22 protein-coding genes (1 of these 22 running past the window's edge) are annotated in these 40,759 nt (G+C 43.9%); 16 read left to right on the top strand and 6 right to left on the bottom strand.

All coding sequences use genetic code 11. From position 1 onward, the window contains the following. From pdxY to VEZ01S_RS08815, 6 genes are all read left to right on the top strand, one after another. A protein-coding gene (pdxY, locus tag VEZ01S_RS08785) for a pyridoxal kinase PdxY (RefSeq protein ID WP_021713679.1) crosses the window boundary here: on the top strand, nucleotides 1–654 show its 3' portion. Its footprint begins 204 nt before the window's first position; only the last 654 of its 858 coding nucleotides appear in the window; its start codon lies off the left edge, out of view; it ends in the stop codon at nucleotides 652–654. Nucleotides 655–928: 274 nt separating this feature from the next. Continuing rightward, entirely contained in the window at nucleotides 929–1,165 is a 237-nt protein-coding gene (locus VEZ01S_RS08790) for a maltose acetyltransferase domain-containing protein (RefSeq protein ID WP_021713680.1), read from the top strand. A 636-nt stretch (nucleotides 1,166–1,801) separates the two neighbouring features. Continuing rightward, complete coding sequence (locus VEZ01S_RS08800) at nucleotides 1,802–2,773, top strand: SDR family NAD(P)-dependent oxidoreductase (protein ID WP_021713682.1); 972 nt, start codon at nucleotides 1,802–1,804, stop codon at nucleotides 2,771–2,773. Nucleotides 2,774–2,784: 11 nt separating this feature from the next. After that, a complete protein-coding gene (locus VEZ01S_RS08805) occupies nucleotides 2,785–3,636 on the top strand; it encodes an SDR family oxidoreductase (protein WP_021713683.1) in 852 nt (283 codons plus the stop codon). A gap of 26 nt (nucleotides 3,637–3,662) precedes the next feature. Next, a complete protein-coding gene (locus VEZ01S_RS08810; RefSeq protein WP_021713684.1) occupies nucleotides 3,663–4,580 on the top strand; it encodes a helix-turn-helix domain-containing protein in 918 nt (305 codons plus the stop codon). A 608-nt stretch (nucleotides 4,581–5,188) separates the two neighbouring features. Next, nucleotides 5,189–5,539 carry a hypothetical protein gene (locus VEZ01S_RS08815; protein ID WP_021713685.1) on the top strand — a complete coding sequence of 117 codons (351 nt, stop codon included), beginning with the start codon at nucleotides 5,189–5,191 and terminating at the stop codon, nucleotides 5,537–5,539. A 157-nt stretch (nucleotides 5,540–5,696) separates the two neighbouring features. On the opposite strand, the gene VEZ01S_RS08820 is transcribed toward VEZ01S_RS08815, so the two are convergent. After that, entirely contained in the window at nucleotides 5,697–6,605 is a 909-nt protein-coding gene (locus VEZ01S_RS08820) for a dienelactone hydrolase family protein (protein ID WP_021713686.1), read from the bottom strand. Between the two features lie 392 nt (nucleotides 6,606–6,997). On the opposite strand from VEZ01S_RS08820, the gene VEZ01S_RS08825 reads away from it, so the two are divergent. From VEZ01S_RS08825 to VEZ01S_RS16905, 4 genes are all read left to right on the top strand, one after another. Beyond that, the gene (locus VEZ01S_RS08825) at nucleotides 6,998–7,489 is read left to right on the top strand and encodes a hypothetical protein (protein ID WP_021713687.1); all 492 of its coding nucleotides are present in this window, start codon (nucleotides 6,998–7,000) and stop codon (nucleotides 7,487–7,489) included. Between the two features lie 224 nt (nucleotides 7,490–7,713). Then, nucleotides 7,714–8,487: a sulfite exporter TauE/SafE family protein gene (locus tag VEZ01S_RS08830; RefSeq protein ID WP_021713688.1), complete on the top strand. Its 774-nt coding sequence runs from the start codon at nucleotides 7,714–7,716 to the stop codon at nucleotides 8,485–8,487. Between the two features lie 116 nt (nucleotides 8,488–8,603). Further along, complete coding sequence (locus VEZ01S_RS16900; RefSeq protein ID WP_021713689.1) at nucleotides 8,604–9,386, top strand: cytochrome-c peroxidase; 783 nt, start codon at nucleotides 8,604–8,606, stop codon at nucleotides 9,384–9,386. Nucleotides 9,387–9,485: 99 nt separating this feature from the next. After that, on the top strand, nucleotides 9,486–9,881 hold the full coding sequence (locus tag VEZ01S_RS16905) for a cytochrome-c peroxidase (RefSeq protein ID WP_021713690.1): 396 nt from the start codon (nucleotides 9,486–9,488) through the stop codon (nucleotides 9,879–9,881). 107 nt (nucleotides 9,882–9,988) lie between these two features. Here the strand turns inward: VEZ01S_RS16905 and VEZ01S_RS08840 are convergent, their stop codons facing one another. Continuing rightward, a complete protein-coding gene (locus tag VEZ01S_RS08840; RefSeq protein WP_021713691.1) occupies nucleotides 9,989–10,288 on the bottom strand; it encodes an isoamylase early set domain-containing protein in 300 nt (99 codons plus the stop codon). Between the two features lie 218 nt (nucleotides 10,289–10,506). Then, on the bottom strand, nucleotides 10,507–10,734 hold the full coding sequence (locus VEZ01S_RS08845; RefSeq protein ID WP_021713692.1) for a hypothetical protein: 228 nt from the start codon (nucleotides 10,732–10,734) through the stop codon (nucleotides 10,507–10,509). A 532-nt stretch (nucleotides 10,735–11,266) separates the two neighbouring features. Here VEZ01S_RS08845 and VEZ01S_RS08850 point away from each other — a divergent pair. The 4 genes from VEZ01S_RS08850 to VEZ01S_RS08865 all read left to right on the top strand — a co-directional run bounded on the left by VEZ01S_RS08850 (nucleotide 11,267) and on the right by VEZ01S_RS08865 (nucleotide 35,134). Continuing rightward, entirely contained in the window at nucleotides 11,267–31,015 is a 19,749-nt protein-coding gene (locus VEZ01S_RS08850; RefSeq protein ID WP_021713693.1) for a retention module-containing protein, read from the top strand. Nucleotides 31,016–31,233: 218 nt separating this feature from the next. After that, nucleotides 31,234–33,594, top strand: a complete 2,361-nt coding sequence (locus tag VEZ01S_RS08855; RefSeq protein WP_021713694.1) for a Lon protease family protein — start codon at nucleotides 31,234–31,236, stop codon at nucleotides 33,592–33,594. 3 nt (nucleotides 33,595–33,597) lie between these two features. Further along, entirely contained in the window at nucleotides 33,598–34,290 is a 693-nt protein-coding gene (locus tag VEZ01S_RS08860) for a class I SAM-dependent methyltransferase (protein ID WP_021713695.1), read from the top strand. 157 nt (nucleotides 34,291–34,447) lie between these two features. Further along, complete coding sequence (locus VEZ01S_RS08865; protein WP_021713696.1) at nucleotides 34,448–35,134, top strand: MaoC family dehydratase; 687 nt, start codon at nucleotides 34,448–34,450, stop codon at nucleotides 35,132–35,134. An 81-nt stretch (nucleotides 35,135–35,215) separates the two neighbouring features. On the opposite strand, the gene VEZ01S_RS08870 is transcribed toward VEZ01S_RS08865, so the two are convergent. Then, nucleotides 35,216–36,043, bottom strand: coding sequence for a phosphate ABC transporter substrate-binding protein (locus VEZ01S_RS08870; RefSeq protein WP_021713697.1), 828 nt, complete (start codon nucleotides 36,041–36,043; stop codon nucleotides 35,216–35,218). 151 nt (nucleotides 36,044–36,194) lie between these two features. Between VEZ01S_RS08870 and VEZ01S_RS08875 the strand changes: the two genes are divergently transcribed. After that, nucleotides 36,195–36,548, top strand: coding sequence for a DUF3024 domain-containing protein (locus tag VEZ01S_RS08875; protein WP_021713698.1), 354 nt, complete (start codon nucleotides 36,195–36,197; stop codon nucleotides 36,546–36,548). Between the two features lie 3 nt (nucleotides 36,549–36,551). Here the strand turns inward: VEZ01S_RS08875 and glgC are convergent, their stop codons facing one another. Then, the gene (glgC, locus tag VEZ01S_RS08880) at nucleotides 36,552–37,769 is read right to left on the bottom strand and encodes a glucose-1-phosphate adenylyltransferase (protein WP_021713699.1); all 1,218 of its coding nucleotides are present in this window, start codon (nucleotides 37,767–37,769) and stop codon (nucleotides 36,552–36,554) included. 296 nt (nucleotides 37,770–38,065) lie between these two features. Between glgC and glpK the strand changes: the two genes are divergently transcribed. Continuing rightward, nucleotides 38,066–39,580 carry a glycerol kinase GlpK gene (glpK, locus tag VEZ01S_RS08885; protein WP_021713700.1) on the top strand — a complete coding sequence of 505 codons (1,515 nt, stop codon included), beginning with the start codon at nucleotides 38,066–38,068 and terminating at the stop codon, nucleotides 39,578–39,580. A 95-nt stretch (nucleotides 39,581–39,675) separates the two neighbouring features. Here the strand turns inward: glpK and pyrC are convergent, their stop codons facing one another. Continuing rightward, a complete protein-coding gene (gene pyrC / locus VEZ01S_RS08890) occupies nucleotides 39,676–40,707 on the bottom strand; it encodes a dihydroorotase (protein WP_021713701.1) in 1,032 nt (343 codons plus the stop codon). Between the last annotated feature and the right edge of the window lie 52 nt (nucleotides 40,708–40,759).

Below are 40,759 nucleotides of genomic sequence, written 5' to 3' on the forward strand. Positions count from 1 at the left end.
AATATTGGAGCGTTAGAAAAATGCCAAGCGGTTGTTACTGGCTATCAGGGCAGTGCTGAGCAGTGCAATGCGGTAGCCGATGCTGTTAGCCAAACCAAGTTAGCAAATCCTGATGCCCTTTATATCTGCGATCCTGTGATGGGTTCACCAGAAAAAGGCTGTATTGTTGCATCAGGTGTGGCAGAACACTTGTTAACTCGTTTGATGCCAATGGCCGACGTAATCGTACCTAATCAGTTTGAATTGGGACAATTTGTGGGTATGGAGATCAACAGCCTGTCAGATGCGGTCAAAGCGTGTCAAAAAGCACTGACCATGGGACCAAAAATTGTATTGGTTAAACACATTTATTGTGTATCTGACGACAAGTTTTCTATGATGTTGGCGTATGAAGGTCAATGCTATTTAGCACAGCGCCCTCAACTTGATTTTGAACGAGCATTGGTTGGAGCAGGTGATTTGATTTCATCTGTTTTCACTGCCGGATTAGTCAAAGGCTGGCACCCAACAACTGCGTTCAAACATTGTAATGAAGCAGTTTATGGTGTGGTAAAACAGACCAAACAAGCCGACGAGTGGGAATTACAAATCATTGCCGCTCAAGATGAGTTTATTACCCCAACAGAATCGTTTGATTTGATTGAGTGTGATTAATCTATATTTCGGCAATGCTTCTACAAGAGTGGGGTTTAACTCACTAATAACAGGCATAGTCGAATAGATCTTCAATAGTGTCAGTTTAAGAAGTTATCAATGTCAGTCGTTGATAGCTTCTTTTTGTATCTAGACTCAACTATCCGCTATAGCGAGTCTGTGCCCCCCCCCCCAATCCTACTGCATTTGCTGTTCTGGCATTGCACTCCCCATTTACTTAGAAAATACCTACCCTCATCAACTTTTGCGATGCAAAGGGCATTCGAGAAATAAGATGACAGAATTTGCCAAGATGCTTGCAGGTGAAGAGTTTGATGGCGGCGCCGAGGGTATTATTAAAATTCGTGAAAATGCATCGAGTTTATTGCAGGCCATTAATCAAAATACGGATGAAACTCAGCGTCACGAGCTGTTTCAACAGCTGCTGGGCAGTATTGCAGATAGACGGTATTTTTTGTGTTTGCATTCAGCTTATATTGCATCATTCACTAGGAGTCTCAACAGGTGTTAAACGGTAGTGTGAATCGAATTAGAAATTCGAGAGAAATTAAAGAAAGTAATTTAGTGAAGCCACCTATCTTGCCTGTGCAAATCATAAAGCGATCGACGACATACTCAAACAGCCCTAATTCAGAGTCTATATTCGGCTAAGAGACGAGACGTTCACATGAAAGAACAGAGCTCCCACAATGACAGCCAAAGCTCCACCAACCCAACTGTCACTTACCATAAATCCAACTTATACATTTCCCCAAAATAGGTGCCTAAACCGAGGGATCTATTTTGGGAAATGTGTAAGTTTCTTATTTCAGATCTCAGTATGATCTCGACATCGATTTCAGTAGAAGTGTCCAAAATTGAAATGTTGTATCCGATAGGCGCTGATGATGTTTTCATTTGACACAATGATGAAAACACTAAAATTCATTAATAAAGGTAAGGCAATGAACTCTAAATATATTTTTGCCCTGTCATCGGTGCTTATGGCGCTAATTAGCATCTCTATTTTGACATGGGGAAGTAATACAAAGCTTACCAATGTGGTGCTAGCTAATACCAACTCAATAAATTCTATTTCCGGAATGTTCAAATCTCAATCGATAAATTTGTATGACTGCTTTGCTTTTAATTAACTGAGATACCATATATGCCACTACTTAATGACAAAACCCGAATACTACTTAAGTTATTCGTTCCACAAAGAAGGACGCCTAACCCTCAGCATGCTATTCCCGAAGGAGATAAAAACCTTCAAGGAAAGACCATAGTATTTACCGGTGGGACCGATGGCATCGGACGTGTTGCCGTTGAAATCTTGTGTTCAATGGGCGCAAACATTGTTCTGCTCGCTAGAAATAAGGCTAAGGCAGAGGCGGTGATTGAGTCGATTAAAGCTGGTCATACGCAAGGTTCGATAAACCTACAAATTTGTGATCTGGCCTCGATGGACAGCGTGAAAGCGTGTACTGAGCGTATTCTTTCTGAATATCCAAAGATAGATATTCTGGTGAATAATGCGGGCATCAACATGACCAAGCCTGTTATCACTAACGACAATTTTGAAACAAACTGGGCAATTAACTACTTTGGCCCAAGATTACTTACTGAACTGCTTCTGGATCGCATTAAAGCGTCAGCGCCAGCACGCATCGTAAACCTCACCACAAATACAGAGTTTATACCTGAAATCGATTTTGATTACATTCAGGCAAGCGCTAATTTCGATACCGACGAAAGCTACGTGGAATCAAAGCTTACTATGAATATGTTTACTGTTGACTTAGCAAAGCAATTGCAAGGTTCAGGGGTAACCGCTAACTCGCTTTGCCCGGGCCATATCCGCTCTAACTTGCTCAGCCACCTTGAAGGCGCTGAAAAAGTCATGAGCTATGTCATGCACTTCATGGCTTCTCCAACCCTAGTCGGTGCAGACCGAATTGTAAGATTGGCAATCTCATCTGAATTTGATGACGTCACTGGCGTTTACGTTTGCGAGGACAATCTGAAACCTCACCATCAAGAGACACAACAACCTGAAAAACGAACGCAAGCACAACAGATGACGGCAAAAGCTCTTTCTAGTTGGCTACCCGAAAACGAAGCAAAGACTGGACAATAAGGATTAACATCATGAACAACAAAACTGTACTGATTACTGGATGTAGCACTGGCTTTGGCAAGTTTACCGCGCGACTTTTTCAAAGCAAAGGGTGGAATGTCATCGCGACAATGCGTTCACCAGAAAAAGAAACCGAGCTCGACAAGCTTGCTAACGTACTCGTGACAAGGCTTGATGTCACTGACCCACAAAGCATCACTGATGCTATCAATGCAGGCATGAAACAATTCGGCACCATTGATGCGTTAGTCAACAATGCGGGCATTTCTGGGATGGGCGTTTTTGAACAGTGGGATGTTCAAGAGATCAACGCCATATTTAATACTAATGTTTATGGTCCGATGCGTGTTGCACAACAAGTATTACCAATAATGCGTAAACAAAAGACAGGGGTGATCATCAATATCTCTTCTCTTGCTGGAATTTTAGGTTCACCTTACTCTTCTATTTATAGCGCGGCTAAATTTGCTATTGAGGGTTTAACTGAAGCCCTAGCTCTAGAATATGCCCCGTTCAATATTAAGACAAAAGTCATTGCTCCTGGAGCTTATGAGACCAACTTGTTTACCACGATCCCTCATCGCATTCTTGCTAATGGTGACCAACAAATTAGGGATTACAGTGATAAGATGCGTCAGAAGATGAATGCAACGATGGAGCAAATGCGTCAACAAGGTACGAGAGAATCCGATCCTCATGAAGTCGCTGATAAAATCTATCAGTGTGTGACCGAAGATACCCCCGTGCATAACGTATCAGGAAGCGATGCTGAGGCAATCTTACAAATGAAGAAATCCATGCCTGAAGATCAATTGATGAAAGCCGTTTCTGACATGTTTGTACCAGAAGTACACACAGCCTAAATGTAAACGCAGTTGAGGAATAGCCAATGAATAGAGTGAACACTGTCAAATCCATCACCCAATTACATCGCTACTTAGAGCTGCCTAGTCCATTGCACCCGTTGATCACGGTGATTCCTCAATCTGCGTTTCAAGGTAAAGTGGAATCAGGTAACACCTACGCTTTTGAGTTGTATCAGATATCATTGAAACAGGGTATCGAGTGCACTTTGAACTATGGAAGAAGCACCTATGACTTTAATGATGGTTCAATGGTGTTTATTGCCCCCGGACAATCAGCGGTCGCTTCTGACATTGAGATAGATCCGAATGCAGCAGGTTGGACAATCGCGTTTCACCCTGATCTGATCTCTCGTTCAGGCCTTGGGAAGAAAATGGATCAGTACACCTTCTTCAATTATGAAAGTAACGAATCTCTGCATCTTTCCGCCAAAGAGATTGAACTTGCAACAGATATCGCCAAAAAAATAGAATCTGAGTATTCCCAAACCATCGACCGCCATACTCAATCATTACTGCAATCTAACCTCGAACTCCTACTCAATTACTGTGTGCGATTCTACGACAGGCAGTTCTACGTTCGGACTGATATAAACCGTGATTACTTGGGGCGGTTAGAGAAATTATTAAATAACTATTACCTTAGTAATAAACCCTTAGAGAAAGGTATGCCAACCGTTCAATATTGCGGCCAGGAGTTAGGACTATCGCCTTATTATTTAAGCGACTTGCTAAAACGTGAAACAGGAAAGACAGCGCTGGAGTACATCCACCTTTTCCTTATTGAGAGAGCTAAATCGTTAATAGTTGAGGACAACCTGAGCATTACCCAAATTGCGTGTGACCTTGGTTTTGAATATCCACAATATTTTTCTAAGCTATTTAAATCCAAGACTGGAATGTCTCCGCGAACCTTCAAGTCATCCTTAAAGACAAAGCACTAGCGCTTGAAGTAATAAAACAATGAAAGTCATCATCACGGGTGCAACAGTTATGTTTGGAAGAGGGGAACGGGGTCAGGTTTTGAATTTTGCACAGAGAAAATGTGTCCTGCGTACCTATCATTATAAATGATAGGTTATTGATGAGTGTGTGATAGCAAGCGTTGGGGCAAAACCTTGTTAACCGATTTGCTGAATTAACTCACTTTTGGACAAAAATGAGTTAACTGAGACTGTGGCCTGACCCGAACCAGTAGCTTTATTATATTGGCAACCGATAGACTGACTCGGGCACGCAAAACTTCTAGAGGTAATATCTAAACCTGCTTATGCTCGAATGAAAATAGAAATATTTCTATTTGTTTTTTTGATAATCACTGTACTTTTTTGCAATCCATTGATGTAAATGCAGTCCGCTTTTACGCTTTAGTTGTACATCGATTATCGCCAAAATTAATAACCCAATTATTGTTCCCATAATCATCTCCACGTTTACTGGTAGTTCAAAATCTATGAAATAAATGCTATTCTTTTCCGACTCAACTGTTTTTAAATATGAGTTAATTTATTATCTAACAGGATAACTTTTATCTTTAATTCTAAGGAAAATAATGAAAATCAAACTTGGTACCATAGCTTTAGCCTTCGCTGCAAGTTCTGCTCAATCCTCGATTGTTGAGTGCCAAAATGAAACGATGTATTTAAAAATTGATACCATAAAACAAACAGCGCTGAAATATTTTACAGAAGATAATAGGACTGAACATCCAAAGGTATTACTTGTAACTGAGGACGTTGTTACCGTTGAAAGTCAAGTATTCGAAGGAGAAATGATAAATTATGCTATGTATGATGTGCATAGTAACTCTCTAACTTCCATCGTAATTGATGTAAAAACAGGTGCACCATTTCATGTTGGTTCTGTAGACATTCAATGTAAGATCAGGCCATCTTTAAAGTAGCCTGTCTGATCAACTAGTATCATATTTGAATTTCTAGTGAGTGCCTCTCATTGGACTTCCTAGGCTCTTCGCTAAAACACGTTTTGGGGCAAAGACGTGTTACGCAAACTAGTAATAACACGCCTTTGAACCCAGTTAACTTCGTCTCAGTTGCCCCTTACGAAAGCTGCTTAGTAAAGAACTCAAGTGTGCGAGACCAGGCTAACTCTGCTTCTTCTTTAGCATATCGGCCGGTTGAATCGTTGTGGAAGCCGTGGTTTACGCCTTCATATATGTAAGCGGTGTATTCAGCGTTAATCTTTTTGAGCTCGGCTTCATAGTCGGGCCATGTTGCATTTACGCGTTTGTCGATGCCGGCAAATTGGATGAGCAGGGGGCCTTTTACATTCTTTCTTAAATCAGGTGCGGCGGGTGTGCCGTAAAAAGGGACGCCTGCATGTAGCTCGTCTGGCATTACGGCAGCTAACATATTAACGATATAGCCGCCAAAGCAGAATCCGACTGCGCCTAGCTTTCCGTTGCTTTTCTCATGAGTTTTCAAAAAGTTGGCTGCGGCGATAAAGTCTTCTTCGATTCGCTCTTTGGATAGCGATTTTTGCATCACTCGGCCTTCATCGTCATTACCTGGATACCCGCCAAGGGAATAAAGCGCATCGGGTGCAAATGCAATAAAACCTTTGGCGGCGAGTCGCCTTGCAACGTCTTTAATGTATGGGTTTAGGCCTCTATTTTCATGGACAACTAATACGACAGGCAACTTGCCATCGATCTCTTTTGGCACAACTAAATAACCTTGTCCTTCACCATGACCTTTAGGTGAGGGGAACTTTTCGTAGGTGGCTTTGATAGAAGGGTCGTTAAACGAGACTTGCTCAGCTTTGGCGTAATTAGGAATTAGCGCAGAAGTTAATGTTGTCATGGTTAAGCCAAGTACGGCCAGTCCAGATAAGCGAGTCATAAACTCTCGGCGATCGATTAGGCCGTGTGCATATTCGTCATACCAATCAAATGCTTCTTGTGGAATCGTTCTAGTTGCTGTTGACTGAGATTCGGGATTTTGATTCATAACCTTTCCTTGTCGTGGGTTGTTAGACCAAATAACTATAGTAGAAAATTGAACGATCGCTCAATAACATTTTTAATGTTTGTGACGACCAAGCCGCACATCACGATGACATTAAAGTAAAAGGCAGGCACTGCGCTTGTTAGGCCTTATGTGTCTGCTGAGTGTATTGGATAGAAGTGCTCACAACATCCGCTGTATTGTTACAAATCATATGCTTGTGATCTGCTTGCTTCTCGCCGATAGCGACTTCTGTAAAATGAATAAATGTCACAACACTCGCTCGTAAACCACCACTGTTGTTAACCAAATGGAGCTTGATTAACTATGAAAATGATCTTTGTGGATGCTGAAAATGTCGGATTGAAAGCATTGGAAAAATTAACGGCTTCGTAGTGGATAAGGTATTTGTTTTTTCCAAATCTAACTCAGTTAAATTGGCATGTGAAAAGTCGCTATATTTGTTTTTAAATGATTATCCTAATGGGCAAAATCAAGCGGATTTTTATATTATTGCTTATTTGTCTAGGGTGTTGTCAGCTTTAGATAAGCGACAATTAGGTTCGACGCATTTTGAGTTATACAGCAATGACGAAAGCTTAATCTCCGCGTTCGAATTTCAGTGTGAGCAGTTAGGTTCAATATGTCAGAGTATTAGAACCAAAGAACAAACGGTGGTTCCGCTTGTTAAGCCAAACGTGCCTAAAGTTCAATTAGCAGAAGATAAGATGCTCAAAGCGTTAACTTCTCCCCGCAGTTTAGACCCTAATTTTCAAAAGCACTTAGGGCTATCGAAATCTGATTTTGGTAAAGCAATCACAGCGCTTACAGCAGCACAAAAAATTAAACGCTGTAAAAATGCGAAGAAGAAATGGGTACGATGCTAGCGTTCATTATCTTCTGTTCAGAATCAAGGATCATTGAATACTTTTTATTACAAATAACCTCGCGCAGTCACTGAGCTTATGAGTACACTTTACTTTGTGGACAGACTGCGTATTAACGGCCTTTCTATACTTCATTTTTATCGTTGTATACGTTGTTATATGACGCACTCAGCATTGATAGCACTATAGTGTTATCGGACATCATTTTTTAAAAAGGCATTTAAGTGGGAATTTTGGAATTTATTTTGCTGTTTGTAGCAGGAGTTGTGGGCGGCGTAATGAACTCCATTGCTGGTGGTGGCAGTTTTGTTACTTTTCCTGCGTTAATGCTCAGTGGCGTGCCGCCGATCATGGCAAACGCCAGTAACACTTTGGCGTCGACAGCGGGTTATTTGAGCGGTGCTTATGCCTTTAAAGAGGACATAAAAAAAGATCGGGCCAATTTACCGAAGATCGTACTGCTAAGTATTATTGGCGGAGGGTTAGGGGCGTGGTCGCTGATGCGTGTGGAAGAGCACACCTTTTTAAAAGTGATCCCTTGGTTATTATTGTTCGCCACTGTGCTGTTTATTGTTGGCCCTCAATTTAATCGATTTTTGCAGACGTTAGCCGCTAGATATAAACACGCCTCTAAAATAGGGCAAGTTTCTATTTGGTGTGGGTTATTGATTATTGCCACCTATGGCGGATTTTTTAACGCGGGCTTAGGGATTATTTCTCTGAGTTTTTTGGTGATTGCGGGCTATCGAGATATTAACACCATGAATGGAGTTAAGTTGTTGATCTCCTGTGGTGTTTCTTTGACTGCGATTGTCATTTTTATGCTACAAGGCGCGATTGATTGGCCGGCTACTATGGTGGTGTTAGTGGGCACCTTAGTGGGTGGATATTATGCAGCGCATATATCAAGGCGTTTACCGCAGATATGGGTTAAAAATAGTGTGGTGGTGATCAGCGTATCTATTACCTGCTACTTTTTCTACAGTACCTATGTGTAGGTAAAGACATCGTCAATACGTAAGCAGGCTGAGTTTAACGGGCTGTATCATTATCTAAGGTTACTCCCTAGATATGCTAAATTATTAGATAGATTAATGGATTAAAGTGAATTCTGATGATGCCAACAATGTTAGTTAAAAATACGCTCGCTACCTTACTAGCTGCATTATGTTTAACTGCGTGCAACAGTGACAGTAGCGGTAATAGTGGCGAAGAAGTCGTTGATCCTGAAACCCCCATCAGCCCTGAGGATGACCCATCATCAGCACTTAATTTACCTGATACTCATTTTAATTACTCCAATATCGAACTTCCTGAACACTATTTGGTGAACGATTTTCCGGCTGGTTCTCAGTTTCAGCGCGCGGCAATCGATATGGATAATCAGCCCGATCACAACTTAACTACGGATGCGGGAGCAACGTTAGGTAGAGTGTTGTTTTACGACATAAAGCTGTCGGCGAATGGCAGTGTTTCGTGCGCCTCATGCCACATTCAAGAAAATGGTTTTTCCGATCCTAAAGTTTTAAGTGTGGGTTTTGACGGCGGTGAAACCAGAAGACACTCTATGGGGTTAACCAATGCCACATTTTACTATTCAGGTAAATTCTTCTGGGATGAAAGGGCAGATTCATTAGAAGAACAAACATTGATGCCTTTTCAAGACCCGGTAGAAATGGGGCTAGTGTTAGCGGAGTTAGAAGAGATAGTCAGAAATCAGGATTATTACCCTGCGTTATTTGAAGATGCCTTTGGCGATCCGACCGTTTCAAGTGACAGAATCTCGCGAGCATTAGCCCAGTTTATTAGGAGCATGGTCAGTACCACGGCAAAGTATGATATTGCTAGGCAAGATGTAAGCTCGCCAATTAGAGATTTCCCGCAATTTACTGAGTAAGAAAATTTAGGTAAATCGTTATTTTTCTTACCGCAAGAAACTCGAAATGGCGATAGGGTCAATTGCGCAGGATGCCATATATCCGAAGCCTTTGTCGGTGTGGTTCCGCTTGAAAACGAGGAATTAGCGACAACCATTGCCACAAATAACGGGCTTGATCTTGCGTCAACGGATGATCTAGGTGTTGCTGAAACGACTCAACTAAGAAAAGATGAAGGTAAATTTAAAGTCCCTTCTTTGCGTAATATTTCGGTGAGAGCGCCGTATATGCACGATGGTCGATTTTCGAATTTGGATGAAGTTATTGAACATTACAGTACTGGCATTCAAAAACATGAGAACTTATTGAGTCCGCTTTTAGGCAGTGATGGTGAGCCTATTCGATTTGATTTTACTGATGAAGAGAAGTTGGCTTTAATCGCATTTTTAGACACGCTGACCGATAAAAGTATGTTAAGTGATGAAAAATACAGTAATCCTTTCGTAGAACAATAAAAGTGCTAAATAATCAGGCTCCTATTTTTCACGGTGAATAGGAATAGTGCAAAACAAAAGGCTTAGTCGAAGACTAAGCCTTTATAGTATCTAGTTAGTCACAACCGTTATGCTTCAGCAGTACATAGCATGCTGTTATCTGTACCACAGTCGTTGGGTACGTAAGCATCCGCTTTAGGGTCGTTTTCCCAAATTTCACCGTCAATCAGGTAGCGAAATTGGAACTGTTCGTTTTTTGGAAAACGAGTTTTAAAGTTAAATGCCTTCTTTGCTTTGCTGTATTTCATGGCAACAGGTTGCCAATCGGTAAAATCACCAGCGATAGCAATGGATTGCTCTGCAGATTTTGGCCACTCGAATGTGACTTCAACTTCATCCTTGGTTTTGAAAAATCGTTTTTTCAGCACGGTAGATATTCCTTATATATGTAAGTCAATGCTTATCCAATTTTCAGTGATTAAAATATGAACTTCAAGTTATTTTGTATTTTTATAAGTTAATTTTAACAATCTGTAACTTTGGTTCGGTGATTGTTACCGATGCAGTGGCTTTGAGGTGCCTTAAAAGATAAAACGCCAGTGCTGTTGTCACTGGCGCTTTGCTTTGAGTCGTACAACATTAAAGGTTATTCATATTCGCAATTGCATTGATAAGTGGCTCGCCAAACTAAATTTCGAGAATGTTGCATCGTGTTTAAAAGCTCTTTTCCCGTAATCTGTGGGATAGCAAGCAACACTCTTAAATCGAGCCCTGAATCATCTGTCTGATAGGCGCGAACATGAGTAAATGTCGTACGCTCATTTTGTTTTAGCATTGCGCTGTTTATGCATATGCCGAATGCGTCTTTATTCATGTCGAAACCTCCTTTTCTGCAGACTATTTCATACTACATCGTACTACTTTTTGGGTATAGTAAATATCGGTTAATTTTTGAGCTCGATCAAATCTTAAATTCGATATTTTTCACTCAAACAGGAGGGTACATTGATAGCAAATAAAGTAACTGTGCTTTTAAATAGCATTTAGCAGAGCTTTATGTCGCCACGGGCTTCTTTTTATTTAGAATGTTATGAGTACGTAAAATCTCAAGCATAAAATATTTGATTACATTTATGATCTTTTGTGAATGCTGATTTCGTAGAAAAGAACAGCTATTTTTATTCTCATTATGACTAAAACTCAATCTAATGTGAGATTAAATTCATGAGGTTGAATTATAGATAAATGGAATATAAAAATATGTTAAGTGAATGTTTGGTAAAGGGTTTCATCTTGCTTTTTAGTTGTTAATATATCTTGTATAAGAAGTGCTATAACAACTCAGTTGTATTGTGGAGTACTGCCTTGATGATGGATTATTCAGGCAGAAGACAAGGATGTAGGTTATGAAAGAACAAGTACTGATCACGGACGTATCCGTTGTAGAAGCAGTGGGTAATTCAGTTGTCATTAATGCATCTAGCCCTGCAAAGCCAATTAAGAAAGGCGATACCCTGCAAAAAGGGGATGTTTTGCTGATTGGTGAGGATGCGAAAGTCATGGTGCAATATGGCGCTAAGGCGGAGATCTTTACTCAAAACTGCGCAGTGTGTGTCGCGAGCGTAGGCCCGGAACAATCATCACTTCTCGCATCATCAAATTTAAGCGCTTCTTTAGAGTTGCAAGACCATCCCTCTCAATACAGCGAACAAGAGATTGCAGCAGTGCAACAGGCTATCTCGCGTGGTGCCGATCCCTCTGAGGTTTTAGATTTTTTAGCTGCGGGAAATAACAATGACGATGCGCAAAACTCAGCCAATGGTGGCTTTGTCAGTGTCGAGATGAATCGTGCTGAAACCCGACCAGAAACTGGATTTGAAACCGATGGAGTAGACATTGCTGGGGAAAATCTGGCAGATGACAGTTTAACCATCAATTTTGCGGAAGGGGGCGGAGAGATCAACACCGCTGTTGTTGAAGGTTCTCTGACTACCAATACCTATCCTCAGACCACTGTAGGCAGTGTGGTAGTTGAGCAAGCCACTTTTGCTTTAGACCCTGACACGTTTACTGTCGTTCCTTTAGATGTGGATGCGGTGCTTGCAGAGCTAAATGCTCATATTAGCTCCGGCGGTGAAGCGGTGAGCTTTGTCTATGATGAAGGGTTAAACGCGCTAGTGGGGACGCTTAATGGACTAGAAGTGATTTCTTTTACCATTGCTGAAACTGTGCTGGATAGTGGTATTGAATTAAGCGTGACGACCTTAGTTTCACAACCTATCGATCATGTGGATGTGAATGGTCAGTACGTTTCTATTGCCAACGATCAGCTCAGCGTGAACTTTGCCATTACTGGTGAAGATATTAGTGGCTTTGAACTTATCGACCCTGTGCAGTTTAGTGTGGTGGTATCCGATGGAGACAATGCCATTATTGATGCGGTTGTTTCAGACGAAATCGAATCAAACGGGGCAAGCGTCAATGCTATTTCTGGTGAATTATATCAACTGGGAAGTGACGGCTTAGACACAGTTGTGTTTGATGCAGAAAGTTTGGCCTTGTTTGATGGATTGCTGTCGAATAATTCACAAACTCAAGTACAGCTCAGTGACGATGGTACTACCTTGACGGTGGTATTGCGTGACGACCCATTGAGCAAAGTGTTTGAAATTACGTTAGATCGCAACGGTGGCTATTCGTTACAAGCCTTTCAAGCCATAGAACAAAACAGCCTAGAAACCCTAAGTGTTGCTCTGCCTGTCACAGTGACCGACAACGATGGTGACATTACGAAAGGCTTTTTAACTTTAGGTTTAACCGACGGTAATGACTTAACCATCAATAGCGTGATTGCGCCAACCGCGAATGAGGACGAAATCGGAATCACTTCGCCATCTTCTTCTGGTGACATTGGCCTTATTCAAGGCAGTGATAACGTTGAGTCCATTACTATTGCCCCTTCAGTACTGCTTGATAGTGTATGGAATCAATTAACATCCAATGGCGAAGCAACTGGCTTGCGCCTTGAAGAATCCACGGTTCAACAAAACGGCGTTGGGGATTTAGTTAAAGATAAGCTGGTGGTGTATCTAAAAAGCGATCCGAGCAGCGTGGTTTTAGAAGTTATCGTCAACGTAGACGGCACCTATCAAGTCTATCTAAAACAAGCTCTAGACCAAGATAGCCAAAATCTGACCTCTCTTGATGTCCCTGTGATAGCCGTTGATACCGATGGTGATAGCAAACAAGAAACCATCTCTTTGGAGATTGCCGATGGCAGCGATCCAACCGGTCAAGATAGCTTGCTTGATTATATTGAAATCGAAGATGAATTTAGCACCTCTCGCGAGATAGTTTTCAGCCAAGGCAGTGACAAAATTGCCGATATTTCTTTTGAAGCGAGTGTGGTGGATGACGCCACGTGGCAAGGTATCGTCAGCAACGGTGAGCAAACCTCAGTAACGTTTGTGGATAATAAAACCATTCAAGTCAATACCGTCAATGGCGATCCAGTCCTGCTGGTCACTATTGATAATACCGGTAAATATACGCTGACTCAGTATCGCGCCATTGAGCAAGATACGGATGTGTTAAATCTGATTATTCCGACCACCGCCACTGATACCGATGGCGACTCAGTGACTCAAAACATCACTATTACCGTGCGTGATAACATTAGCCCAACAGGTGATCCAAGCGAGGTGAGTTACGCCGAAACGGGCAGTGTTGGGCAAGCTAATCAAGGTCAAATTGATTTTTCGGTCTTTAGTGATGCCATCGAAACGGTGCAATTTTTACCCTCTAGCATTGTGGCGCCTATCTGGGCCGATCTGACTTCTAATGGCGAAGAGACCAGCGTTAGTTTGTCCAGTGACGGCACAGTGTTAACCGTATCAACCGCCACTCAAGACGTGCTTATTGTCAGCATTGGCGTTGACGGCAGTTACAGTATTGTGCAAAACGCAGGGCTTGATCACCCAAGTGCCGGCGATCTATCTGATAATTTATTAGTGTTACCCATCAATGTATTAGCCACCGATTATGATGGTGATACTGCTTCAAACGTGATTTCGATTGACATCACCGATGGCGCCGATCCACAGGCTGCCAACAGTAGCATTCAATATATCGAACTGGGCGAAATAGTGAGAACCGTTTCGGCTCAAGTAGTGATTACTAAGGGTTCGGATGCCATAGATACTGTGGTGATCGACCCAGAAATCATTAATGATCCAGATTGGTTAGGCATTACTAGCGGTGATTTGGATACCGAGCTTCGCGTCGATGGAAATGCATTGACCGTTTATTATCTCGATGCTGACAACAATGAAGTGCAAGTGCTTAATGTGAGTATTGCGTTAGACGGCACTTATACCGTGGTGCAGTCCAAACCGATAGACCAAGATCCGACGACCGATTCTATCTTGCTCGACATTCCAGTGCTTGTCACGGATACCGACCAAGATACCGCCAATGCGAATATATCCTTAACCATCATCGATGGTGCTCCGCCACTGGTGAGCGACAAAACCATCGCCTTTACTGAAAAAGCCACGGAACAAAGCTTTTACGATCAATTTTTAATTGTGGTGGCTGATGACCCGATTGAGACCGTGGTATTTAATGTTGATGCGTTAAACGCCGACCCTATCTGGGATGGTTTGGTCAGTAATGATTTACCACTGAGTTTTTCCTTAAGCAACAATAACGCTTTGCTGACTCTGTATGTTACTGGCGATACCAGCAATAAAGTGCTTGAAGTTGAACTAGAAGATTTGGCGGGCAACTTTAGAGTCACGCAATTTCAAGCCTTAGATCATAGCGTGTTAGAGACTTTGCTATTGGATCTAAGAGTGGACGTATTTGATACCGATGCGTTAGACAGCGAACCGCAAATTGCCAATATTCGCATCGAGATCACCGATGGCGACAATGCCACTATCACGCCGAGCACTGCGCCATTGATCACCGAAACAGGTCAAGAAATCACTGTCTCCGGCACAGTAAATGTGCAGCAGGGAAGTGACGATGTATTTAGTGTGGTGTTTGATAAAACCAGCATTGAAAACGATACCGATTGGACAGGGCTGTTAAGCAACAATAGCAGTCTAGAGGTCAGTGTTACTGGCAATAATCTGGCTGTGTATGTATCAGGTGACAGCAGTAATCTAGTACTGGAAGCCACCATCAATGCAGATGGTAGTTACACTGTCACTCAATATCAGGCGTTGGAGCATAACGGCACTGATTCTATCTCATTAACCTTGCCTGTGATTGTCACCGATACCGATAATGATTCAGTTTTTACCGACATCTCTTTGCAGATAGAGGATGGGGACGACCCTGTTATCGTCAATGCGAATGTTGAGTTGTTTGATGACGCGACTGATACGCCAACCGCTGCGACAGGAAATGTGGGCTTAGTGGTTGGCAGTGACGTCATAGAATCGATGAACGTGACCTTAACCGATGCTGAATTGGCAGCATGGTCCAATATTGAAAGCAACGGTCAAGCAACCACGTTAGAGGTGGCATCGGGGCAATTATTGTTGACCTTAGGCGATGGTAGTGAGGTATTAAAGCTGGAAATTGGTTTGGACGGGCAGTATTCGGTCACGCAATTTTTGCCTATCGACCAACCTGCCTCCAACCAAAACCTATTGTCGGTGACCGTAACCGCGACTGATGCGGATCAAGATGCTGATAGCTCTGTGATTAGCATTACTATCAATGATGGTGTTGATCCAACTTCAACGGCTAGCGTGAGTACGCCATTGGATGAAAATGATATCAATGACCCCGATCAGGTGGCGAAAACCGGCAATATTGGTCTAACCGATGGAGTGGACGATTTTGCCAGTGTGGTGTTTAATGCCAGTGTGGAACAAGATGCCACTTGGCTTGTGCTTCGTAGTGACAATCAAGCCACAGAAGTCAAACTCAGTGATGACGGCACAACGCTGGTTGTACATCTGCAAGGGGATGAAACTGCGATTGTGCTTACCGCCACCATTAACTTTGATGGTAGCTACAGCATTCAGCAATTGCGCGCATTAGAGCAAGACGTTGACAGCAATGTGAATGATTTAACTCTGCAAGTTGATGCGACCGATACCGATGGCGACGTGACTTCAACAACCATATCGGTTCCCGTCACCGATGGCGCAGATCCGAGCATTGTCAATGACGCCATCACTGTGGAAGAAGACCAAATTGGCGACCCTGATATTCAACCCCAACAAGGGGATCTAGGTTTAGTCAAAGGGACGGATTTAGTTGAGTCAGTCGTGATTGATGATTCAGTATTAACAAACTTGGATTGGACATCCATTACCAGTAACGGCAATGGGGTTACTTTAGAGCTGTCATCGACCAATCAGTTAAATGTGGATGATACCTTGCTTATTAGTCGCACTGATAACGATGCTCCGGTGCTAAAAATCATCGTCAATATTGATGGTACGTATAGCATTGAATTGTTTGAGCCTATTGATCAATTAGGTGACCAATTAAGCGGTGATTCTGTTACTTTGTCGCTGCCTGTTTCAGCAAATGACGCCGATGGCGATAGCTCGCAAGCAAATATTATTGTGACTGTGAATGACGGCGCGGATCCTAGCGGCGTAGACAGCACAGTCGATTTACAAGAAACCACAGGCGTTGTTAGCGAAGGCAACCAAATCGTCTTTAGCGCAGGCAGTGAAGATATTGCCGACATCTCTTTTGATCCTGACGTGGTTTTAGATTCAGTGTGGAACGGGTTACAAACCAATGGCGAAGGGGTGACGGTTGCATTAACGGACAGCAAAACTTTAGTGGTATCTTCGGTATCTGGGGCTGAAGTATTAAAAGTAGTGATTGATAACGAGGGGAATTACCTTGTCACTCAATCTAAGCCAATTGAACAAGACTCAACGACCGATCTGACCAAGCTGATACTACCGGTTATCGCCAGTGACTCTGATGGAGACTCAGGTACGGCAGACATTATCATTAATATTACGGATAATATTGCACCTTCCGCGCCGCTAAGCCCAATCGCCTACATTGAAACCGGTGAAAGTGGCCAAACCAATACCGGAAATATTCTGTTTACCCCTGGCAGTGATGCAGTAGAAACCTTAGTCATTGATGACAGCGTTGAAAGTGATGCTATATGGGGCGCATTGACCAGCAATGGCGTAGCCACCGACTTAACTTTGGATGCAACGGGTAAAGTTCTAACGTTATCCACCTCAAGTGGCGTGGATGTTTTAGTGCTGACACTTGCCGATGATGGCAGTTATTCCTTAGTGCAAAACGCCGCTCTTGATCAGTTTGCCGCTAGCGATATTAGCGAACTGTTAGTGCCTGTGATTGCCACCGATTACGACCAAGATTCTAACTCAGCAAATATCAGTATTAAGATCACCGATGGCGACAATGCCACTGTCGAGGCCAGCAGTATTTCATTGGATGAAGATGGGGTTGCCATTAATACGGCAACCGATACTGGTAGCATTAATTTGCAAAAAGGCAGTGATGCCATTAAATCGGTCGAGTTTACTCTTAGCGACGCGCAACAAACGGCGTGGGAGTCATTAACGAGCAATGGGCAAGACACGCAACTTGTCATCACCAGCAATGGTTTGACCGTACAACTGACCGATGGTACGCCTGTATTAACCTTAACTATCGATATTTCAGGCTCTTATACGGTAACTCAACTACAAGCGCTTGACCAAACGGCAGATGTAAATGCATTGCAAGTGGGCGTTGCTGTTACCGATACTGACTTAGATGTGGTCGCGACCACTATTGATATCACCATCAATGATGGCGATGAATTTGCGCTCTCTGTTGATGAAGCGCTATGGAATGAAGACAGCATTGGTGAAGCACTGGTGCTGCCAATTACTGGCAGTTTGGGTTACCAAGGTAGTGACGCCATTTCGAGTGTGGCATTGGAACTCTCACCTGAGCAACTTAGCGCGTGGCAAAGTATTACCAGCAATGGCGAAGCAACCGTTTTAACCATTACTGATACAGGCATTACTGTGACCACCTTGGGCGGTGATGATGTGTTGGTGATTTCGGTCGATACAGACGGCACCTATACGCTTAATCAGTTAGCCTCAATTGATCAAGATGAAAACGACGCACTCAATCCCGATACCTTAGTATTAGATGTAGGGGTTGCGGTTACCGATACCGATGGTGATGTCACTCGCGCACCGATTTCTTTCTCTATCAGTGATGGTACTGACCCCGTCATCGTAAATGATATTGCCGATCTTTTGGAAAATGATATTGGTGATGTGACCAAGCAACCATTTGCCGGCGATCTATCATTAGATGCAGGCAGTGATGCTGTGGTCAGTATTGCGATTAATGAAGATGTGGTGGCACTGGATAGCCCTTGGCAAGACCTCACCAGTAACGGCCTTGCAACCAATGTGGCTTTATCATCCACCCATCAAAGCGGCATCAACGACACTTTAACCGTATCACTTGCCGATGGTACGGTAGTGATGAAAGTGATCGTTGGTATTGATGGTTTGTACAGCATCGATTTAAGAGAGCCCCTTGATCAAGACATCAATAATTTAACCCAGTTAAGTATTAGCGTTGATGTCAAAGACAGTGATTTAGATGTGAGCTCTGCGACTATCAGCGTTAAGGTCACAGACGGTACTGATCCAAGCGGTAGCAATAGTGAGATTATTCTCAACGAAATTTCCGGCGTGCAATCCGATAGCGGGCAGATTGATTTTGTTGCGGGTAGTGAAGATATCCAGAGCTTGAGTTTCAATCCAGACGTGGCGTTAGATGCCACATGGAATGGATTGCTTAGCGAAGGATTAGCAACAGACGTAGTGCTGTCCAATAGCAATAAAACGCTAACGGTTATTGTTGATGGCGACCCAGATCAGAAAGTGCTTGAAGTAACCATTGATGATGATGGCGAATACGTTGTCACTCAGTTTCAACCGATAGAACAAGACGCACTTTCCAATCTTACTAATCTCATACTGCCAGTGTTGGCGAAAGATTCCGACGGTGACAGTGGCACAGCCAACATCAACATCAAAATTAATGATGCGGGTAATCCGGTTGGCTCGGATATCAATGTCAATTTCAAAGAAGAGGGTTTGCCGCTTGAGATCAGCGATCAGCAAATGGTCTTTACTCCGGCAAGTGACTCTATTGAAACCTATCAATTGGACGCCAGTTCCATTGCTGTAGATGCCTGGAATAATCTTACCAGTAATGGCGCTGCCACCTCGGTAAGCATTAGCGGCAATACTTTGTCGGTGATTTTAGCCGATGGCTCAGATGCGGTGGTATTGCAGTTGGTTCTTGCCGATGACGGCAGTTTTAGTGTTAAGCAAAACTTGCCTCTTGACCAAGATGTGACCAGCAACGTTAATGAGCTCTCTGTGAGTGTGATTGCTACCGACTTTGATGGTGATAGTGACAGCGCAGACATAAAACTTAAGATCACTGATGGTATTGATCCTGAAATACTGGACGCCACATTGAATTTTGTCGAAGTGATCGACGGCTCGTCTTTTACTGGCACTATGACCATCAATAAAGGCATTGATGACATCGCCAGTGTTAAATTTGCTGATTTAGCGGACGATTCTCCTTGGCACTCCATTACCAGTGATGCTCAACCCACAGACTTAAGCATTAACACTGATAAAACCGAAATTACGGTCTACAAAGACGGTGATATTTCGCAATTGGTGCTGGTGGTTAAGATTGCCGCCGATGGCACCTACACCATTACCGAATACGATGCGGTTGACCAACCCGTTGATGGGCCGTTAGCCCTTGAGCTTGATGTGGTGGTAACCGATACCGATTTGGATGTGGATACGGGCACGCTAAAACTGAACATTTTTGATGGTGCGGATCCCGTGGTATTGGACGGTGCGATTGATATTGTCGAGATTTCCGGTGAGCAAACCTTTTACGAAAGCTTTGTGATTACCCAAGGCACAGACGAAATCGTTGCGGTGACGTTTGGCGATAGCATTGAAACAGCCGTTGAATGGAGCGGATTGGTCAGCAACGACCTAGCCACTAGCGTAACGGTGACCAATAGCCCGAATAATAACTTGCCAGGTAACACCTTGATTACCGTTTATATTGGCAATGATCCAACTAACAAAGTTTTGGAAGTTGAAATTCTCGACCTTGAAGGGAGCTACCGAGTCACGCAATTCCAAGCACTTGATCATGAAAGTTTAGAGAAGTTACTGCTCGATATTCCTATTTTTGTTGAAGACAGTGACGACCAAACAGATCCTGTAGAAGCAAAAATAGCGCTGACTATTTCTGATGGTGACGATCCTGCGCTAAGTAGCGATACACAAGCGTGGAATGAAGACGATATTGGTGTTGCTTTCCCAATCTTCTCTGATCTAAATCTTGTTACTGGCAGTGATGATATCAGCAGTGTCCGCTTTGAATTGACTACAGACCAGCGCAGCGCATTAGAAAACTTAACAAGCAATGACTTAGCCACAGACGTTGTCGTGACAGATAAAAGCATAGTGGTCAGCCAATCAGGTCAAGATGTGTTAGTGGTGACCTTAAAAGACGATGGCTCTTATTCCATTGAGCAAAAACGACCACTTGATCAGGACGCAACAGATAAAACCAATTTAGTGTTTGATGTGGTGGTGGCAGACAGTGATGGTGACGACAACATTGATCCCATCACCAACAGGCCGCCTTCTGTGATTGATATTACCATTACCGATGGCAGTGTGATTGAGTCTGATGATGCCACCCTTACGTGGGATGAGGATGATATTGGCGTTGCAGGCTATGAGGTGGAAGGGGATCTGAATTATCAAGGCAGTGACGCCATTGATACCGCAGTGATCAGCTTAACTACTGCGCAGCTAACGGCGTGGCAAGCCATTACCGTTAATGGGCAATCCACAACGCTGGAACAAACAGACCAAGCCTTAATTGTACGCTCGGCTGGCGTGGTGGCTCTGCAACTGACCCTCAATAGTGACGGCACTTTTAAGTTGGAGCAATTTCTTGCCGTTGATCAAGCCAACAGTGGCGGTGATGAAACTTCACTCAGCGCAGGTGTGGTATTTACCGATACCGATGGTGATACCGCAAATTCAACCATTACTGTCACCATTGACGACGGCACTGATATCAAGTCAACGGACGCTACTGAGGGCTGGAATGAAGATGAAAGAGGCACAGATACTCAGCCAATAGAAGGGGATATAGGTCTTACCTTGGGCGCTGATGTGCTCGCCAGTTTAGATTTTGTATTTAATGCGGCGCAACAAACCCAGTGGCAATCCATTACCAGTAATGGACGTGCGACTAGCTTGGTCGTGAGTGAACGCTCAATTGAAGTGTTTGATGGCACTACTTTAGTGTTGTCGATGAGCATGGATAGTGCGGGTAACTACAATATTGAACAATTTGCCGCCATTGATCAGAGCGCAGATAATGATCTGCTTGAGCTTTCAGTAGGGGTGAGCGCGATTGATGCCGATAACGATGAAACACTCAGTGAAATCGTACTGGAAATAGAAGATGGCGCAGATATTGGGCTGACAGCCTATACGGTGCGCATCAATGATAATTCCCTTGATGTTACGCCATCTATTGGGGACTTAGATCTCACCGATGGTAGTGACGCACTGGTTAACCTTGCGTTTAATTTGGCAAATGGTCAATTGAACCAATTAGGGGCGTTAACCAGCAATGGCAAAGCGACTGAATATACGATCACCGAAGAGAATACTCTGATCACGCTTTCACTTAGTGAAGCACCGAACACGTCAGTGTTGACCATTAAGCTTAATCAGGACGGCACCTATGTGGTCGATCAAATCCAAGCAATTGACCAAACGGCAAGCAATGATAGATACATTTTAAACTTAAATGTGGATGCTACCGATACCGATGGTGATGTGACTAGCGTGAATGCCAGAGTAAGAATCGACGATGGTGATGATCTCACCTTCACCGATGCGGCTATTTCTCTGCAATGGAACGAAAATAATATTACTGGCGGGGTCGATTTCCCAGTCACTGGCGATATGGGGCTAACCCAAAGGGCCGATGCGATAGCCTCTGTGGTGTTTTCACTGAGTAGCAGTCAGCAATCTGCGTGGGATGGATTAACCTCCAACGGCATTGACACCAAAGTCGTGATAAGCGCTGACGGACAAACCTTTAGTCTAGTGACCGATGACACTAATTTAACCCCTGTATTTGTCGGCACTATTGATATCGATGGCAAATACAGCTTTGAACAGCTGCAAGCATTAGATCAAGTCGCCTCGGATGATTTTAATCGCTTAGGTGTCACCGTTGAAGCTACCGATAGCGATAATGACACAGTCACCAAAGAGATCAGTATCAACATCGAAGATGGTACCGATCCAAACTCAGACGACCAAGTGACGCCTGTCGATGAGAACCTCATTCTTGACCCCGATGCAGCTCCTGTCACGGGCAGTGTCGATTTAGTGAAGGGGATTGATGCGGTTGCTACAGTAAAATTTGATGCTTCATTGAGTACAGATTTGGCGTGGGGCTCACTGCTCAGTAACAATCAAGCGGTTGGCTTACTGTTAAGCGCAGATGGCACCACTTTTACCGTACATATTGCGGGCGATACTAGCGATGTAGTGCTGGTGGCAAGCATCAACATAGACGGTTCTTATTCCATTGAGCAATTGCAAGCGCTGGAACAAGATAATACCGCTTTGGATATCAACGACCTTACCTTGATTGTGAATGCAACCGATACGGATGGGGATGTCTCAACCGCTGAAATCAACGTCAAGATTGCCGATGGTACTGATCCACAAGTGAATGTTGCGCCGGCAGTGACACTGGTGGAGAGCAGCATCGACCAAGGTGATACAGGCGTGCCACCAATCCAAGGCGGTAAAGATCCCGATGCGAACTTAGAGAGCGCAAGCTCTAGTGTTACATACCTGCAAGGCAGTGACGATGTTGAAGCTTTCTATTTAGATACCGCCAATGTGAGCGCCACTTTTGTCGATGGCAGTGGCGATGTTGCGCTGACCTATCAAGGTCAACCGATTACCTTTATTGTGGTTGCCGGTGGCTATATGGGCGTGGCATCGGTAAATGGTCAACAGTTGGATATTCTGTCCATTCAAATCAACAATGATTTAACCAGTGCTGACTTTGGTCAATTTGATTTTGAGTTGATACGAGCCATTGATCACCCAATTTCGGGTCCTGATACCAATCCAGATTCTGCTGATACCCTCAATATTGTATTGCCTATCTATGTGCAAGATATGGATGGGGATAATTCTCCAACCAAAGACTTGGTTGTCAGCGTGGTGGATGATGTGCCAGAGGTGATTGAAAAATCCTTTACTGTGACCGAGGGAGATGCTTCTTCAACCATTAATGTGTTGAAACAGAGCGGCCTAGAAACACAAGGCGCAGATGATGGGGCATTAACCCAGATTCAAATTGGTAGCACGGTGATCTCCATTGATCCTAGCGCTGGTTTTCAAAGCTTTAATTTGTATAGCGACGGTAGCGACCCTGCTAATCCTGTTGATGCTGATTCTCTGATGGGGGTGTTAGAGGTTCACCCTGATGGGCGAATCCGATTTACCGCAGAGGATGATGTGAAGCAAACAGGAGACTTTGTCGCCATTGATGTACAAGTGACCGCCACCGATGGCGATGGCGATACCAGTACCAAAGCAATCAATATCCAAGTGGATGATATTACGTCACAAATTACTTCAACCGGGGCAAGTGGCAGTGAAGATGCAGGTCGAAGCGTTACTCAAAATGACACTAACGCTCAAGATAACCTTCCTGTAGGTGACGCGCCAATCAAGGTCAATATCAGTGTTAACACGGACGATTTTGATAATAACGAACAGCTTGGCGCGATTACAGTAAAAGGGGTCGATGCCACAGAAGGTGATTTTTATTACTTCAACGGCACTAACTATGTAGCGCTGACGGTCAGTGGCTCAGAAGTGACCCTCAGTAAAGACCAGCTGATGGTGTCAACGTTGGATAATGAAAACTGGAATGTGGAGAATTTATTCTTTGTTCCGGCGCGAAATCAAGGTTCAGAAGGCACCGATTACACTTATGACATCAGTGTTGAGGTGTATCGAAATAACGCCCTTAGCGAAACGTTAGATGGCAGCTTGGACGTTGAGATAAAAGCCATTGCAGATTCCGCAACATGGGAGCCATCAGCGGGTAATTTTGAAGTTACCGTGGATGAAGATGGTGACGATGCAATTTTACAAATCTTGGCGCAAACTCAAGACCAAGACGGCTCTGAAACCATTACCTATGAAGTAAGCTTTGTTGAAGAACTAGGCCATCAACTATTGATAGATGGCGTCGTGCAAACGCCTAACGGCTTTGGATTGTTTATTATCTCTGCCGATGATATTGGCAAGGTAACGGTGAATCCAACCGATAACTGGAGTGGCACTATTTCTGTAAAAGTGGTCGCTATTACCACTGAATCTGATGCCAATGCGTTAGTTCCTGAAGCTCGCTCTGAAGAGCGTTTCTTTAGTATCAAGGTCAATCCAATCGCGGATGATGGCGCTATGGTACTTACGCGTATTCAGTTAGAAGAAGATACCACCACCAACTTAGATCAACATATTAAGCTTAGCCCAAGTCAAGATCTTGACGGTTCAGAGCAGTTGTTGGTGCAAATTTCCGGGTTAGCAGACAGTAATGGCAATTTAGCCACATTAACGTGGCTTGGAGATCCAGCGGACAATCCGATTAATGAGATCTCCGCAGGGGTATACGAAATCCCTTATGACATGCTTTCGCAAGTGCAGTTTACCCCTTACTTAAACAGTAACGTCGATTTTAACATGACGGTGGTTGGGATAATTCGTGACTTTGCCCAGCAACTGGAAAACATCGATGAGACCACTGGCACAGGTACGTCCGTTACGGTCAGCAATGATAGAATTATAGACTCACGACCGCTGGTGGTTGATCTTAAAGGCGTTGCTGATTTCCCTACTATTAATATCGATGGACTGGGTGATACTTGGCTGCCTATTTTAGATGACGCAGGAAACGCGGCAGGTGTTGAAACCTTAATCGATGAAAATACCGATGTGCCACTGAACTTTAAAGTGTTTAGTGGCGAGCTTGCCGATACGCCGTTAGATGATTCTGAATCAGTGACAGTTCTGATTTCTAATATTCCTGATGGCGTAAAAGTACTCGATAGCGAGAACAACGAGGTTGACCTCTTATTTGTCGGTTATGACGCTGCAGGAGGGCCAATTTATCAAGCGAATTTGACTGAAGCAGGCGTGGATACAGGCATCGTTTTACGCCCGATCCCGTCATTTACGGGCAATATTGACCTGACTGCAACGTTAGTTGTCACGGAAAATGATGGTGATACCACAATTATTGAAGGGGACATTCTGATCAAAGTTCAGCCGGTCATTGACGCGAAAGACGGTTATCAGCGAACTTCAACCGGCGATGAAGACAGTTTTATTGAAATTGATTGGCATCCTTCAAATGCTGATTACCCAGATTCTGATGAAGTGATTCAGTTAGTCACACTAACGGGCTTTCCTGAAGGCTCTGAAGTGAGAGTCAATGGCGTAATAACGACTATTGGCGTTGATGGGCTGCTTGTGATTTCTGACAGTAATGGTTTACGCGAGCTCCTTGATGGTTCAGCTATCGTCGAAGTAAAACCGCCTACAGACGACAGTTCTGATTTCCAGCTAAGCGTGAGCATTGAAGTGTCTGAAGAGGATTATGAGTTTACCGATGGTCAAGCTGAATATGAAAACACGGCCACAACAATCATCAATGGCACCTTAGATATCGTGGTGCGTCCTGTGGTGGAAAGTGATGCCAATCTGTCGGTGACCGATCTTGCGAATCAGTTAATCGGCGATACAAGCAACCCAATTATCGCAGATGCCAATGGCATGATTAACTTCACTATTAATGAAGTTAAAGACGATGCCTATAGCGTCAACTTTGCTGATTCGGATGTTACCCAAACAGAGCAAGATGCGTTAGACAAGCTTGCCGCTGATCCTGGGGCTACGTTAACGCCTGAGGAGCAACAAGAGTTAGCGCAAAATCCGGATGAAATGATCGAAGAGTTAGTGGTCGATTTTGGCACTGTGGATCAGGACATTCTCGATCAGTTAGTCATCATTGGTGCCGTCAATAACGGCGATGGGAAATGGGTGGTGACCGATGAAGATGACTTCACTATTGTTGCGCCAAGTGGGCTTAAGATTGCTGGCGACGGTGATGATGCGTTTTCTGATCTGACGATCACCTTCATAGCATTGGTTTATGACACTGGTGAAGAGGGTGAGGAAAGTGCTCGCGTACAGAAGCAAACGGATGTCACCTTACGTTTCCCAGAAAATGTTGTGGTCAACGACTCAATAGCGGCTGAGGTGATCACCAATACCGATTCTGACGACATTATTATTGGTACCGAAGACACGAATATTCGTTTAGGTCAGCAGATAATGGACAAAGGCATTCTTGCGACTACAGCAGATAAGGATGATGTCGCCGACCTGCTCACGTTGGTTTTCTCACAAGCGGATTTACACGGATTTTCGATTCTGGGTGCTGAGTACGACTACACGACCGCCGAGTATGTATTCAAAGGTTCGGTGGATGAAAGTGGCGCTATTTTAGGCTTAGAAAATCTCATTTTAGTGCCTGCGGAAGATTATGCAGGAGATGTGCTGATTGAGTTTACTGCGATCACCACCGATACCCAATCGGGCGATGAAAAGTATCATCCTCTTAGTATTCCTGTAGCAATCTCTCCGGTAGTTGAAACGACTCAAACTTTTACTATCTCCGTCAATGGTACCAGTGGCTTAGACGCAAATTTTGCCCCAATTGATGAAGGTGGTACCGAGGTATATCAAGACGATATCGCCTACGAAGATGGCATAATACATCTGCAAATCGGCGTTGAATCTACCGATATAGACAGTGCCGCAGACCGAGGCGTAGAGCACTTCCAGACGGTAACCATTGCCCTTAAAGATGCAACGGAAGGGGTATTAATTGATCTTAATGGAAACGAAGTTAGCGCGTTTACCTTAACTTATGACTCGAACAACCCAAGCGCAATTGAAGATTTTTTACAGGATGTGCAGTTTAAACCCGCAGAGAATTTCCCTACGGGTGATGATGACAATCTGGTTGAGTTAACGATTTCAGGTACTCTGCGAGATGCGACCGAATTTGACCAAACCTCAACCTACGATCACCCATCAAATGTGGACTCAGATGTCGCATTCAGTGGCGAGCTTTCATTTGAGGTCACTCCAGTGGTGGACTCCATCATTGTTGACGGCGGAGATAAGTCAAACAAGATAGTTGTTACCGGAAATGAAGATACGCCGATTTTCTTAGACCAAATTCAGGGCACACCTTTTACCATTTCGCTAAAAGATAACGACGGTTCGGAAGAATTTGTTTCGTTGCGTATATCGGGAGTGCCAGATGATTTTCTGGTCAGCTCATCAAGTGCTTCTGATCCAGACGGGTTTACGGTGAAAAACAATGGTGATGGATTCTGGACGATTCAGTTAAACAATCCATCAGTTACTAGCGTCTCCTTTGCCGATTTGGAGATTACCCCCGCAGAACAATTTAGTGGCACTGTTGATTTAGGCATCATCGCCTTTACTCAAGAAAAATTACTCGGCGTTCCTGTAGAGCACAACGCGAACTTTACCTTGGTGGTTAACCCTGTTGCAGATGCGGTTGATACGGCAATTGTCGATTCAGCTTCTGGCATCGAGAGTGAAGACATTGAGATAAAAATTAATGCGCAGATTATTGATGATGAGTACTCTCTTGCGGGCATAGTAGATGAAGAAAGCGCGCCAGAGATATTGCGCGTCACGGTACTGGATGTGCCAGATGGTGCGAGCATTCGCTTGTTTGATGGCACAAGCTTTGTCGACAATGGCGATGGCAGTTGGACTTTAGATATTAATGCTCAGCAGTTGGAGAGTATTTTCTTCAATTCTGGCGATAATAACGCCACCAATTGGAACCCTTCACAAATTAAGATTCAGGTTCAGTCGGTGGAATATGATTTCAACGGCGTTGAATACACCAATCCGGATGCAATTACTGAACAAGTGGTCGATCTGACCATACAAGAAGCCAATGACCAGCCATTATTTGGTGGTGTCACGCCTATAGATGCTATCGAAGACAATGAATATATCATTGATAATTTAAGCATATCGGACGTTGATGAAGTCGATGATCCAGACGCTATTTATACCTTTATTATTAGCGTTGAAAGTGGTTTATTGAACTTTCAAGATGGCGCAGAAACTTTGTTTGGCGTGCAACTGACCCCAGCATCGGATACCGCGGCGACTTCGATCACTGTCGAAGGCACAATCGCCAATATTAACGCAGCCTTGCAAGACGGTGTTCGCTTTAATCCTGACAGCAACTTTAATGGCGATGTCAAAGCGAGCATTTTTGTCGACGACGGCGGTAACTTTGGCATTGCGGCAGAACCCACTGAAAACAGCACAGACTTTATCATTACCGTGCAACCTGAAAACGATCAGCCTCTGTTTGCGGCTATTGCCGATGAGGCGGTCGATGAAGAAGGGACGGTGTTGATTGATTCCATTCAGATCAGTGATATTGACCAAGGCGAATCGCCATCAACTCAGTTCAGCGTTACTTTAGAGGTGGATGCAGGCGCGGGTAACTTCAGCTTTAGTTCAGCACCTACTGGAGTCGTCGTTACCCCAGCTACTGGCTCAACGATAGTGCTAACGGGTACACTGGCTGATATTAATGCAGCGCTGGCAACTGGCGTTCAATTTACTCCAGAAACGGATGTCACTGGTACATTACCTGTGACCGTTACGGTCAATGATGGCGCAAATGGCGGCATTGTCGATGCGGGCGATTCAACGACATCAAGCACCAATCAAGTGACTTTTGATGTTGTGGTGTCGCCAGTCAACGATGACCCTATTATCACTGGCGTAAGTGATGTGAGCACGGATGAAGATGCGGCGGTGCGTATATCGGGCATTCAAATTGATGATCCTGATCTTGCGGATGATGCCACAACCGATTATGTGGTCAGTATTGAGGTGACCGATGGTCAATTAGATTTTGATGCCGTCGATAAAACGGCATTTCCAGGTCAAATAGAGATCACCAATAATAAGATTGTGATTACTGGACTGGCCGATGATGTGAATACTTTGCTTAGCGCTGGGGTGCTATTTAGCCCATCGAGTGACTACATTGGCACGGTATCGGCAACCGTTACGGTCAGTGATGGTGGCAACATAGGCAGTGGCGGCACGTTAACGGCGACAGATTCGTTTGATATCACGGTAAATGCGCAAAATGATGCCCCCGATATTTCTGATTTACCGACGCTAACGACGGATGAGGATAGTGATCTGCTGATCACTAACATTCAAATTTCTGATATTGATGAAACGGATGCGCCAGATGCGATTTACAATGTCACTATTGATGTGGAATCAGGGCTACTGTCGTTTCTGTCTGATGTAGAAAACACCTATGGCATCACCATAGTGACGGCGACATTGCCTGCCACTAGCGTTGAAATATCGGGCTCGATTTCGCAGATAAATGCCGCCTTAGCCAACGGTATTAACTTTGCCCCGCAGAGTGATAACTTTGGCAGCGTCAAAACTACGGTACTGGTTGAAGACAACGGCAATTTTGGCGTCGTTAACGACCCTAAATCGCAAACCAAAGAGTTTGATATTGAAGTGGTAGCGGTTAATGACGACCCAATCACTACTCTGCCTGCTGATATTACTGTCGATGAGGGCGGCACAACCAAAGTCGAAGGTATTCAAGTTTCTGATGTGGATTACGTGGGCAGTAATGCCAATGCCGATATTGAGGTATTACTGAGTGTTAATATCGGCACGGTTAATATTGTCACTACAAATTTGGCGGTGACTATTACCGATAACGATTCCTCATCTGTGACTTTGAGCGGCCCCATTGATGAAGTGAATGCCGTTTTAGCGCAAAGTGATGCTTTGCAAGGTGTCTTTTACAGCAATCCGCAATACACCAATAGTGCTGAGTTAACCATAGTCACCCGAGACAATGGCATATTTGACGATGCCGGAGCAAATGCTCAAGACAGTGATGTGGTGACCATTAACATTACTCCTGTCGCCAATGCTCCTACGCTGACCTTAAATAGTGAAAATCAGCGCAGTTTGAATACGGTTATTTCAGAGTCGGCGTTGGCATCAAGAGTGGTGCCTTTGTTGGGCTTAATGGCCGCATTAACCGATGCCAGTGAAACCTTAACCATTGAAGTACGCGGACTCGATAGTGCTCTTGTGGTTCAATCGGCAAGTGGTAGCGCGGTGGCTGGCGATGACGAGGGTACTTGGGTATTAGATGCAACAGCACTCACTGATGCAGTGATAGTGCTGAACGACCCTCTAGTATTCCCAACGGATGCAGTGAGCTTTGATGTTGTGGCTATTTCAAATGAGAGTGATTTGACCCTCACTGCAGAGTCGAGCGCTGTGAGCTATACCGTGGCGATTGTGACAGATGGCAATGAGCTCGATGCATCTCTTGCAACAGGCGCAAGTACATTGATTGATGATGACCAAGGTTCAACATTGCGAGGGTCCGATTTTGACGATGAACTGATCGGGGGAGACGGCAATGATATTCTCATCGGCGGGTTGGGGTCGGATATTTTAACCGGCGGTGATGGGGCCGATATGTTCATGTGGGACGAGGTGGATGATGCTCAAGTCGACGTGATCACTGACTTTAATTTGGCCGAGGGTGATCAGGTTGATCTTGTTGGGGTACTCGATGAGCTTGAATCTGGGGCGACACTGGATGACTTGTTGGTCAATTTTGACGATCAGCAAAATTTAACCGCGACTTTGATTGAAAATAGTGATGACGTGCAGGTAGAAGTCAGCTCCGATACCGAATCACAATCTATACTGATCAAAGGCTTAAATGATCAATTGAACTACGGTGGTGATCCTGACAAGGATTTATTAACCACTATGTTTGAAAACCAAGTGTTTAAATACGGCGGTAATTAACCAGCAGTATAAAACCTTGTGGCACAGGCTGTGGTAGCTCGGCGAATGGACATTGCTGGCTAATCGTTGAGTTATCACACACGCTCGGCTTCATCGGTATTACCCTCATGGTGTCCCTCATTGTATGGCATGTATTCGAGGGGGATATGGGGAGAATAGATCGTGTTGTCTGCTAAGCCTACTTTTCGTAATTCACCATTTCTCACACTGAGGTGACTATGGCTATATCTTCTTTATCCTCATCCGAGCTCTATCGCACTGCCGATTTGGACTTATTTTCCTGTAAATCGACTAAAGATATTCCACCTATTGACGAAATTGTTGGGCAAGAGCGAGCGCAATCAGCGGTTGAGTTTGCGATGTCCATTCGCGAAAAAGGCTATAACATTTATGCAATGGGCCGTAATGGTTTAGGCAAGCGTACAATGATACTTCGCTACCTAAAGCGTCACCCTTTTGATCAACACCAATTATACGATTGGTGTTATGTGGCTAATTTTGAAGATATTCGTGTCCCCAAAGTACTGAAAGTGCCTAGAGGGATAGGGCACAGTCTGCGAATTGATATTGAAAAGCTAATGACTAAGTTGCTCAAAGCAATTCCGATGGCCTTTGACAACGAGATGTATTTTTCCCGCGCCGATCGGTTAAAAAATCAATTGGCAAATAAGCAAACCACAGCGCTGGAAGCATTGACGAAAAAAGCCAAAGAAGAAAGCATCAGTTTGACGATCACCGCACAAGGTGATTATCAGTTTGTTGCCCTAGATGGTGAAGAGGCGTACACGGAAGAGTCGTTTGCATTGCTTGATAAGAAGACGCAAGCGAAATTTGATAAAACCATTGATACGCTAGAAATCTCTTTGCGACATATCATTCGCGATCTCACTGAATGGGAAGAGCAATACACCGATAAAATTCAGAAACTGAACTCAGATGTGACCTTAGATGTCATTGGGCATTTTATCAAAACGCTGAAAAGTAAATATAAGAAATACCCAGAGGTAAAACAGTACCTCATTGATCTTCAATCTGATGTCATTGAAAATGTAGATATTTTCCTCGAAGAAAGCAACGAGCAGGGAGAGATCGCTACTGCGTCTCTTGATAAAAAGTTGCCTCGTCGCTACAAGATTAACGTGTTGGTTTCACAGGCAAAAGATGATCTGCCTATCATCATTGAAGAGAGTCACAATTATCACTCGCTGTTTGGGTATGTTGAAACCGCGACATTCAAGGGGACCGTTTTTACCGATTTTTCTTTGATTCGTGCGGGCGCTTTGCATAAAGCAAACGGGGGAGTGTTACTCATTGATGCTGTCAAAGTCCTTGAACAGCCTTATGTTTGGGATGGCCTTAAACGAGCATTGCGTTCAAGAGAGTTGAACTTAACGGCGTTGGAAAAACAGGTCACAATGACAGGAGCTGTTTCCCTTGATCCTGAACCTGTTCCCTTAGATGTGAAAATCATTTTGTTTGGTGATTATCGAACCTATCAGTTATTGCAACATTATGACTCGGAGTTTGCTGAACTCTTTCGGGTCAGTGCCGATTTCGAAGATGAAATGAAGCGAGATCACGACTCAGAGCTTCACTACACTCGTTTTATTTCGAGCATAGTGCATGACAACAAATTGCTGCATTGTGACAAGAAAGCCATCGCAAGAATTATAGAATACAGTGCCAGAATTGCGGGAGATCAAAATAAAATTTCGCTGCATTCGGCTAACGTTGCCAATCTATTACGTGAAGCAAACTACATTGCCAGAACTGCAAATGCGAATATAATTCGTGCGACCCATATTGAGAAAGCGCTGTTAAATCAGCTCTCTAGAGTTAGTCGATTGCAAGAAAGCGTGATGGAAACCTTTACCAATGGCACCACCTTAATGCAGGCTCAAGGCGAAGCGATAGGTCAGGTGAACGCGCTGTCGGTTTTAAGTACCAGTGACCATATGTTTGGTGCGCCTAACCGAATTACCGCCACCACCAGTTACGGTAGCGGCGAAGTCATCGATATTGAACGTAATGTTGATTTAGGTGGGAGTATTCACTCAAAAGGTGTGATGATTTTAACCGCTTATCTTTCGTCGGTGTTTGGCAAAACCGCAAAAATCCCCCTCACAACCAATATCACCTTCGAGCAATCGTATGGGGGAGTGGACGGTGATAGTGCCAGTATGGCTGAATTTTGCGCCGTGGTATCGGCTTTTTCAAAACAGCCTAACCGTCAAGATATTGCGATTACGGGTTCAATGAATCAGTTTGGCGAAGCACAACCTATAGGTGGAGTGAACGAAAAGATCGAAGGCTTTTTTGATGTATGCAAAATAAAAGGCCGCATCGCAACACAGGGGGTGATCATCCCCAAATCGAATGTGCATAACTTAATGTTACGAAGTGATATTTTACAGGCGGTTAGTAAAGGGGAGTTTCACATTTGGGCAATTGAACATGTCTCAGAAGCGATTCAATTGTTTACTGGTAAGGAGGCGGGTACGGCAACCGATGAAGGCAGTTACCCAATAGAGACTATTTATGGTATTGCTCAGTCAAAACTCAACGCCTTAAGGAAATAGTCAATGCGTCACCCCATGTATACTGAACATGCCAATGCGTATGCCAAAGCAGTGCAAGATAACATTTATAATGCGCATTTAGAGCGCCCTTCTTTACTCTCGTTACTGAATATTACTCCAGGAGAGCGAGTGTTGGATTTAGGCTGTGGTTCGGGTGAACACGCTAAAGCCATTCAAGGGATGGGAGGCATAGTTACCTGTATTGATCAATCCAAGGAAATGATCTCGATTGCTAGAGAAAATGCGCAGCCTTTTAAAGCATACGTTCAAGACGTTGCGATAGGTTTACCCGCTGAATCTAGCGCCCAATATGATTGGGTGATTGCGCCACTGATGATTCACTATATTAAAGATTTTAGGCTACTTTTCAATGAAATTAGGCGCGTATTAAACACAAATGGTCATTTTGTCTTTTCCACGCATCACCCGATTAATGACTTCTCTGTGTCACCGTCAGGTAACTATTTTGCGACTGAACAAATTGTCGAAACCTGGGATACGGTAGGTGAACCTGTCACTGTTCGCTTTTATAGACGAAGCCTACAAGCACTGTTTTCGGCGGTACATGAGGCAGGGTTTACCGTATCGGTTTTTTCAGAAGGTCGTGTTTCATCAAAAGTCTCAGAATTAGATAGAGAGACATATTTGAATTTAACCACCAAACCCAGCTTTATCTATATGCACTGCATTTTATAAAAAATTGTATTATTGCGATAAAATTGTGCATAATTAACAGTCGAACTTTGATTTTTATGATTAATTTGCTGTGAGAGAACATTCACATGTTGAGTTAAAATGTGATTTAGTTCAAAATCGGACCCTTATAGCTACCTTAAGCTTCACTGGAGCGTGCATGAAAGTTGTTGATATTCTTAAACACAAACGAGGATCTCTTTCGAGACATCATATGGAGTTTATGGATAAGATGTCCCCCTCACTTCGAGAATATTGGAGTGAATTAGTGAGCCGTGCCCACGCACAGCACATTTTTCGTGCATGGGGAAAAGATTTTCAAAAACCTGCAGTTAATGAAGAAGTTATAAGCCCTGTTCAAGATATCATCAACATGAAGCCTGATGCGGAAGCTTTGTATTTAGAGCTTTCACAAAAGATTGGTGAAGAGTTGCATGTGGGGGATTGGTTTAGTATTGATCAAGAACGTGTGGATGCATTTGGTCGTGTGACTGAAGATATGCAATGGATTCATACTAACCCAGAAAAAGCAGAACAAGAGTCACCTTTTAAATCGACCATCGCTCATGGTTTTTTAACTCTGGCACTGCTTCCTCGTTTGTCTGATGCTGTCGACCCTGAAAAACCGCTGTTTCCTACGGCAAAAGTGACAGTGAACATGGGAATGAACAGTGTTCGTTTTCCGTATCCTGTTCGAGTAGGGAGTAATATCCGAGCTCACAGCCGTTTACTCAAAGTGACACCCATTCAAAAAGGCTTAGAGATCACTCGAGAGCTGAAAGTTGAAATTGAAGGTGTTCGTCGCCCTGCGTGTGTTGCGGAATCGGTGATTCGTTTATACTTTTAATGCTTAAAGTCATCACCTGAGTGATTAGAACTATTTGTTAAAAATGGCCAAAGCTTAGCTTTGGCCATTTTTATATAGAGGCTATTTAGTGCTACTCAAGTGCGCGGTATAACCTTGATTTTCGATTATCATGCTTGCTTCTTTCGAGGTTACGTACTTAGCAAATTCTAACGCGGTCTTATCCTCTAGATCTTTATGATGGAAAATCAAAAAAGGACGAGCCAGTTCGTAACTCTTATTCAGTAAATTAACTGAATTTGGTACAACGCCATCGAAGTTCAGTGGTTTAACCGATGCATCAATAGATCCCATGCTAATAAAGCCAATAGCTTGTTGGTTATAGCTGATCAGGGTTTTCATCATACTGTTGGTGCTGACCACCAAACTGGTTGGGCTGATGGTAGATACGCGGCGATCGTTAAGAACGCGTGTTAGGCCAACTTGATCTTCAAAGGCGTATCGAGATCCAGAAGAGGTTTCTCTGGTTACCACTGCGATAGTGCGATCAGCGCCACCCACGTCTTTCCAGTTGGTGATTTTCCCCGTATAGATTTTATAGAGCTGCTCTCGCGTAATGTTTGAGATGTTGTTTTGCTGGTTGACTACAACTGCAAGCCCATCATAGGCAAAAGGTAACACCACTAAATTATCTTGATACTCTCTTTCTGTGAGCAGTCGCGAACTCATGCCGATCTCGGCCACATTGTTTTTGACCAAAGAAATCCCCGCAGTTGATCCAACACCTTGCACTGCAATATAGGTATCTTGATGGGTGCGATTAAAATTTTCTGCCAAAATATCCATGACGCGTGCTACTGAGGTCGAACCGCTGACATTGATTTGAGCTGCTTGTACGTTCCCTATACTTACTATCAGGCAAGCTAGTGCCGTGATAACCACTCTAAACATAATCATCCTTTTTCTTCTAACTATAATGATAGACACCATACAAAGTAAGATGCCTGTGTTACAAGGTTGTGACACATAAGATAAATCTATCACATTTTTACTTGTATGATTGAGGTTTGCTACTACGCAATGCCATAAGTATGAGGTCACCATGAAGCTATCAGAGATAGAGCGACATCAAATCATTAAGTTGGCGACAGAGGCGTGTTGTTCGCGCAATCACAATGTGAGTGTCGATTTGGGTAAAGCAGAATTTGAATTGTCTGATACTGGGGTTGAGTTTTATCGTACGTGTTTTAAGTTGGATTCCAAGCAGGCTGATCATCGTTGTTTAGTGGCTAAAATCCTAGTTCGTCAGAACGCATGGACATTGCTGGTTGCCCACCGAGATCAATACGATATGTTTGAGGGATGGCATACCCATCCCTCAATAGATTCTCTTGGCACGCAGCTCCACCAACTGATAAAAGAGGTGGAGAGCGACCCTCAAGGGCTCATTTGGTAAAAATCACTCAAAGTGATAGCCTTCTGGTACCACGACAATCCCTTGATCTGAAATGGTAAATCGTTCCCGATCTTGTTGTAGGTCATAGCCTATCTTAGTGCCATTAGGAACGCTGACGTGTTTGTCGATAATGCAGTTTCTTAGCTCGCAGTGCTCGCCAATTTTTACATCGTCGAACAAGATACTGTTCATGATGGTGGCACCATCACTGATTTTTACATTGGAAGACAAAATAGAACGCTGCACTGAACCGCCACTGATCACCACACCGTTGGCAACAATTGAGTTGATTGAAATACCTTGGTTACCCGTGATCGAAGGAACGGTTCGTGAAGGCGGACGTTGCTGCTCGTAAGAGCGAATCCCCCAATCATCTTGATAGAGGTCAATAGGGGGAACGGGATCGAGCAGATCCATATTCGCTTGATAAAATGAATCAACCGTCCCCACATCTCGCCAATAGACATCTTGTGATACTCGGCCTTCTTCTGAGCCAAATCGATACGCATAGACACTTTGACTATCAATCAGTTTAGGAATGATATCGTGACCAAAATCATGACTGGAGGTGTCTATCGCGGCATCTTCTTCTAATGCATCAATTAACGCTTCCATAGAGAAAATATAAATGCCCATAGAGACCAAACTTTTGTTTGGGTTGTCTGAAAGCGTCGGTGGCTCGGATGGTTTTTCTAAAAAGGAGACAATACGACCGTCTGCAGCGCTGCCTACCACACCAAACGCACTGGCTTCTTGAGCGGGGACTTCCATACAAGCGATGGTCAATGCCGCATTGGTTTTTTTGTGCTGCTTGAGCATGGGTTGATAATCCATGCGGTAAATGTGATCCCCTGATAGCACGACAACGTGTTTGGCCTCACTGCGTGATAGTAGCCACAGGTTTTGATAGATCGCATCTGCGGTACCTTCATACCACGCATCGCCTTTTCTCATTTGCGGTGGAACCGCAGTAATGTATTCACCCAGTTCAGGGTTGAAGATAGACCAACCATCGCGCAAATGTTTTTGTAATGAGTGTGATTTGTACTGAGTCAATACCAGCAATCGTCTTAGTCCAGAATGAAGGCAGTTGCTGAGGGTGAAATCGATAATGCGGTATTTCCCGCCAAAGGGCACAGCAGGTTTTGCTCGGTCTTGAGTTAACGGTGCAAGTCGAGAACCCATGCCTCCGGCTAAAATGACGGTTAATGTATCTTGCATGGCGACACTTCCTTGTTATTTTTGGGTACTGTATTAATTAAGCAAAAACCATTCCAACATCTAATCCATTGATTGAAAGGGGGTTTACCTGTCGATGATTCTGCTTTGCACCAGAATGAAACTCCATTTAGTGCACTTGTACTATATTAGTGCAACATGTTGAGTGCATGGGATTCAATGAATGATAATTTGACAACTTACGTCACTTTTTAATGCAATAATTGAGCTTAGCAGACAGGCGATCGCTATGATGATGTGTATGATTTCTTTGAATCGAATAAAGTAGGATATTCACTATGGCCACAGGCTCTTACATTGTCGCCCTAGATCAAGGCACCACCAGCTCAAGAGCAGTCGTATTTGATTCTCAAGCAAATATTGTCGCTCAGTCACAACGAGAATTTACTCAATATTATCCACAAGCGGGTTGGGTGGAACACGATCCGATGGAGATTTATTCATCGCAACGTTCAACACTTATTGATGTAATGGATAAGCTCTCTATTGCCTGCGAAGAGATCGCTGGCATAGGTATTACTAATCAGCGTGAAACCACCATTGTATGGAACAAAGAAACGGGCAAACCCGTTTATAATGCGATTGTTTGGCAATGCAGACGCACCAGTCAGATGTGCCAATGGCTAAAAGATCAAGGCTGGGAGGAATACATCAAAGAGGCGACCGGTTTAGTCTTAGACCCGTATTTCTCTGCCAGTAAAATCAAATGGATCTTGGACAATGTATCCGGCGCAAGACAACTGGCAGACAACGATAAATTACTGTTTGGGACTGTGGACACTTGGCTATTGTGGAAGCTTACTCATGGTAAGGTGCACGCGACGGATTATACCAATGCGTCACGCACTATGATGTTTAATATCAATACGATGCAGTGGGATGAGAAGATACTTGAACGATTGAATATTCCCAAATCTATGCTGCCGGAAGTCAAGCCTTCATCCAGCTTATTTGGCGAAACCTGCATCGGCGAAAACAATGAAATACGCATTCCAGTCGCCGGTATTGCTGGAGATCAACAAGCCTCTCTATTCGGTCATCGATGCGTGAGTCCGGGTCAGGTGAAAAATACCTATGGTACGGGTTGTTTCTTGTTAATGAATACAGGCAAACAAAAAGTAGACTCACAACATGGCCTATTGAGCACATTGGCCTGCGATGAAAACGGAAAGCCGTGCTACGCCCTAGAAGGCGCCGTGTTTATGGCAGGTGCCTCGATTCAATGGCTAAGAGATGAGTTAAGGCTACTTAACGAGTCTAAAGATTCTGAATATTATGCCAACAAAGTGGACTCTTCAGACGGCGTGTATGTCGTCCCTGCATTTACCGGACTCGGTGCACCTTATTGGGACCCATATGCCCGTGGCACTATGGTGGGGCTTACTCGTGGGACAAGCGCTGAACACATCGTACGCGCTACACTAGAAAGTATTGCTTATCAGACTCTTGACGTGATTCAGGCGATGCAAGCAGACTCGCACATTGCATTGAGTCGATTACGAGTCGATGGGGGAGCGGCGCAAAATAATTTCTTAATGCAGTTTCAATCTGACTTACTAAATTGCGAAGTACAACGTCCCCAATTGACTGAAGTGACGGCTTTAGGGGCGGCGTTCTTAGCGGGCTTAAGTGTAGGTTACTGGAAAGATTTGTCAGAATTAGCCGGACGCTCAGAAATAGAAACCTGTTATATTCCTTCGGATGACAATGATAAACGAACTCAGCGATATGCGGGTTGGAAACGTGCGATAAAGTGCGCACAAATGTGGAGCTCATTGCAGGACGAAGAATAGTCTAGCTTGCTTAAGTAAAGAAGAGCTTGAAATGAAGAAAGGGTTGCCCAATGAGCAACCCTTTGTGTAAGTATTTTTTACCTTGAGAGGTGGAATTAAGCTTCCACTTTCCAAGAGATGGTTTCACCGCCTTTAATTGGCACGACGATGTCGCTACCAAATGGCATAGTTTCGGCTACTGCCCACTCTTCTTTCACTAAAGTTACGGTATCGCTGTTGCGTGGCAGGTTGTAGAAATCTGGGCCGTTATGGCTAGCAAAAGCTTCTAGGTGCTCTAGTTTTCCTTCGGCTTCAAATACTTCTGCGTAAAGCTCTAGTGATGCGTGCGCTGTGTAAGAGCCCGCACAACCACAAGCGGTTTCTTTGCGACCTTTAGCGTGCGGCGCAGAGTCCGTACCAAGGAAGAATTTCTTGCTACCGCTGGTTGCTGCAGCGACTAACGCTTTTTGATGGCTGTTGCGCTTTAGAATTGGTAAGCAGTAAAAGTGTGGACGAATGCCACCCACTAACATGTGGTTACGGTTGTACATTAAGTGGTGCGCCGTAATGGTTGCGGCAACGTTATCATTGGCGTTTTGCACAAACTTAACCGCGTCAGCCGTAGTGATGTGTTCAACAACGATTTTTAGATTTGGGAAATCGCTCACGATAGGCGCTAATACTGTGTCTAAGAACTGTTTTTCACGATCAAAAATATCAACATCGTGCGTAGTCACTTCACCGTGAATCAGCAGTAGGATGCCTTGTTTTTCCATCTCTTCTAACACAGGGTAGATTTTTTTAGCGTCTGTTACGCCAGAGTCAGAGTTGGTTGTTGCACCTGCTGGGTATAGTTTACATGCAACAACTTGACCTGATTCTTTTGCTTGTTGGATATCTTCTTTACTTGTGTTATCAGTTAGATAAAGAGACATTAACGGTTTGAAAGTATCACTATGATTGTGCGCATTGATGCGTTCAAGGTAGGCGATAGCTTGTTCGGTGTTGGTCGTTGGCGGAACGGTATTGGGCATAACTAAAGCGCGACCATTGTAGCGACTAATGTCTTTTACTGTATCTTTTAGTACATCACCATCACGAAGGTGTACATGCCAATCATCTGGGCGTGTAATGGTTAAGTTGGTCATAGTTGTGCTCCCGCCAAAAAAGTCTAAAGGTGTAATACCAATCGTACTAAAT

Source organism: Vibrio ezurae NBRC 102218, from assembly GCF_000467185.1.
Taxonomy (GTDB): domain Bacteria; phylum Pseudomonadota; class Gammaproteobacteria; order Enterobacterales; family Vibrionaceae; genus Vibrio; species Vibrio ezurae.

What these genes read in the sequence shown, in the direction of transcription:
- VEZ01S_RS08790 (WP_021713680.1), top strand. Translation starts at nt 929, where the DNA reads ATGACAGAATTTGCCAAGATGCTTGCAGGTGAAGAGTTTGATGGCGGC.
- VEZ01S_RS08800 (WP_021713682.1), top strand. Translation starts at nt 1,802, where the DNA reads ATGCCACTACTTAATGACAAAACCCGAATACTACTTAAGTTATTCGTT.
- VEZ01S_RS08805 (WP_021713683.1), top strand. Translation starts at nt 2,785, where the DNA reads ATGAACAACAAAACTGTACTGATTACTGGATGTAGCACTGGCTTTGGC.
- VEZ01S_RS08810 (WP_021713684.1), top strand. Translation starts at nt 3,663, where the DNA reads ATGAATAGAGTGAACACTGTCAAATCCATCACCCAATTACATCGCTAC.
- VEZ01S_RS08815 (WP_021713685.1), top strand. Translation starts at nt 5,189, where the DNA reads ATGAAAATCAAACTTGGTACCATAGCTTTAGCCTTCGCTGCAAGTTCT.
- VEZ01S_RS08820 (WP_021713686.1), bottom strand. Translation starts at nt 6,605, where the DNA reads ATGAATCAAAATCCCGAATCTCAGTCAACAGCAACTAGAACGATTCCA.
- VEZ01S_RS16900 (WP_021713689.1), top strand. Translation starts at nt 8,604, where the DNA reads ATGATGCCAACAATGTTAGTTAAAAATACGCTCGCTACCTTACTAGCT.
- VEZ01S_RS08845 (WP_021713692.1), bottom strand. Translation starts at nt 10,734, where the DNA reads ATGAATAAAGACGCATTCGGCATATGCATAAACAGCGCAATGCTAAAA.
- VEZ01S_RS08850 (WP_021713693.1), top strand. Translation starts at nt 11,267, where the DNA reads ATGAAAGAACAAGTACTGATCACGGACGTATCCGTTGTAGAAGCAGTG.
- VEZ01S_RS08855 (WP_021713694.1), top strand. Translation starts at nt 31,234, where the DNA reads ATGGCTATATCTTCTTTATCCTCATCCGAGCTCTATCGCACTGCCGAT.
- VEZ01S_RS08860 (WP_021713695.1), top strand. Translation starts at nt 33,598, where the DNA reads ATGCGTCACCCCATGTATACTGAACATGCCAATGCGTATGCCAAAGCA.
- VEZ01S_RS08865 (WP_021713696.1), top strand. Translation starts at nt 34,448, where the DNA reads ATGAAAGTTGTTGATATTCTTAAACACAAACGAGGATCTCTTTCGAGA.
- VEZ01S_RS08870 (WP_021713697.1), bottom strand. Translation starts at nt 36,043, where the DNA reads ATGTTTAGAGTGGTTATCACGGCACTAGCTTGCCTGATAGTAAGTATA.
- VEZ01S_RS08875 (WP_021713698.1), top strand. Translation starts at nt 36,195, where the DNA reads ATGAAGCTATCAGAGATAGAGCGACATCAAATCATTAAGTTGGCGACA.
- glgC (WP_021713699.1), bottom strand. Translation starts at nt 37,769, where the DNA reads ATGCAAGATACATTAACCGTCATTTTAGCCGGAGGCATGGGTTCTCGA.
- glpK (WP_021713700.1), top strand. Translation starts at nt 38,066, where the DNA reads ATGGCCACAGGCTCTTACATTGTCGCCCTAGATCAAGGCACCACCAGC.
- pyrC (WP_021713701.1), bottom strand. Translation starts at nt 40,707, where the DNA reads ATGACCAACTTAACCATTACACGCCCAGATGATTGGCATGTACACCTT.